This is a genomic window from Flavobacterium sp. MR2016-29 (genome assembly GCF_015350695.1).
Taxonomy (GTDB): Bacteria; Bacteroidota; Bacteroidia; order Flavobacteriales; family Flavobacteriaceae; genus Flavobacterium.
The window spans coordinates 57,672-115,342 of sequence record NZ_JADKPU010000001.1; the positions used below are offsets into that span (position 1 = coordinate 57,672).

The 57,671-nt window shown below is 31.8% G+C and carries 59 protein-coding genes and 1 tRNA gene (2 of these 60 cut by a window edge); 26 read left to right on the top strand and 34 right to left on the bottom strand.

Translation table 11 applies throughout. The features are described from left to right. The 8 genes from arsB to IR010_RS00280 all read right to left on the bottom strand — a co-directional run. Positions 1-425, bottom strand: partial view of an ACR3 family arsenite efflux transporter gene (gene arsB / locus IR010_RS00245; RefSeq protein WP_194600594.1) — the beginning only. Its footprint begins 637 nt before the window's first position; only the first 425 of its 1,062 coding nucleotides appear in the window; its start codon is at positions 423-425; the stop codon falls past the left edge of the window. A 1-nt stretch (position 426) separates the two neighbouring features. Continuing rightward, complete coding sequence (locus tag IR010_RS00250; protein WP_194600597.1) at positions 427-1,053, bottom strand: protein-tyrosine-phosphatase; 627 nt, start codon at positions 1,051-1,053, stop codon at positions 427-429. 11 nt (positions 1,054-1,064) lie between these two features. Next, positions 1,065-1,538: a DUF6428 family protein gene (locus IR010_RS00255; protein ID WP_194600600.1), complete on the bottom strand. Its 474-nt coding sequence runs from the start codon at positions 1,536-1,538 to the stop codon at positions 1,065-1,067. Between the two features lie 18 nt (positions 1,539-1,556). Further along, positions 1,557-1,889, bottom strand: coding sequence for an ArsR/SmtB family transcription factor (locus tag IR010_RS00260; RefSeq protein ID WP_194600603.1), 333 nt, complete (start codon positions 1,887-1,889; stop codon positions 1,557-1,559). 89 nt (positions 1,890-1,978) lie between these two features. Then, complete coding sequence (locus IR010_RS00265) at positions 1,979-2,713, bottom strand: DUF3667 domain-containing protein (RefSeq protein WP_194600606.1); 735 nt, start codon at positions 2,711-2,713, stop codon at positions 1,979-1,981. Positions 2,714-2,731: 18 nt separating this feature from the next. Further along, the gene (locus tag IR010_RS00270) at positions 2,732-3,121 is read right to left on the bottom strand and encodes a DoxX family protein (protein WP_194600610.1); all 390 of its coding nucleotides are present in this window, start codon (positions 3,119-3,121) and stop codon (positions 2,732-2,734) included. Between the two features lie 93 nt (positions 3,122-3,214). Next, complete coding sequence (locus tag IR010_RS00275; RefSeq protein WP_194566007.1) at positions 3,215-4,003, bottom strand: anti-sigma factor domain-containing protein; 789 nt, start codon at positions 4,001-4,003, stop codon at positions 3,215-3,217. Next, entirely contained in the window at positions 4,003-4,533 is a 531-nt protein-coding gene (locus tag IR010_RS00280) for an RNA polymerase sigma factor (RefSeq protein WP_029270423.1), read from the bottom strand. Before IR010_RS00280 ends, IR010_RS00275 begins: the two co-directional genes overlap by 1 nt. A gap of 850 nt (positions 4,534-5,383) precedes the next feature. Between IR010_RS00280 and IR010_RS00285 the strand changes: the two genes are divergently transcribed. Then, complete coding sequence (locus IR010_RS00285) at positions 5,384-5,965, top strand: glutathione peroxidase (protein WP_029270421.1); 582 nt, start codon at positions 5,384-5,386, stop codon at positions 5,963-5,965. A 151-nt stretch (positions 5,966-6,116) separates the two neighbouring features. On the opposite strand, the gene IR010_RS00290 is transcribed toward IR010_RS00285, so the two are convergent. Together IR010_RS00290 and IR010_RS00295 are read right to left on the bottom strand one after the other, a co-directional pair. After that, positions 6,117-6,614, bottom strand: coding sequence for a GNAT family N-acetyltransferase (locus IR010_RS00290; protein WP_194566009.1), 498 nt, complete (start codon positions 6,612-6,614; stop codon positions 6,117-6,119). Between the two features lie 16 nt (positions 6,615-6,630). After that, positions 6,631-7,809, bottom strand: a complete 1,179-nt coding sequence (locus IR010_RS00295) for a thioredoxin family protein (RefSeq protein ID WP_194566011.1) — start codon at positions 7,807-7,809, stop codon at positions 6,631-6,633. Positions 7,810-7,981: 172 nt separating this feature from the next. Between IR010_RS00295 and menD the strand changes: the two genes are divergently transcribed. Together menD and IR010_RS00305 are read left to right on the top strand one after the other, a co-directional pair. Then, positions 7,982-9,643: a 2-succinyl-5-enolpyruvyl-6-hydroxy-3-cyclohexene-1-carboxylic-acid synthase gene (gene menD, locus IR010_RS00300; protein ID WP_194600613.1), complete on the top strand. Its 1,662-nt coding sequence runs from the start codon at positions 7,982-7,984 to the stop codon at positions 9,641-9,643. A gap of 90 nt (positions 9,644-9,733) precedes the next feature. Next, positions 9,734-10,075 (top strand): DUF2853 family protein, encoded by a 342-nt coding sequence (locus IR010_RS00305; RefSeq protein ID WP_194600617.1) that lies wholly within the window; start codon positions 9,734-9,736, stop codon positions 10,073-10,075. 48 nt (positions 10,076-10,123) lie between these two features. Here the strand turns inward: IR010_RS00305 and IR010_RS00310 are convergent, their stop codons facing one another. Beyond that, a complete protein-coding gene (locus IR010_RS00310; protein WP_194600619.1) occupies positions 10,124-11,473 on the bottom strand; it encodes a M28 family metallopeptidase in 1,350 nt (449 codons plus the stop codon). 167 nt (positions 11,474-11,640) lie between these two features. On the opposite strand from IR010_RS00310, the gene IR010_RS00315 reads away from it, so the two are divergent. From IR010_RS00315 to IR010_RS00340, 6 genes are all read left to right on the top strand, one after another. After that, positions 11,641-12,498, top strand: coding sequence for a S1 RNA-binding domain-containing protein (locus IR010_RS00315; RefSeq protein WP_194566019.1), 858 nt, complete (start codon positions 11,641-11,643; stop codon positions 12,496-12,498). A gap of 716 nt (positions 12,499-13,214) precedes the next feature. Then, positions 13,215-14,048 carry a 1,4-dihydroxy-2-naphthoyl-CoA synthase gene (locus tag IR010_RS00320; RefSeq protein WP_194566020.1) on the top strand — a complete coding sequence of 278 codons (834 nt, stop codon included), beginning with the start codon at positions 13,215-13,217 and terminating at the stop codon, positions 14,046-14,048. A 102-nt stretch (positions 14,049-14,150) separates the two neighbouring features. Beyond that, the gene (gene menA / locus IR010_RS00325; RefSeq protein WP_194600623.1) at positions 14,151-15,113 is read left to right on the top strand and encodes a 1,4-dihydroxy-2-naphthoate octaprenyltransferase; all 963 of its coding nucleotides are present in this window, start codon (positions 14,151-14,153) and stop codon (positions 15,111-15,113) included. A gap of 29 nt (positions 15,114-15,142) precedes the next feature. Beyond that, positions 15,143-15,820: a metal-dependent hydrolase gene (locus IR010_RS00330; RefSeq protein WP_194566022.1), complete on the top strand. Its 678-nt coding sequence runs from the start codon at positions 15,143-15,145 to the stop codon at positions 15,818-15,820. A gap of 98 nt (positions 15,821-15,918) precedes the next feature. Beyond that, positions 15,919-17,121 (top strand): tetratricopeptide repeat protein, encoded by a 1,203-nt coding sequence (locus IR010_RS00335; protein WP_194600626.1) that lies wholly within the window; start codon positions 15,919-15,921, stop codon positions 17,119-17,121. A gap of 110 nt (positions 17,122-17,231) precedes the next feature. Further along, positions 17,232-18,269: an o-succinylbenzoate synthase gene (locus IR010_RS00340; protein WP_194600628.1), complete on the top strand. Its 1,038-nt coding sequence runs from the start codon at positions 17,232-17,234 to the stop codon at positions 18,267-18,269. A gap of 78 nt (positions 18,270-18,347) precedes the next feature. On the opposite strand, the gene IR010_RS00345 is transcribed toward IR010_RS00340, so the two are convergent. Together IR010_RS00345 and IR010_RS00350 are read right to left on the bottom strand one after the other, a co-directional pair. After that, the gene (locus IR010_RS00345; protein WP_194600631.1) at positions 18,348-18,896 is read right to left on the bottom strand and encodes a hypothetical protein; all 549 of its coding nucleotides are present in this window, start codon (positions 18,894-18,896) and stop codon (positions 18,348-18,350) included. A gap of 18 nt (positions 18,897-18,914) precedes the next feature. Continuing rightward, the gene (locus tag IR010_RS00350; RefSeq protein WP_194600634.1) at positions 18,915-19,826 is read right to left on the bottom strand and encodes an OmpA family protein; all 912 of its coding nucleotides are present in this window, start codon (positions 19,824-19,826) and stop codon (positions 18,915-18,917) included. A gap of 196 nt (positions 19,827-20,022) precedes the next feature. Between IR010_RS00350 and IR010_RS00355 the strand changes: the two genes are divergently transcribed. Both IR010_RS00355 and IR010_RS00360 read left to right on the top strand, forming a co-directional pair. Continuing rightward, on the top strand, positions 20,023-20,499 hold the full coding sequence (locus IR010_RS00355; protein WP_029270393.1) for a CYTH domain-containing protein: 477 nt from the start codon (positions 20,023-20,025) through the stop codon (positions 20,497-20,499). A 3-nt stretch (positions 20,500-20,502) separates the two neighbouring features. After that, on the top strand, positions 20,503-21,471 hold the full coding sequence (locus IR010_RS00360; RefSeq protein WP_194600637.1) for a YpdA family putative bacillithiol disulfide reductase: 969 nt from the start codon (positions 20,503-20,505) through the stop codon (positions 21,469-21,471). Between the two features lie 71 nt (positions 21,472-21,542). Here the strand turns inward: IR010_RS00360 and IR010_RS00365 are convergent, their stop codons facing one another. After that, on the bottom strand, positions 21,543-23,111 hold the full coding sequence (locus IR010_RS00365) for a protein adenylyltransferase SelO (protein WP_194600640.1): 1,569 nt from the start codon (positions 23,109-23,111) through the stop codon (positions 21,543-21,545). 79 nt (positions 23,112-23,190) lie between these two features. Further along, complete coding sequence (gene msrA, locus IR010_RS00370) at positions 23,191-23,724, bottom strand: peptide-methionine (S)-S-oxide reductase MsrA (RefSeq protein WP_194600642.1); 534 nt, start codon at positions 23,722-23,724, stop codon at positions 23,191-23,193. A 180-nt stretch (positions 23,725-23,904) separates the two neighbouring features. Here msrA and IR010_RS00375 point away from each other — a divergent pair, with 180 nt between their 5' ends. Beyond that, entirely contained in the window at positions 23,905-25,392 is a 1,488-nt protein-coding gene (locus IR010_RS00375; protein ID WP_029270378.1) for an aminotransferase class V-fold PLP-dependent enzyme, read from the top strand. 223 nt (positions 25,393-25,615) lie between these two features. Here the strand turns inward: IR010_RS00375 and IR010_RS00380 are convergent, their stop codons facing one another. The 6 genes from IR010_RS00380 to IR010_RS00405 all read right to left on the bottom strand — a co-directional run bounded on the left by IR010_RS00380 (position 25,616) and on the right by IR010_RS00405 (position 30,390). Next, positions 25,616-27,358 (bottom strand): APC family permease, encoded by a 1,743-nt coding sequence (locus IR010_RS00380; RefSeq protein ID WP_194600645.1) that lies wholly within the window; start codon positions 27,356-27,358, stop codon positions 25,616-25,618. Between the two features lie 139 nt (positions 27,359-27,497). Next, positions 27,498-27,968, bottom strand: coding sequence for a nuclear transport factor 2 family protein (locus IR010_RS00385; RefSeq protein WP_194566037.1), 471 nt, complete (start codon positions 27,966-27,968; stop codon positions 27,498-27,500). Positions 27,969-28,019: 51 nt separating this feature from the next. Then, a complete protein-coding gene (locus IR010_RS00390) occupies positions 28,020-28,544 on the bottom strand; it encodes a hypothetical protein (RefSeq protein ID WP_194566039.1) in 525 nt (174 codons plus the stop codon). A gap of 11 nt (positions 28,545-28,555) precedes the next feature. Beyond that, complete coding sequence (locus IR010_RS00395; protein ID WP_029270361.1) at positions 28,556-29,029, bottom strand: hypothetical protein; 474 nt, start codon at positions 29,027-29,029, stop codon at positions 28,556-28,558. A gap of 6 nt (positions 29,030-29,035) precedes the next feature. Continuing rightward, positions 29,036-29,713: a peptidoglycan DD-metalloendopeptidase family protein gene (locus IR010_RS00400; protein ID WP_194566043.1), complete on the bottom strand. Its 678-nt coding sequence runs from the start codon at positions 29,711-29,713 to the stop codon at positions 29,036-29,038. A gap of 11 nt (positions 29,714-29,724) precedes the next feature. Beyond that, positions 29,725-30,390: a spermidine synthase gene (locus IR010_RS00405; protein ID WP_029270358.1), complete on the bottom strand. Its 666-nt coding sequence runs from the start codon at positions 30,388-30,390 to the stop codon at positions 29,725-29,727. A gap of 65 nt (positions 30,391-30,455) precedes the next feature. Between IR010_RS00405 and IR010_RS00410 the strand changes: the two genes are divergently transcribed. Beyond that, complete coding sequence (locus tag IR010_RS00410; protein WP_194566045.1) at positions 30,456-31,007, top strand: 1-acyl-sn-glycerol-3-phosphate acyltransferase; 552 nt, start codon at positions 30,456-30,458, stop codon at positions 31,005-31,007. An 82-nt stretch (positions 31,008-31,089) separates the two neighbouring features. Here IR010_RS00410 and IR010_RS00415 read toward each other — a convergent pair whose 3' ends face one another. Beyond that, positions 31,090-31,566 (bottom strand): helix-turn-helix transcriptional regulator, encoded by a 477-nt coding sequence (locus IR010_RS00415; protein WP_194566046.1) that lies wholly within the window; start codon positions 31,564-31,566, stop codon positions 31,090-31,092. Between the two features lie 311 nt (positions 31,567-31,877). Here IR010_RS00415 and IR010_RS00420 point away from each other — a divergent pair, with 311 nt between their 5' ends. The 4 genes from IR010_RS00420 (at position 31,878) to IR010_RS00435 (ending at position 36,822) form a co-directional block, all read left to right on the top strand. After that, positions 31,878-33,032 carry a M14 metallopeptidase family protein gene (locus IR010_RS00420; protein ID WP_194566047.1) on the top strand — a complete coding sequence of 385 codons (1,155 nt, stop codon included), beginning with the start codon at positions 31,878-31,880 and terminating at the stop codon, positions 33,030-33,032. Positions 33,033-33,109: 77 nt separating this feature from the next. Continuing rightward, positions 33,110-33,589 (top strand): Lrp/AsnC family transcriptional regulator, encoded by a 480-nt coding sequence (locus IR010_RS00425; protein ID WP_007805990.1) that lies wholly within the window; start codon positions 33,110-33,112, stop codon positions 33,587-33,589. 90 nt (positions 33,590-33,679) lie between these two features. Beyond that, entirely contained in the window at positions 33,680-36,265 is a 2,586-nt protein-coding gene (locus IR010_RS00430; RefSeq protein WP_194600648.1) for a phosphoenolpyruvate carboxylase, read from the top strand. Positions 36,266-36,306: 41 nt separating this feature from the next. Beyond that, positions 36,307-36,822 (top strand): DinB family protein, encoded by a 516-nt coding sequence (locus tag IR010_RS00435; RefSeq protein ID WP_194566049.1) that lies wholly within the window; start codon positions 36,307-36,309, stop codon positions 36,820-36,822. Between the two features lie 85 nt (positions 36,823-36,907). Here IR010_RS00435 and recQ read toward each other — a convergent pair whose 3' ends face one another. From recQ to aroB, 5 genes are all read right to left on the bottom strand, one after another. Next, entirely contained in the window at positions 36,908-39,019 is a 2,112-nt protein-coding gene (gene recQ / locus IR010_RS00440; RefSeq protein WP_194600650.1) for a DNA helicase RecQ, read from the bottom strand. A 156-nt stretch (positions 39,020-39,175) separates the two neighbouring features. Then, the gene (locus tag IR010_RS00445) at positions 39,176-39,586 is read right to left on the bottom strand and encodes a hypothetical protein (protein WP_029270347.1); all 411 of its coding nucleotides are present in this window, start codon (positions 39,584-39,586) and stop codon (positions 39,176-39,178) included. A 9-nt stretch (positions 39,587-39,595) separates the two neighbouring features. Further along, positions 39,596-40,564: a deoxyhypusine synthase family protein gene (locus IR010_RS00450; protein WP_007811609.1), complete on the bottom strand. Its 969-nt coding sequence runs from the start codon at positions 40,562-40,564 to the stop codon at positions 39,596-39,598. Between the two features lie 104 nt (positions 40,565-40,668). Next, complete coding sequence (locus IR010_RS00455) at positions 40,669-42,072, bottom strand: decarboxylase (protein WP_029270343.1); 1,404 nt, start codon at positions 42,070-42,072, stop codon at positions 40,669-40,671. Positions 42,073-42,375: 303 nt separating this feature from the next. Continuing rightward, positions 42,376-43,443: a 3-dehydroquinate synthase gene (gene aroB, locus IR010_RS00460; RefSeq protein WP_194600651.1), complete on the bottom strand. Its 1,068-nt coding sequence runs from the start codon at positions 43,441-43,443 to the stop codon at positions 42,376-42,378. 276 nt (positions 43,444-43,719) lie between these two features. Between aroB and IR010_RS00465 the strand changes: the two genes are divergently transcribed. Continuing rightward, entirely contained in the window at positions 43,720-44,886 is a 1,167-nt protein-coding gene (locus IR010_RS00465) for a proline dehydrogenase family protein (protein WP_194600653.1), read from the top strand. Between the two features lie 70 nt (positions 44,887-44,956). Here the strand turns inward: IR010_RS00465 and IR010_RS00470 are convergent, their stop codons facing one another. Continuing rightward, on the bottom strand, positions 44,957-46,747 hold the full coding sequence (locus IR010_RS00470; RefSeq protein ID WP_029270334.1) for an ABC transporter ATP-binding protein: 1,791 nt from the start codon (positions 46,745-46,747) through the stop codon (positions 44,957-44,959). A gap of 264 nt (positions 46,748-47,011) precedes the next feature. Between IR010_RS00470 and IR010_RS00475 the strand changes: the two genes are divergently transcribed. Next, positions 47,012-47,086, top strand: a tRNA-Val gene (locus IR010_RS00475). A gap of 76 nt (positions 47,087-47,162) precedes the next feature. On the opposite strand, the gene IR010_RS00480 is transcribed toward IR010_RS00475, so the two are convergent. The 3 genes from IR010_RS00480 to IR010_RS00490 form a co-directional block, all read right to left on the bottom strand. Beyond that, complete coding sequence (locus IR010_RS00480; RefSeq protein ID WP_194600655.1) at positions 47,163-47,522, bottom strand: hypothetical protein; 360 nt, start codon at positions 47,520-47,522, stop codon at positions 47,163-47,165. Positions 47,523-47,611: 89 nt separating this feature from the next. Continuing rightward, entirely contained in the window at positions 47,612-48,541 is a 930-nt protein-coding gene (locus IR010_RS00485) for a DUF2268 domain-containing putative Zn-dependent protease (RefSeq protein ID WP_194600658.1), read from the bottom strand. A 46-nt stretch (positions 48,542-48,587) separates the two neighbouring features. After that, the gene (locus IR010_RS00490) at positions 48,588-49,271 is read right to left on the bottom strand and encodes a hypothetical protein (RefSeq protein ID WP_194600660.1); all 684 of its coding nucleotides are present in this window, start codon (positions 49,269-49,271) and stop codon (positions 48,588-48,590) included. A gap of 288 nt (positions 49,272-49,559) precedes the next feature. Between IR010_RS00490 and IR010_RS00495 the strand changes: the two genes are divergently transcribed. The 4 genes from IR010_RS00495 (at position 49,560) to IR010_RS00510 (ending at position 52,549) form a co-directional block, all read left to right on the top strand. Beyond that, a complete protein-coding gene (locus tag IR010_RS00495) occupies positions 49,560-49,919 on the top strand; it encodes a VOC family protein (protein ID WP_194566061.1) in 360 nt (119 codons plus the stop codon). A 104-nt stretch (positions 49,920-50,023) separates the two neighbouring features. Further along, complete coding sequence (locus tag IR010_RS00500; RefSeq protein WP_194566063.1) at positions 50,024-50,485, top strand: MarR family winged helix-turn-helix transcriptional regulator; 462 nt, start codon at positions 50,024-50,026, stop codon at positions 50,483-50,485. Between the two features lie 344 nt (positions 50,486-50,829). Continuing rightward, positions 50,830-52,026 carry a PQQ-binding-like beta-propeller repeat protein gene (locus IR010_RS00505; protein WP_194566066.1) on the top strand — a complete coding sequence of 399 codons (1,197 nt, stop codon included), beginning with the start codon at positions 50,830-50,832 and terminating at the stop codon, positions 52,024-52,026. Between the two features lie 136 nt (positions 52,027-52,162). Continuing rightward, on the top strand, positions 52,163-52,549 hold the full coding sequence (locus IR010_RS00510; RefSeq protein WP_194600662.1) for a VOC family protein: 387 nt from the start codon (positions 52,163-52,165) through the stop codon (positions 52,547-52,549). A 58-nt stretch (positions 52,550-52,607) separates the two neighbouring features. On the opposite strand, the gene IR010_RS00515 is transcribed toward IR010_RS00510, so the two are convergent. The 3 genes from IR010_RS00515 to IR010_RS00525 form a co-directional block, all read right to left on the bottom strand. Then, complete coding sequence (locus IR010_RS00515) at positions 52,608-52,799, bottom strand: hypothetical protein (RefSeq protein WP_029270327.1); 192 nt, start codon at positions 52,797-52,799, stop codon at positions 52,608-52,610. 170 nt (positions 52,800-52,969) lie between these two features. Then, positions 52,970-53,740: an SDR family oxidoreductase gene (locus tag IR010_RS00520; RefSeq protein WP_194566070.1), complete on the bottom strand. Its 771-nt coding sequence runs from the start codon at positions 53,738-53,740 to the stop codon at positions 52,970-52,972. 28 nt (positions 53,741-53,768) lie between these two features. Then, positions 53,769-54,524, bottom strand: coding sequence for an SDR family NAD(P)-dependent oxidoreductase (locus tag IR010_RS00525; protein WP_194566072.1), 756 nt, complete (start codon positions 54,522-54,524; stop codon positions 53,769-53,771). Positions 54,525-54,633: 109 nt separating this feature from the next. Between IR010_RS00525 and IR010_RS00530 the strand changes: the two genes are divergently transcribed. The 3 genes from IR010_RS00530 to IR010_RS00540 all read left to right on the top strand — a co-directional run. Then, a complete protein-coding gene (locus IR010_RS00530; RefSeq protein ID WP_029270321.1) occupies positions 54,634-54,987 on the top strand; it encodes a winged helix-turn-helix transcriptional regulator in 354 nt (117 codons plus the stop codon). A gap of 209 nt (positions 54,988-55,196) precedes the next feature. Continuing rightward, complete coding sequence (locus tag IR010_RS00535) at positions 55,197-55,649, top strand: response regulator (RefSeq protein WP_029270314.1); 453 nt, start codon at positions 55,197-55,199, stop codon at positions 55,647-55,649. Positions 55,650-55,730: 81 nt separating this feature from the next. Beyond that, positions 55,731-57,671: the 5' portion of a CheR family methyltransferase gene (locus tag IR010_RS00540; protein WP_194600679.1), read on the top strand. Its footprint extends 1,425 nt past the window's final position; only the first 1,941 of its 3,366 coding nucleotides appear in the window; it begins with the start codon at positions 55,731-55,733; its stop codon lies beyond the right edge, outside the window.

A 57,671-nucleotide genomic window follows, 5' to 3' on the forward strand; every position in this document is an offset into this window, starting at 1 on the left:
GCAAGATCATTCCATACAACCACCATGGCAATACAACGAGCCAAACCAATTAGAATTAAGCCTGTCATGTATTCTGGATATCCCTTTAAAAATAAAAGAGCCAACAAAAACATTAAAATTGGGCCAATAATCCAATTAAGAAATAATGATGCACTTAATACTTTTGCATCTTTGAAAATATCTTTAACTTTATTATAATTAACTTTAGCCAATGGAGGATACATCATTAATATGAGTCCAATTGCAAGTGGAATACTAGTAGTTCCGCTAGAGAAAGAGTTAATATATTTTCCGCTTGACGGAAAATAATATCCAATAGAAATGCCAATTATCATAGCTAGGAAAATCCAAAACGTTAGAAAACGATCCAGAAATCCTAATTTTTTTCTTTCCGGTGAAGCAGAAATACAATGATCTTTTGCCATATTATTTTTTTATTTGCGAGAAAACATAAAACATTTCAGTCGCAATTTGAAGACTTCTTTCTTTGTATTTCTGAGATTGATGTGGTGTGTTATCAAATGCTTTTGGATCGTCATAAGTTATTGGAATCCGTTTTTCTGCTCCAGCTATAAAAGGACAACCGTTATCGGCCTGAGAACAGGTCATAATAGCGGCAAACTCTTTTTGTGGATTAAAATAATTATCATACGTTTTAGAAAAACCTATAATTGGAGATTCATTTGGAGAAAATTTTATCGCATAAATTGGATTTTTTTTATCAGAAATTTTTTTTATCAGAAACCCAGATGATTCTAATGTTTCGGCAACTTTAGGAAATAACGCAGTTGTTTCAGTTCCTCCAGAATAACAAAAAACACTTTTTATTCCATAATAATGTGCTGCTGTCTGTGCCCAAACTTGCGACAAATGACTTCTTCTAGAATTGTGTGTGCAAATAAAATTTAAGCGAATACTTTGTTGAATATCAGTATTATATTGAATGAAATCAATAAGAGGTTTTAATATTTTTTTTCGATCAAGAGTTATTTCGTCAAAATTAAATGCTAAAACGGTTTCTTGTATTTCCTTAAATAAAATTTCTTTATGCATCTCTTACTTAATTAACAACAACCTCCGCCAGGTGTGCAAGAATTTGAACTTTCTCCATTTAACTGTGTCAGCTTCATTTTTGGTTTTTCTGAAGGGATGCCACAGTGATCCTTTGCTAAGCAAGCAGTTTGTTTATTCAACAGTTCAAAATCTTTTCCATTAAAACCTAAATCATATTTGCCAATGGTAGTATCTTGATATTCAACTTCAATTTCAAAATCTTCGATCCCTAATATCTTTTCCGAAAGTTCAATAATGTGATTTAATTTTTGAGGTTTTAAACGGTGTTCAAAATCGTTTGCATCCCAAAGCTGAAAGTTGACAACAGTTTCATTACGGACAACCCCGCCACAATCAATAAAGTTTTTTGTAATTAAACCTACTTCAGTTACATGAAAATGTTCTGGAACAAAATTTCCGTTTGGTAATTTAAAATTTACCGTTTCGAGAGTAGTTAGTATTTTTTTTATTTCTGAAAGTTTCATAATAATTTGATTTACTGATTAACAACATTCTTTGTTTCTTTTCTCTATATGATTTGCCACTAGGTTGAAAAAACTTTTAATTTTATCAAAGCCAGCTTCATTAATGCAATAGCAAATTGCATTTCCTTCAATGCTTCCTTTTATTAAACCGGCATTTTTAAGTTCTTTTAAATGCTGGGAAATAGTAGGCTGGGAGAGAGGAAGTTCGTTTACAATATCGCCACAAATACAAGTATTTACTTTTAATAAATATTCGATTATAGCAATACGTGCAGGATGCCCCAATGCCTTAGTTAGGTTACCCAGTTCGTTTTGATTATCTGTAAAGTAATCTGATTTTGTAGCCCCCATAGTAATATATTTATATTGCAATATTACGATATAAATAATTATAAAGAAAATATATTCGATTATTTTTCTTCTTTTTATTTATATATGGTCTATTTTGGAAGCTTTCCTATTATTGCAAGCACTATGATGACTATGATAATAAAACAAATTAAAAATATTAGGTGACTTAGTATAGTTAAAAAGAATGCCTTGATTTTTGATATTTTATTAAAAAATTGAATATTCGTCCAAAACGTCAAGAAAATTCCAATTATGTAAGTCATAGTTGAAAACTTCTCAACATGATTTTTACTGCTCAAATATAATAATATAGGAAATGTCAAAATTTGCACAAAAAGTCGCTGTGAGGCTTTAAAAGTATTAAGAACAAAAAATTCAAAAAAATTATAGCCTTGTTTTCTAAATACTATAAAGGTTCCAACTGTATATATGGGTATGGTAGCTATGGTTATCCATGAAAAGTGTGTTGCCATCCATTCATTATAGTCAGTTAAATCAAAATCTGGATTGTCTGAATTTGCGAATAAATTGATCTTATAGTAATGGCATAAAAAACCATAAAAAGCCCCAAGAACAGCAACTAATGACAAAGGTTTGAAATGTTTAATTCTTTTTCCTTCAATAAATTCACGAATAGAGTGGCCGGGTCTGGTAAATAATTGTTTTAAAGAATATGGAATTCCTTGGTCAAAATGAAGCAATCCGTGCTGAATATCGTGCCATAAAAAATGACCGTTTATTTTATGAGTTTCAGCGGGCTGTCCGCAATTGTTACAATAATGTCCGGTATAAGCCTGATGGCAGTTTTTACAGATTATTTCCATAAATTATGTCTTTAAAATTTATAAAACTTTATTTTCTTTTTTGAAACCATCAGGATACATAATTGCCAATAAGACCACTATTAGCAAAAAATTATATTCAACACCATTTCTGCCACCGCCCACTACAAACCAACCTTCTTTAAAATGAACCAAAACAATACCCATCAATAAAACAAAAATGGTTACAAATCCAGCAAGCTTAATGTATTTATTTGAAATTAAAAGTATTGCGGCAGCAACATGCGATAATTTTATTGACCAAGCCAGGAATACTCCAAAAGGAGCAAAGCCAATTTGATTCAGAAATAGATTTCCGAAATCATTAATTCCGTTGTCGAACATTCCAAAAACAGAATGCGTAAGTAATATAATAGCAACAGCAATTCTTAAGAGTAAAGTTCTATTCATGATTGATTTTGGTTTTTGGCTGTGCTAAAAATAATAAAAAAACGCATATTAAAATTAATTAATACGCGTTTAGAATTTATGACAAATTTGCTTTTAAACTTTTCCTAAAGTATATAACTGTGTCATTGTTGGAGTTAAACTTCCGCCGGCAGGTTCCAGTGTAATACCAAAAGCTTCTGCTTCGTTTGTACGGTCTACTGCGAATATTTTTTGAGGATTTCCTTCAAAATCGCTTAATAAACCAATACTTGTTGGCGTAAGTACTGGACTTAATTTTAAAGCCCAAACTTGATAAACCATTCCTTTTGGAGGCTTTGGCAAACCAGCGGCATCTATATAAGTCGTTTTTGTGTCCTTGTTCCAATATACTTTTGCAAAAGAGGTCGGCGAAACAGCTTGACCGCCAAGCGTTACACCAGTGTTTTTAATGTCTCTTACAATAGTTAAACTTTTCTCGATTTCTTTATTTTGCTGTCCTAAGTAGGCATAATCTCTCTCAATTTTAGTTTTCTCATTGCCAACTGTAGCAATAGCCTCCTTTGTTTTTGTCAATTCTAAAGTTTGGTACCCAAATCCTAGAAGCAATAATACAGCAGCAGCCCAACCGACATATTGAGACCAGTTTGATGCTGGTTTCATATCGACTACTTTGCCATGTTTCAGTTCTAGACGGGCTTTTATCTTTTCAAAATTAGCTACCGAGTGGAAAGGAGAGAAGCTTGATGATAAAGCCACAATAGCTTTTTCTATCGCAATTATTTCCTGATCAACTTCGGGATTTTTTTTCGCTAATTCTGCTATTTCTAGATTTTCAGTTTCGGTTAGTAAACCGTAAACATATAGTTCTAGAATTCCTGATTCTATATACTCTTGTGCTTCCATTATATTTTTAAATAATTACGTAAATCGTTAATACAGTTTCTGTTTTGTGTCTTGATAGTTCCCAGTGGCAATGCCAATTCTTCTGAAGCTTCTTGTTGGGTATATCCTTTGAAAAATAATAAATCAATGATCTCAATACATTTTGGTTTTAATTTTTTTACAAATTCTTGTATTCCAATTGTATCAATTCTATTGATGAGTTTATTACTGTCATCTAACAGATTTACGAAATTATCTGAGGAAAGGTTTTTTTGGCTGTTATTAAAATTTTTAGATCTTAACTTATCAATCGACGTATTTCGAGCAATATTAAGGATCCAGGTGTAAAATCGTCCTTTGCTTTCATTATAAGAATCGATATTTTTCCATATTTTGACAAAAACTTCCTGCAAAACATCTTCTGCTTCTTCGCGATTTTTAACTAGTACATTAATTACGGAAAATAGACTTTTCGCATACATATCATACAAATGGGTAAAAGCTCTTTCGTCTTTTTTGTAAATTAAAACTAACAATTCTTCTTGACTCATAGATTTGGATTTTAAAGTTTAAACTAAAATTATTAAACATTATTTTATTACCTGAGATAAAGTTACTTTATTTTTTTGTAAAAATTTATTTTTTTTTAACAACCAAAAACCTAGTAAAATAAGGGATTCAAAAAAAAATCACTTTTTTTTCAATTTTTTAAAACCAAAAGCAATCCAGTTACGTAAATGCTATTATAACATGAAATGAATATCTATTAAAATAGCAGAAAAACTTTAAAGGATATCGAGATGCAGTTATTTAAAGAATTGAAATGATAGAATTCTCTTTAAAATTTAACGTTTTTGAAGAACAGAAATGTAAATATAATCTCAGTAAATAAAATTAGCGTGATGGTCAGTATAAATAAATTAAAAATATTGATTGTTGGTTTGACCAGCATTTTAGCACTAACGAATTTTAACGGAAGCGAGTTGCAAAAAGAAATAATTAAAACAGCTTTTTGCAATAAATTTTAAAAAGAAAATAGTTTAATAGTTGGTGTCCTCGGACTTCCAAACCGAAATTTAATTTAAAAACAGGAATTCCCAGATTAAAAGACAGAGAAAATTTTCCATTATAAACGCCATTGAAATTAAAAAATAGGGAATTACGAATTAGGGTTTTAAAATTAATTTTCACCATAACCGAGAGGCACCAGCTATAAATTTAAAAATATAAAGCGATAATACGCATAAGATTAATTCATGGTTTGATTTGTTTGTATGGGGGGAAGCCTAAGGTCTGATTAACCTTAGGCTTCATTTTTTTTAACGTATGTTTAATGAAAAATAAAACATTCAAAACGTTTTCGTAAAATAGATTTTAACTAATTTTATAAAAAATTAAAAAATGAAAAATATAGTATTCTTAGTTTGCAGTGCATTATTTATGATGGCTTCGCAAGTTCAAGCTCAAAAAACAACAAATAAACCTAAAACAGAAGTCATGGCAAAAGAAACCATTTATCAATTTAAGGTTGAAGATTTATCAGGAAATACTTTTGATTTTGCTTCTTTAAAAGGAAAGAAAATTCTAATTGTAAACACAGCATCAAAATGTGGGTTAACACCACAATACAAAGATCTTGAAGCAGTTTACAAAGAATATAAAGACAAAGGTTTCGTAATTGTAGGGTTTCCTGCTAACAACTTTGCATCTCAAGAACCGGGAACAAACGCGGAAATTCAGACATTTTGTCAACAAAATTATGGGGTAACTTTTCCAATGATGGACAAGATTTCTGTCAAAGGTGATGACATGGCTGATGTTTATAAATTCTTAACTCAAAAATCTAAAAACGGTTTGCAAGATTCTGAAGTAGAGTGGAATTTTCAAAAATACTTAATCAACGAAAAAGGGGAATTGGTTAAAGTTATTAAGCCAAAAACGTTAGTTACAGAACCAGAAGTTATCAACTGGATAAAAAGTTAATTAGATTACTGTCTAAAACAAAAAATCCACAAACTTGAATTAATTTTCAAGTTTGTGGATTTTTTTGTAATTTATTAGTTGCAATACATAGGTCATTTCTCGTACCACGAAATGACAAAATGTAGAGAATGATCATTATCATTACGTGCGGTTAAACCAATATTAACTGCATAAAAACCAAATCAAGCCAATGATCGAATTTATAACCAACTTCTCGAATAGTTCCTGTAACAACAAATCCGTATTTTTCATGAAAAGCAATGCTTCCTGCATTATCAGCATCGATAGCACCAATCATACAATGATAACCTTGTTCTTTTGCTAAGCGAATTAATTCAGTCAATAATTTCGATCCTATTCCTTTTCCTATTACGTGATCGACCACATAAACAGAATGCTCCACAGTATATTGATAACCAATCTTTTCACGAAATTGCCCATAACTTCCAAATCCAACAACTTCGCCATCTAAATCCGCTACCACAATCGGAAGATTTTTAGCTGTTTTATCTTCAAACCATTTTTTTTGCACTTCAAGCGTTTGAATATCATAGTTGTAATTTGCAGTGGTATGCAAAATAGAATAATTTACAATATCAAGAATTTTTTGCAAATCATTTACAGTTGCGGGTCTAAGGTTTAGGTTCATGGTAATTATGTAAGTGTTATTTTGTATTTAATTCGGCCAGTAAAGTATCAACTTCTTTCGAATTCCAATTCATTTCGTTAGAAATAGTTTTAGCGTCTTTTGCATATTGCAAAGCCATTTTTTTATCTTTTATTTTATCGTAAAGTCGTGCGAGGAGCAAGTTTCCATCATAAGAATCATTTAATTCTAACGAATGTTTTACCCAAGAAATCGATTTTTTTAAACTTTCAGTATCTTTAATATGTTTTAAATACGTTTGACCTATATCTTTCAGGAAACTGGCGTCATTCCAAACTAGCTTTTGAGCGTTTTCTAGGGTTACTTTCTTATAAAACTGCCATTTTTCAGTTCTTTCTGCTAAAGTCAAATCAAACTTAAAAACTAGGGAATCTGTCTTTTGCAATCGAATCGATTTTGCAACTTCTCTTTGTTTATAATAGTTTACAGTATCTAAATTATCGACATACGGGCGAAGCAATTCGTTTACAATACTTTCTATTTTGCGGTCTACACGATTTTGAGAAGCTACAGCAGCAAACTCGTTTTGATGTTTTAAAACATATTGAAACTCCCTCGAATTTATATCCGTTACTCCATTTGCAATAATTCTCCAATTGGTTTCGCTTACTAATTGAACATCAGACTGTGTATTCAGGTAAATGTGAGTTGGCGGTGATAAATCGGTTCTGTCTTTTCCTTTTTTTAAAGTATTCAAATAAGAAAAGAATTTACTCGAATTGCTCGGATCTGCAAGAAACTCTTTTTCTAAATAGGGCAATTGCATTTTCAGATTTAAGGCATTATTGGCTTCAGTCATAAATTCAGGCGTTTTCATTTCGCCTTTTAAGCCATACAAAAGCGTTTCATTATTCGGATCAATAAATAAAAACGTAGGCAATGATTTAGTATTAAATTTATTCTTAAGCGCAATTCCTTCTTCTTTTTCAATGTTTTTCCAAGCGCAAATAAAGTTTTTTTTCAAAAAGGACATGACATTCGGATCGCTAAAAACCTCTTTTTTCATTTGGTTGCAGTGCGGACACCAATCAGCGTAAAGCATTACAAAAAGCGGTTTTCCTTGTAATTTAGCCGTTTCTAAAGCAGTTTTGTAGGGAGTGTCTTCTGGAACAAACTGATTTTGAGATTTTACGGTTTGGAATGAAATGAAAAGAAAGAATATATATAAGAAACGCATATTGAGTTTTTTTATCAAAATTTCGCTTATACAAATATATTCCCTTTTTCTAAAACCACTCTTAATATCTTCCTAATATATAAGTAAAATCAAGTGCGAAGTTTGTAACTTTGTAGTAACAAAAGAAATCTTTAATCTTAGATTTTCTTTCCAAAAGAAATACGCCATACGAATGATTTACCCCAAAATACCGCTTGCACAAAGCATTATCGAAATTTGTTCAGCAAAAGGAATCACCAATATTATAATCTCTCCAGGTTCAAGAAACGCACCTTTAACTATAGGATTTGCCCAAAATTCAAACTTTAAATGTTACAGTATTGCAGATGAGCGATGTGCTGCATTTTTTGCTTTGGGAATCGCGCAGCAAACTAAAAAACCAACGGCAATTGTTTGTACTTCAGGATCTGCGTTGTTGAATTATTATCCGGCTGTTGCCGAAGCTTTTTACAGTCAGATTCCGTTAATCGTGATTTCTGCAGATCGTCCTCAAAGCAAAATTGACATTGGTGACGGACAAACGATTCGTCAGGAAAATGTTTTTCAGAATCATGCTGTTTTCAACGCAAATTTAACGGAAGAGGCTTCTGCTGAAAATGATTTAAAAATCAATAAAGCCATAGAAACTGCGATTCTTTTAAAAGGTCCAGTTCATATAAATGCACCTTTTGAAGAGCCATTGTACGAAACAGTTGAAGCGCTTTCAGTAGAACCAAAGATTACACATTCTGACGAAATTCTCGGAACAAAAATTATTGAAAACGAAGAAGATTTTGTTGCAATCTGGAATGCAGCAAAGCGAAAACTGATTTTAGTTGGTGTGAACGAAGCAAATTCTATCGATGAAAAAACAGTAGAAAATTTTGCTTCTGATCCTTCAGTAGTAGTACTGACCGAAACAACTTCTAATTTGCATCATCCAAGCTTTATTAATAGCATCGATACTTTAATTACACCTTTTGGAGATGCTGATTTTAAAGATTTTCAGCCCGAAATATTAGTTACTTTTGGTGGAATGATTGTATCAAAAAGAATCAAAGCTTTTTTAAGAAAATACAAACCAAAACACCATTGGCATATTGATACTTTGCGTGCTTACGATACGTTTAGCGCATTGACACAACATTTTGTAATGCAGCCAAATGATTTCTTCAATTCTCTATTAAATAAAACTTCTTTTACACAAAGTGATTATTTTTCGAAAATCAATTCTATTTATGAACTTCGAAAAATAAAAAGAAAGGAATATTTAGAAAAAACTGCATTTTCTGACTTTAAAGTTTTTGAGAAAGTTATAGAATCTTTGCCTAAAAATAGTCAGCTGCAAATCAGCAACAGTTCGGCTATTCGATACGCACAGTTAATACATATAGATCCTTCAATCGAAGTATTCTGCAATAGAGGAACGAGTGGAATTGATGGAAGTACGTCAACAGCTATTGGTGCTGCTGTCGGAAGTCAAAAACCAAACGTTTTTATTACGGGCGATGTTAGTTTTTTATACGATAGCAATGCTCTCTGGAATTCATACATTCCAAAAAATTTCAAAATTATTTTGATTAATAATGGAGGAGGAGGAATTTTTAGAATTTTGCCTGGTCATGAAGAAAAACCTGTTTTTAATACTTATTTCGAAACGTCGCATAAGCTGACTGCGGAGCATTTGGCTAAAATGTACAAGATGAATTATTTAACAGCAACTGATGTAAATTCATTAGGAGAAAATATAACCACATTGTTTACTCACAATGATGCTCCAACTATTCTAGAGATTTTTACTCCTACTTCTGAAAACGATGTTATTTTGAAACAATACTTTAAAGAATTGGTTTAATTTGTAAGTTAAAGTTTGTTAAAATAAATTAAAAAGCAAAATTAAAATTTACTTTTGACTGCATAATTATGTAATCAATTTAAATTTATTATGAGCGCAAGAGAAGAATTAATTAAAAAGTATGCCGAGGATTTAAAAGAAAAATGTGGAGTAACTCCAAACATGGATTTGTTGACTAAAGTTACCATAGGTTGCGGGCCATCAATCTATAATGGAGATTCGTCTACAGTTGCGGGATCCCAGCAATCGGAGTTAGATACTGTAAAAAAGAATTTCTTAATTAAGAAATTAGGATTGAAGGATAGTCCTGATTTAGATACTGCAATTACTGCAGTTTTAGATAAATACGGCAAATCTAACAAGCATAAATACAGAGCAGTAGTTTATTATTTATTGACTTTGCACTTTAAGAAAGAAAGTGTTTACAAATAGAGTTCAAAAATAAAAGCGCCAATTAGGCGCTTTTTCTTTGATATTTAATTATTTAATTGGAACTGGAAAAATTGGTAAACTTGCGTGGCCTAAAGCATCTACAGTCTGCACAGCAAAAAAGTAATTGTCTTTAGAATAAGGGATTTCAGCCTTAGTATCTTTTATAAAAAATGTCTTTTCCCAATGTGATGAAGAAGTTTCTCGCATCAAAATTTGATAACCATATTGTGCTTTTCCGTCTGGAGCACTCCATACTAAGGTCGAGGAATTAGATAGGTTTTTAACTTCGATGCCAACATTTGCAGGTGATTTTGGTGACCAGGCCAAGTTGGCCAGTGTAGCCAAATTAGAGCAAGCATTTTTTCTTAAATATTCAAAATCCATAAATTCAGGAAGATCACCATATTTAATATTATTTTCAGTTCTTAAGTCTTGATGCTGGTGATCAAAATTTTCATTCATCTCACAAAAACGAACTGCTGCAAATCCATTTTGACTAAATGGAGTATGATCTCCCCCACGTAAAAAACGATCATTTCTATAAACCAATTTTACTTTTAACTGATCCACATATTGTTCTGTAACTGTTTTTATATAGCGAGCCAGCAATCTTGACGGACTATCATTATCACGACTTATTGCCTTGCGCATTTTAGCTTCTTCTTCAGTTTCTAAATAGGGAGTAGTTTCACTAAAAACACGAATTTGAGTATTGTCTCTTAGGTTTGTACCGCTTGATAAACTATTACCAATCATATCGTTGTTCAACATGGCAATAATATTCCAGTTTGATGATTTTGCCAATTCAGCTAAATGACGAGCGCCAATAAGTCCTTGTTCTTCACCAACTACTGCTACAAAAATAATAGTGGCAGGAAAAGACCTTTTACTCATGACTTTCGCTAATTCTATCACTGCTGCAACGCCAGATCCGTCGTCATTAGCGCCTGGTGCATCAGATTTTACGTTCATAACGTCAGTAACTCTTGAGTCAAGATGTCCGCTTATGATAAGAACACGGTTGTCCGTTGGGTCAGTTCCTTTTAGAGTAGCCATTACATTTCCGAGCTGACTGTCAACAGCAACTCTCTTTCCATCTGCTTTGACAGTAAAGTAATCAATTGTAGACGTTAATCTGCCTCCAGATTCTAAAGCAGCTTTATCAAATTCAGATTTTACCCATTGTTGTGCTGCACCAACACCTTTTGTTTTGCTTTTAGTATCACTTAACGTATGTCTTGTTCCAAAAGAAACTAGTTTAAGGATTGTAGCTTCAAGATTTTCTGTCTTTATTTCGCTTATCATTTTTTTTATCTCTGGATCTTCAGCTACTTGAGAAATTGAAGCTTGAGTAAAAAACAAAAAGGCGAAAACAGAATAAAAAATGGTTTTTTTCATTGATTTGGTATTAATTATAGGTTCTCAAATTTAATTAAAAAAAGCGTAAATCATAAAAAGATATTTTTCATCTTTTTATCTAACATATTTTTCGCCGTACCATTTTCAAACTTCGTACATTTGCGACTAAGAAACTTAGTTGCTTTTCAGCTTCGAAACTCAAGAATATGATTGAAATAGGAAAATACAATACACTTACCATACTACGTGATACTAAAGTTGGTTTATTTTTAGGAAATCCTGAAAAAGATCCGGAAGGAATTCACGACATTTTATTACCCAATAAATACGTTCCAAATGAATTTGAAATAGGCGAAGAATTAATCGTTTTTGTTTATTTGGATCACGAACAGCGCCCCGTTGCTACTACGCTAGAACCTTATATTTTATTGAATGAGTTTTCGCTTTTACGAGTAAATTATATTAATCAGGTTGGTGCTTTTATGGATTGGGGAATGGAAAAAGATATTCTGGTTCCGTTTAAAGAGCAGGCACGCCCGATGGAAAAAGGAAAGCGTTACTTAGTTTACCTTTATATGGATGAAAAAACCAATCGTTTGGTAGCTTCAAGTAAATTGAACCAATTTTTAAGCAATGAAAATCTGACGGTTGAAAAGGGAGAAGAAGTTGATTTGATAGTTTCACATATTACCGAATTAGGAATAAATGTTATTATCAATGAACAACACAAAGGATTATTGTACAAGGACGAAGTTTATGATGATGCCATTAGAACTGGCGATAGAATGCGCGGTTATATTAAAAATATTCGTCCTGATAATAAAATAGATGTAGCATTGCAAGTTCAAGGCTATCAAAGTATTGAGCCAAATGCAGAGAAAATTTTAGATGAATTAAGAGCCAATCGCGGTTTCTTGCGTTTAAATGATAACTCGCATCCAGAAGATATTAAAACAGTTTTAAAAATGAGTAAAAAGACTTTTAAAAAGGCCATTGGAGCCTTGTATAAAGATAAACTTATTGAAATTAAAGAAGATGGGATTTATTTGATAAAGGAAGAGTAAATTCTTTAAAAGATGAATTAATATAACAAGAAAGGCTGCTCATTACAAGCAGCCTTTCTCTTTTTATTCAGTTTTAAAAAAAATTGTAATTAAAAAAAAACAGAAATAAAATAATTCGAATCCATTAAAAAAATAATAGCTTTAATAATTTTAGAAATTACTTTTTTATATGGGTATGTCTTTAAACAATCAATTCATTTATCTTGATATCAAAAAATCGAGTTCACGGCTAATCCATTTGGTTTAATAAAATAACTTTTAGAAAGTTTTGGTTAGTATTTCCTCTTTTCGTAATCAATTTTATACTAATTACATAACAATTCTAGCGTTTAACCTTAGGTGTTACAGTCTCCTCTTTGAAGTTTTAACAAACGAATAAATCATTTGCTCATTATTTATAGGCTTACTAATTAAAACCGTAAAAAAATGAGCGACAAATTTTTTAAATTTTCTCAAAAAAATCATTTTTTAGGTTAATAAATCAGTGAAAGAAAATCAATCTTAAGTCAATGAAATAAAATGTATCTCATTGATTTCTAGAGTGTAAAATTACTCATTATTTTTTAAAACGAATGTTAAAAAATGTTATTTTTTGTAGGGAAATACTAATTGTTAACATTCGAAGATATTTTAGCACATACTTAAAGTAAATTGAGTAGGTAAAAATGTAAAAATGGTTTATTTTTACACTATAATTTTTAATAAAACAAATAGAAATGGATTGGATCACTGCCAGAGAATTTGAAGATATAACCTATAAAAAATGTAACGGAGTTGCTAGAATCGCTTTTAACAGACCAAATGTTAGAAATGCTTTTCGTCCTAAAACAACTTCAGAATTATACCAAGCTTTTTACGATGCTCAAGAAGATACTTCAATTGGAGTAGTTTTGCTTTCTGCAGAAGGTCCATCAACTAAAGATGGTATCTATTCTTTTTGCAGCGGCGGCGATCAAAATGCTCGCGGACATCAAGGTTATGTTGGAGAAGACGGACAGCACCGCTTAAATATTCTTGAAGTACAGCGATTAATTCGTTTTATGCCAAAAGTTGTTATTGCCGTTGTTCCAGGGTGGGCAGTTGGCGGTGGGCACAGTTTGCACGTAGTTTGCGATATGACTTTAGCCAGTAAAGAACACGCTATTTTTAAACAGACAGATGCAGATGTAACAAGTTTTGACGGTGGTTATGGATCTGCGTATTTAGCTAAAATGGTTGGGCAGAAAAAAGCACGTGAAATTTTCTTTTTAGGAAGAAACTATTCTGCTCAAGAAGCCATGGATATGGGAATGGTAAATGCTGTAATTCCGCATGATGAGCTGGAAAATACTGCTTACGAATGGGCACAGGAAATTCTGCAAAAATCCCCAACTTCTATTAAAATGCTGAAATTTGCCATGAATTTAACAGATGACGGAATGGTTGGACAGCAAGTTTTTGCCGGAGAAGCCACTCGTTTAGCTTACATGACAGAAGAAGCAAAAGAAGGAAGAAATGCATTTTTAGAAAAAAGAAAACCAAATTTCGGAGAAAATAAATGGTTGCCATAAAAGTTAAAAATTGTTTCAAGTTTCAGGTTTCAAGTTGCTAAACCCAGAACTTGAAACCTGAAACCTTAAGATAAAAAAACAATACAAAACAAAATAGAAAGAATGAAACATTGGATTGAAGCCGCAAGATTGCGCACATTGCCTTTATCAGTTTCTGGAATTATAGTAGGAAGCATTTACGCTTTATCGAACCCAACAGAAACTATCAATACGCCAACAGAAGTTTTTAGCTGGAAAATTTTTGGTTTTGCACTTTTAACAACGCTTGGCTTACAGGTTTTATCCAATTTTGCAAATGATTATGGAGATGGCGTAAAAGGTACAGATAATGCCGATAGAGTAGGACCGCAACGCTCTATTCAGAGTGGAGCCATTACCCCTCAGGCTATGAAAAAAGCAATAATAATTACCGCTGCATTGACTCTTTTATCAGCAATTACATTAATTTATTTTGCTTTTGGCGAGACTAATTTTGTTTATTCTATCTTTTTTCTGTTACTGGGAATCGCGGCAATTGCTTCTGCAATTCGCTATACAGTGGGCAATTCCGCTTACGGCTATAAAGGCTTGGGAGATGTTTTTGTTTTCATTTTCTTTGGGTTGGTAAGTACTTTAGGTGTTAACTTTTTATACTCAAAAGAAGTTGATCCGCTTTTAATTTTGCCGGCAATTTCAATTGGTTTGTTAAGCGTTGGAGTTTTGAATCTGAACAATATGCGCGATGAAGAATCAGATAGAAAATCGGGAAAAAATACAATCGTAGTTCAAATGGGCGGAGCAAAAGCTAAGATTTATCATTTTTCATTGATTCTTACAGCAATGATTATGGTAGTTGTTTTTGCTATTCTAAGCGATTATCGTTTCGATCAATATTTATTTTTATTAGCTTATATACCTTTAACGAAACATTTAATTACAGTTTATAAAAACCAAAATCCTAAGCTTTTAGATCCAGAATTAAAAAAACTGGCATTGAGCACATTTTTGCTTTCAGTACTATTAACTGTTTGCATGATTTCTTTGATTTCAGACATATTTGTTAATCTATTTTTAGGCGGCAGATAAAACAAAAGTTCAATTTTAAATTTTACAAAATGAAAATTACATTTTACGGGCACGCCTCTTTAGGCATCGAAGTTGGAGGAAAACATATTATTGTTGATCCATTTATTACAGGAAATCCTCAAGCAGCTGGAATCGATATAAATACACTAAAAGCTGATTATATTTTATTGACGCATGCGCACGGCGATCACGTTTTAGATGTTGAAGCTATTGCAAACAGAACGAATGCTGTTATTGTTTCGAATGCAGAAATTACAAGTTATTACGCCAAATTAGGATTGAATGCACACCCGATGAATCACGGAGGAAGCTGGAAATTCGATTTTGGAAAAGTAAAATATGTAAACGCTATTCACTCAAGTTCTTTTCCTGACGGAAGTTATGGCGGAAATCCTGGGGGTTTTGTGATCGAAGGCGAGCATAAAAATATTTACATTGCCGGAGATACAGCACTTACTTATGACATGAAATTAATTCCGCTAAGAACAAAACTTGATTTGGCTATTCTTCCAATTGGAAATAATTTTACAATGGATGTTGAAGACGCTATTATTGCTTCTGATTTTGTTGAATGTGATAAAATATTAGGCTACCATTTTGATACTTTCGGTTATATCGAAATTAATCATGAAGATGCTATTCGTAAATTTTTTGATAAAGGAAAAGATTTAATGCTTTTAGGAATTGGGGAATCGATTGAATTGTAAGGAGTTAATTCTTAAAGTTTAAAAGAATAATTTTTTGGCATAATATATGTCATTTCTCTTATATAGAAATGACAATTTACAATAAACCATCAATTTATATGAATTTAAAAAGATTAGCCTTACTTTTTTTAATTACGATTTCATACAGCTCTTTTGCACAAAAAGATGGCTATTGGGATAAAGAGCGCGCTACTACAAAAGAAATAATAGTTTCAGCACGTGACCGAATTGTTTTGAAAACAGAAGATTTGCCTGTTGGAACTACTGAAATTGTGTACAGAATTACACTTTTAGACGAAAATCAGCAGATGGCAAATAGTTTGGTTTCGGTTTTGAAAGCAATTCCAGATCCAACTGGAATCAGCCAAGGTTCAGCGGGAGCGGTATTTTTGATGTCGAAAATCTCGGGTGACGATACTTGTACTTATGCACTTTTTACTTCTGATGAAAATTCTAAAAAATATATTGAAGACGGAAAAACGGATAAAGCCTGTTATGCTCAAGTAGATGCCGTAAGCAAAGATGCAAAAAGGCTTTCACTTGATAAATCATCTTGTTTAGGACAAAATGTGACTACTCTTTTCTTTGGCTTTCACAGTAAAAATTGGGTTTTAAATCAAAAAATAGTTTTAGAAGTTGTGCCGTGGGTCGATACAAAATTAAATAGAGGCTGGAACCAAGACAACAAAAACGAAATTATCAGTCTTTGTAAAACATCGACAATGGCACAAAAAATGGCCAATTCAGATGATTTTTGTGTTTGTATTTTGGAAAAAATAATGAAACAATATCGTTATACTGAGTTTCAAAAATTACTGCCAATTGAAAAGAACAAAGTGTACAAAGACTTTGGAAATACCTGTTATAAAGATGCTGACATTTCTAAAAATGTTTTTGATGACTTACGAACTCAAGCTTCGGCATTAATAAAACTGCAAAAATACAATGAAGCAATTCCTAAATTGAATACCATAATTAATGAAGGAAAAGCAACAGCACTAGATTACAGCTCAATTGGTTATTGCTATATTTTAACGAAACAATATGCAAAAGCTATAAAGTTTTTAAAAGAAGGCGAAAAACTAGATGATACGGAATTAATGGTAAAGTTAAACTTGGCACACGTTTACTTGGTAAGTGATGATTACAGCGAAGCAAAAGCAATCTATAAAAAATATCAAACTCAAAATGTAACCGACAGTTTAAGCTGGAAAGAAAAAACTAAACTGGATTTTACTAATTTCCAAAAAGCAGGTTTACCGTCAAAAGACTTCGAAAAAGTTCTTAAGCTTTATAATTAAAGAGATTTCTTCACCATATAAGTGATATAAGTTCATTTAAAATTTAATGTTTCTACAGTAAAAACTTAAATTAGCTTATATCACTTATATGTTTTAAAATAATTTGCATATTGAAAGCTACTTATCATAAATACATGCTCGAGTTTAAACGCCCTTCTGGTACGTCTAGAGGCGTTATGACAGAAAAAGAAACTTGGTTTATCGTTCTCGAAGAAAACGGTAAAAAGGGAATAGGAGAGTGCGGTATCCTGCGTGGCTTAAGCGCAGACGACCGAAGTGATTATGAAGAAAAACTGAATTGGGCCTGTCAAAATATTCAGCTTGGAGAAAAAGAGCTTTGGGAAGCTTTAATAGAATTTCCTTCTATACAATTCGGAATCGAAATGGCTTTTTTATCCTTAAAAAGCGAAAATCCTTATTTGTTATTTCCGTCTGATTTCACGAATAGTTCAAAATCAATCGACATAAATGGTTTGGTTTGGATGGGAGAAGCTTCTTTTATGAAAGAACAAATTGAGGAAAAGCTGGCAACTGGATTTAATTGCATTAAACTTAAAATTGGTGCAATTGACTTTCAAAAAGAATTAGAATTACTAGCATTTATCAGAAGTCATTTTTCGGCAAAACAAATCGAAATAAGAGTGGATGCAAATGGGGCTTTTAGTTTAAATGAAGCTTTAGATAAATTAACTCAATTATATAAATTTCAGCTTCATAGTATCGAACAGCCTATCAAAAAAGGCAATATTCAAGAAATGGCAGATTTATGTGAGACAACTCCTTTTCCTATTGCTTTAGACGAAGAATTAATTGGTGTTTTTTCATTTGAAGAAAAAAAAGAATTACTACAGAAAATAAAACCCCAATATATCATTTTGAAGCCAAGTTTTATAGGCGGTTTTAGAGGAACCAAAGAATGGATAACTTTAGCAGAACAATATAATATTGGCTGGTGGATTACATCGGCATTAGAAAGTAATATTGGATTGAATGCTATTGCACAATGGACATTTCTTCAAAACTCTAAAATGCCACAAGGTTTGGGAACCGGCGCTTTATATACCAATAATTTTGATTGTCCTCTAGAAGTTTCGCAAGGGCAATTATGGTATAATACATCAAAAAAATGGGATTCAAGTTTTTTATAAGGTTCAAAGGTTCAGAGTAGCAAAGGTACAGAGTAAAAACCTAAGAGCCTTTGCTACTCTGAACTTTTGAACCCATTATTACTCTTTTCCTCCAAGCAGTCCTTCCTGCATGTCTTTCAATTCCTGCCACTTTCCCTGATAAGCTAAAAATGCCTGTTTTGCCCAAGTGCTAGGATTATGAATAGCATAATTTTCTCCGCCGGCATCTAAAATAGATTGTAATTTTTCTGTAGAAGTGTCTGATAATTGATGCCAGGTTATTATTCCGGCTTCGTTAAATAAAGCTTCAATTTTTGGACCGATTCCTTCGACGATTTTTAAATCATTTTCTTTTATTTTTTTTCCAAAAACAGTTGCAGCCAACTCACTGTCAAATAGTATTGTAGGTGTAACAGCCGCATATGATTGTGGTGAAGGTGTAATTATAGCTTTAGCAGCTAATTCAGTTTCTAAAGCAGCAATTTTTGCTGTTAGATTTTTAGTATTGGCTTTGCATGCATCAAGATCTTCCTGTAAGGATGTCGCAAGCGAATCCTCTTTTTTTGAATTCATTTTTCCTAGCAAGTAACCTAAAATTGCACAGATTAATCCCACTAGCACTGGTATTAAGATACAAGGTATATTCATAATAGTATATTTTGATTATTATTTAATTGTAATAACGGTTCTTCTGTTGTTTGCTTTGCCTTCAGCAGTTGTGTTATCTCCAATTGGTTCATCTGGTCCTTTAGATTCTGTTGTGATCCGTGAGGCGTTAATTCCGTTTTCAGACAAATATTTTTTAGAAAATTCGGCTCGTTTTTGTCCAAGAATAATATTAGCATCACGATTTCCAATATTGTCTGAATGCCCTACAATTAAAACATTTGCTTCTTTTGCATGATCTAAATATTTGACAATAGCTGCGACCTTTTGTTTTTCAACATTGCTCAATTTATCACTCGATTTATTAGTACTAAAATGAAGAATCAATGGATCTTTATTTATTTTTTCTTTAAGAATACTCCATTCGTCAGTAGCGACAGCAGTTGTAGCTGCGTTTTCAAATTTGTATTCAGTTGGTCCCAAAATGGTATCTAGATTGGTTTTCCAAGTATCAATAATTTCTCCTTTGATATCAAACTGAGATGAAGACAAACCTTTAGAAACGAAATAATTTTTCACATCATTAGCTCTTGCTAAACCAAGATTTTCAAATTTAGATGTATTAATTTCATCAGATGTCGCGTAGCCTGTAATAGTCAATTTTTGTTTAGGGTTTGCAGTTAAGAAGCTTTTCAGGTTTTCAATTCCAATTGTTACTGAATCAGCAACTGGCATAATTAAAGTAGAACTGTTTTTCAAGAACTTGAGATTATCATTTGTGTGATATTCAATTCCGGAGCCATTAAGAACAAAAGGAACAAAATTGGTGTCCTTAGATGTAACTGCTGGTATTTTTTGTATACCAACTGTTTGTGTTTCTATACTGCAATTGCAACAAAATTTGACATACAAAAAAGTACCCAAAATGATTGTGATAGCAATGCCTAAGAGATAAAGTGCTTTTTTAGACATAAATATGAAGTTTAGATACTATCAAATTTAACAAAAAAATAAATACATAACGTGTTAATAATCAGTTATTTTGTAGTTATGTATCTAGCTTTCAAAACATTACAAAATTGTCTTAAATCGCTCAAGATTGGATATTCTCAATTTAAGACTCAATTAAAATGAGTAACTTGCATTAAAAATTAATTTATAAATCAAGATGATTGAAATTGAAAGAAAGTTTCTTGTAAAATCAAGTGATTTTAAAGAGCAGGCTTTTACTCAAAATAAAATTGCCCAGGGATATTTAAGTTCATTGCCTGAAAGAACCGTTCGCGTTAGAATTAAAGGCGAAAGAGGCTTTTTGACCATTAAAGGAATTGGCCATCATGGCGGTATGTCACGTTTTGAATGGGAAAATGAGATTCCACTAGACGAAGCACAAGAACTGCTTAAATTGTGTGAAAAAGGAAAAATTGAAAAGACTCGTTTCGAAATAAAATGTGGGAATCATGTTTTTGAAGTAGATGAATTTTATGGAGAAAATGAAGGTCTAGTAATGGCAGAAATTGAATTGAAGTCAGAAACAGATACTTTTGAAAAACCAAGTTGGCTAGGAGAAGAAGTAACAAATGATGAAAGATATTACAATGCTTATTTGAGTAAAAATCCTTTTAAAGACTGGGGAAAAGAATAAATTATGACAGAACAATATGATTTGATTATTGTCGGAGGCGGACCAATTGGATTAGCCTGCGCAATAGAAGCTCAAAAGAAAGACCTACGTTATTTAATTATAGAAAAAGGTGCGATTGTAAATAGTATTTTCAATTATCCGTTGTATATGACCTTTTTTTCAACTGCTGAAAGATTAGAAATTGGAGATATCCCGTTTAATTGTCTAGCTCCAAAACCAGGTCGTCAGGAAGCTCTGGAATATTACAGAAACATTCACCGTTATTTTAATTTTAAGATTCATTTGTTTGAAAAAGTGACTCAGATTCACAAATTAAAAAATAAATCATTTAATGTAACCACAGATAAAACTTCTTATCAAGCTAAATATGTAATCGTTGCAACCGGATTTTATGATATTCCGATTGAAATGAACGTAAAAGGCGAGGAGCTGCCTAAAGTTCGTCATTATTATAAAGAAGCTCATGAATATGCTTTTAGAAATATTTTAGTAGTTGGTGCTAATAATTCATCTGTCGATGCCGCTTTAGAATGCTGGAGAAAAGGAGCAAATGTTACGATGGTTATTCGTAAAAACGAAATCAATAACAGAGTGAAATATTGGGTAAAACCCGATATTGAAAACCGAATTGCAGAAGGGAGCATCAAAGCTTATTTTGAATCAAATATTACTGAAATACGAGCAAACGAAGTAGAAATTGAAACTCCAGAAGGAAAAGTAACAATTGAAAATGATTTTGTTTTGGCCTTAACGGGTTACAAACCTGATTTGACTTTTCTAGAAAAAATGGGAATTCAATTGTCTGATGACGAATTGAAAACACCAACATATAATGCAGAAACAATGGAAACCAATGTTGAAGGATTATTTTTGGCCGGCGTAGTTTGCGGTGGCATGCAGACGCACAAATGGTTTATTGAAAACTCTAGAATTCACGCCAATATGATTGTAGATTATATTATATCCAAATAAAATATTTTCCCCACAGATTAGAATTAAATGGATTAACATTAAAATCTTCTAATCTGTTGGGAAAATAAAAATTAAGAACTGCAAGAAAGCATTGAACATCCGACTTTTGATCGTGCCCAATCTGGTCGTTTAGCAAACCATTTTTCTGATTCTATTTGTTCGTCATATGGTTTTTGCAAAAGAAGATATAATTCATTTATTAAAGAATAATCACCTTGATCTGCAGCATCAATAGCTAGTTGTGACATGTAATTTCGCAATACATATTTAGGATTAATAAGATTCATTTTTTCAACGCGATTTTCATCTGAAACTTCCTCAGAATTTAATTTTTGGATATAAGCAGAAAACCATTTTTTCCAAGAATCTAAAACAGCTCCTGAAATTTCTTTTGGAAAATAAAAAGCCTCTTGCATTTTTTCAATTGCATTTTCAGCAGAATCTGTTTTCTGAATTCTGTTTAAATTTCTAAAAAAGATGGTCATGTCGGTTTCAGATAATTGTAAAATAGTTTCTAAACCTTCAATTAATTTATCATCAGTTTCAGTTGAAGTAAATATTCCTAATTTACTTAAAAACATGGTTTTATAGTCTGAATCAAAATCAATTATAAACGATTCTAAAATTTTCTCTAAAGGTTCGGCTTCATTAATTAAAGGATAAAGCGCATTAGCCAATTGATATAAATTCCACTGTGCAATTTGAGGCTGATTTCCAAAACGATATCTTCTATTCTGACTGTCAGTTGTATTTGGCGTCCAATTTGGATCGTAATTTTCCAGCCATCCATAAGGTCCGTAATCTATAGTAATTCCGTGAATCGACATATTATCCGTATTCATTACGCCGTGTACAAAACCAACTCGCTGCCAATGCAAAATCATTTCACGTGTCTTTTCAGCAACAGTTTTAAAAAATTGCAAATATTGTTCTTTTGGTTCTCCTTCTATTTCAGGAAAATAATGTTTGATATTATATTCGACAAATTCTTTTAAATTTTTAAGTTCGTTTCTGGCTGTAAGCATTTCAAAACTTCCAAAACGAATGAAAGAAGGAGCGACACGACAAACAACTGCACCTTTTTCGTAAGCCGGATTTCCATTGTACAAAATGTCGCGTAAAACCTCGTCGCCAGAAAGCATTAGAGAAAGCGATCGGGTAGTAGGAACTCCTAAATAGTGCATTGCTTCAGCACATAAATATTCCCTAACAGAGGATCGCAAAACGGCTAAGCCATCAGCAGTTCTCGAATATGGTGTTTTTCCAGCACCTTTTAATTGAAGTGTAAAAAACTGATTATCATTCTCAACCTCCGTTAAATTGATCGCGCGTCCGTCTCCTAATTGTCCAGCCCAATTCCCAAATTGATGCCCTGCATACGGCATTGCATAGGGGCGAGTATCTGCCAGAATTTCTTTTCCTGAGAAAACATTTAAAAATGATTCAGATTGAATTTCATTTTTGCTGATTCCCACTAATTCGGCTACTTCTTCAGAAGCATGAATTAGCTTTGGATTAGAGGGTTTGGTTGGATTTACATACGAAAAGAGCGTATTTCTTACCTGACGAATTTCATTTGTTTCATCTGGATCTGCTGGTAATTCAGCTGTAAATCGATTATTTATTTTTAAGTTTTTCATTGTTGTATTTTTTATTTTTTGCCCAATTATTAAGATTATTTCTTTGAAAAGGAAATATTAATCTGAGCTCTAAAATTACTTATTCAACTAGTTTTTCTGCGTACATTTTTTTTAATTTTTGCACTTTTGGATCAATTACAATTTGACAGTAACGGGTATCTTGATTGTTATTATAATAATTTTGATGATCTTGTTCAGCTTCATAAAATACTTCAAAAGCAGCTAATTCAGTTACAATTTTGTCATCATAAAAAGGTTGTGCTTCTTCTAAAACTTTTTCTGCAATTTTTTTTTGTTCCTCATTATGATACAAAATTATAGAACGATACTGTGTACCTACATCTGCTCCCTGTCGATTAAGTGTTGTTGGATCGTGACTTGTCATAAATATAAATATCAAGTCATGATATGAAATTATGTCAGGATTAAAAATAACCTGTATGACTTCGGCATGACCAGTTCTGCCAGTACGTACTTCACGATAAGGCGGATTTTTAATAAAGCCACCTGAAAAACCTGATTTTAAAGATTCTGTACCTTTTAACCGTTGTATCACAGCCTCAATACACCAAAAACACCCACCACCAAAAGTAGCCGTTGCTAAATTTTCCATATATAAATATTATTCAAGTTTTAATGCCTATTAATCCTATAGAATATTATGATAAATTGTCAAAAAAAGGACTATTTAGTTAAATAAACTAATCGGTCTTCTAATATTTAAAGTTTATAATTGATAAATTCGCAATTTTATAAAAAAGCATTTATATTTGCATCAAACTTAGGCACACTAATGAATAGCAAAAATAGTACCATCACTTTAGAAACGTATTTTCAGGATTTCCGAAAAAATATTGTGGGAATAAATCAAGAATTTACTTCGCCTTACGGTAAAAAAAAGATCATTTACACTGATTGGACAGCCAGCGGCCGTTTATACCGACCAATTGAAGAGAAACTTCTGAATGAATTCGGACCTTTCGTTGCTAATACACATACAGAAACTACTGTGTCAGGTACTGCCATGACAAAAGCCTATCATCATGCCAGAAACATAATAAAACGTCATACTAATGCTAATACTGATGATGTTTTGATTACAGATGGAACCGGAATGACAGGTGTTGTTAATAAATTTCAGCGTATTTTAGGTTTGAAGATTCCAGAAAACCTGAAAGACTGCACAATAGTTCCAGCTGAAAAAAAACCTGTTGTTTTTATTTCGCATATGGAACATCATTCTAATCAAACCTCTTGGTTAGAAACGATCGCAGATGTTGAAATTATTCCATCATGCGAAAAAGGACTTTTTAGTCTGGAAAATTTAGAAGAACTGCTAGAAAAATATACCGATAGAACGATTAAAATTGCTTCAATTACTTCATGTTCTAATGTTACGGGTTTAAAAACACCTTTTCATGAAGCTGCGAAATTGATGCATAAGCATAACGGAGTTTGTTTTGTAGATTTCGCCTGTTCTGGACCTTATGTAGAAATTGATATGCATCCTGCAGATCCAGAATCTTATCTTGATGCTATTTTCTTTTCTCCACATAAATTTTTAGGAGGACCTGGAACGTCTGGTGTGTTAATTTTCAATAAAAAATTATACAATAATATGATTCCTGATTGTCCCGGCGGCGGAACTGTAAGCTGGACAAATCCTTGGGGAGAACACAAATATATTGACAATATTGAGGATCGTGAAGATGGCGGAACTCCTGGTTTTCTTCAGGTTATAAAAACAGCTTTGGCAATTGAGCTTAAGGAAGAAATGGGAATTGAAAACATTCTGCAGCGTGAGCACGAAATTGTTGATTTTGTTTTTAATGAATTGGATGAAATTTCAAATATTAAAATTTTAGCGGGACAGCATAAAAATCGTTTGGGTGTAGTTTCATTTTTTATTGAAAATCTTCATTTTAATTTAGGAGTAAAATTATTGAATGATAAATTCGGAATTCAGACTAGAGGAGGATGCAGCTGTGCTGGAACTTACGGGCATTTTTTATTGCATGTAGATCAAGAAACTTCGAATCAATTGGTTAATGAAATTACGATTGGTGATTTGATCAAAAAACCAGGATGGATCAGAATGTCAATTCATCCAACTACAACCGACGAAGAAATTGCTTTTGTTTGTGAAAGTATCAAAGATTTGGCTAAAAATCATGAAACTTGGGCTTTAGATTATTCTTATAATAAAAACACAAATGAGTTTGTTCACAAAAATGCGACTTCATTTGAAGATGAGTTGGTTGAAAGCTGGTTTAAATCGTAATTAACCAAACAAAGAAAAAGATTATTTAAAACTTAAATATTAAATAAACCCGACGGAATTTAAAAATCTGTCGGGTTTGTTGTTTGTTAAAAATCGCTATACGTTCTTGTCTAGCCCCGATAGTACTGAAAAACCTTTTGTGCCGGTGTTCGGCGCAAAAGTTTGAAAGGGATAGCGGGACTGATCGTCTTAAAAAATGAAACCACCGGCTCCTGAAAAAAAGCTACATAATTAAACGTACGCCTCCTAAATCTGAAACTCTATAAGAGAATTTGTTTCCTGGAGAAGCTATAAACATAAAGTTTTTAGGAATTTTCCATTTTTTGGATAAATCGTCTATAATTTCTGGCCCGAAAACACCTTCGATCTCAAGATATTCGATATCCAGACTATCGTAAGCGCGATCTAAAACTTCTAAGTCTTTTTTAAGTTCTTCGTTGTTTGTAATGCCGTTTTTGATGTGAACAATTTTAAGTTTTTTGGTCGTTTCATTACCTTCGACATATTGTAAAACTTTATTCAAAATAGCAATATCATCACCTTTGGTAAAAAAGACAAATTCCTGCGAATTAATTTGTAAACTTAAATTCTGCAAATAGCGATTGCTTACAATTACAAATCTTCTCAACGGCTGATAGAAATATTCTAAGGCTTCTATTAACAATTTGATAAGTAAGACACGGTTAAGCATAACTCCGATAAAAATTAAGGAAGGAATCATGTATTTTAGAAATGTATAAAATGAATTAATATTCAATTTCATATTTCCTATAAATGCTGCAATAATAAACGAAACGGCTATTACAACTGCTATACCTCGTGCACGTTCAGGTCTAGGAAGTTTTCTTCGTTTGAATTTCAATAATAAATTTCCAATTCCGAAAAGCGCCATAACAGCCAGAAAAGAAAAAGTATAAACTCCAGCCAAGGATTCTAAATGGCCTTTTGTAGCAAAAAGAACTGATATACAGAGAACTAAAAAACTGATTACGATTCGGTAATGCGAGCCTCTTTTATTTTGTTTTAGGAAATAGTTTGGCAAAATTCGATCTAATGTCATTCGGTTTAATAAACCAGAAACACCTACAAATGAAGTAAGTACAGCACCACATAAAACTAAAACAGCATCAATAGAAATTAGCCATGCCAGCCATGATCCTCCAGTAGTTTGACCTAAATGTGCCAAAAGTGATTCTTTGTTTTCTCCAACTTCGGTTAACGGAATTACACTTATTAATAATATGGCGATTACGGGATTAAAAAAGCTTACAATTGCCCACATGTTTCGAAGTGTTTTAGGGAAGATGCCATGTTCTTGTTCTTCGACAAAATTTGCTGAGCTTTCAAAACCTGAAATTCCGAGCATTGCGGCAGAAAATCCTAGGAAAAGTGCTGTTTTTATATTTCCAGTTGCAATGGGTGTTTGCCAATTGATATGAAAAATATTTAAACCGTGATTTAAGATAAAATACAAAGAGGCTAAAACCAATAAGCTAAGTGTCGCAATATGAGTTAGAAAGATAAAGACGGCAACAAATGCAGATTCTCCAATTCCTAAAATGGCAAGGCCAGTAAAAAGTACAAGAACGACAACGGTTGCAATTGTAACATTCAAGCCATCGAAAATTCCGTGCAAATAATGCATTCCTTCTGAGGCTGAAATTACGGCCGTCGCCATATAAGATAAAACTGTTAAAGTAGCGGCTAATGAGGCTAACCGTTTTGTAGAAGTATTTAGTAAAACATTGTAAGCGCCACCGTTTAAAGGAATTGCGCCAACAACTTCACCATAAATTTTTCTGAATAAGTATAGAACAACTGCAACGATCAATAACGAAATCCATGCATATTGGCCAGCATACAAAATGGTAAGTGCCGAAACATACAAACAGGAAGAACTAATATCGTTTCCGCAAATTGCTGTTGCTTGTAACTGATTTAATTTTTTGTGTACAATGTCTTTCATAGTTATTCAAGATTACAACACGATTAACTCAATAAGCAGTAACAAAATAATTAGAATCTTTGCAACAAGGAGATAAATAAAATTAAAAATTAAATTTTATTTTTAATCAATGTGAATTTTAAACTTGAATTTACGAATCTTATCTGGATTCTTGAAACTTTTTAAGAGATAATAAAGCCTGCTCCTGAATTTTTTTATGAAAAAATCCTGTCCATCCTAACAAATACCCTGTCAAGCCAAAAGCTTGTTTCGACCATTTCCAAACGTCAAAATTATCTGTATGCTTGATAATCAATCCGTCTTGAAATACAAACTCAGCCGAAATTCTATTGATAACATTTCGATTAGTTTTAGTAAATATATAAGTCGCAACCCATTTTGCAGAACCAGTAAATTCATCTGCTTTTATATCTGAAAATTCTAGCTTAAGATTGCCTTTGCTTCTCAAAATCAACATTTCCCACATTTTAGAAACCTGATCTTCTTTTAATAATCCAAAAGCGGGATCAATAAAATGAATTTTCGGATGGTAACATTCGCTCATTGTTTTGGCATCACCATTTGCAAAAGCAGTGTAGAATTTTGCAATTAAATTTTCGTTTGCGTTCATTAAAATAAAATTAAGCTATAAATATAAGATTTATTATACTAAATCATTTCTTTATAAAAGACTTATTTCTTTTGCAGTATCAAAAGTTTTTTTGGATTTATCAAACGCTGTCGAAAAGTATGACATTCTATTAATTGCAGTAAAATAACCAGTTTGATTGCCGAAAGTTTTTGAATTTCCAGTTATAATAAACCTAATGGCTTGTATGTCTGTTTTTTTTAACTTAATCATTTCAGCCGGAGTAAAATAGTAATATGATGTTGTTTTGCCATCAGCAGTTTCATTGGTGTTTTTATCTACACAGGCAATAACATCACCGTTTACCAAATCGACATAAACACCGCCAGAAATTCGAGCTAGATCATTTGCTGTTGCAATAGTTAGTTTTAAAACACCTCCTTTATCTGTTTTTGCAATCTGAACATTTGTCTCGCCAGTATAAGCATATTTTTCACAAATAAACGTGTAACTCTGCGTTGCCGGAAAAGGTTTAGAGCCCTTTATACTTATGGTTTCCTGAGCGTTTGAAAGATTGGAAATTAACAATAATAAAAGCAGGGGCAATTTTAAACTCATATATTTTTAGTTTATTCAGTTATTTTAGAATCGAATTTTTCATCCCAATCCATTGATTTTATGGCAGAAACAAGATTATTTTCGTCTACAAAAACACGCAGTTCTTTATTGGCTACTTTTTTTGAATACAAAGCGTGATAACGGTAAATAACTTCTTGTTTGGTTTTGTAAACACCGTCTAATTTCAAATCAATAAAACTTCCATAATATTGTCTAAATCGTTGACAGGTTTTTGTCAAACGCTCCTCAGTTGTATTTTCCATTACCGACTTGGTAACTTCAGTTTCGTTAAAGGGTTTAAATTTAGAAGTATTGCACGTTTCTAAAACTCTTTTTCCTAATTCATAAGCTTTACTTTGCTGATTTGAATTTATTTCAGCACTCGCAACTTTTTTAATTTTTAAATCTTCAGTGTCTCTGCTTACTGTTTTTGATTTACATCCAATTAACAACAGCAAACATATAATCAATCCTGCTTTCTTCATAACTATTTATGTTATTTTTAATAATAAGTTAGGGTCGGGGCAATTTTCGATATAAAAATTAAGGTCGTTTGTATTGCAGACTCCTGGATAATCTCCCCAATAATCTTCAATATTTTGTATAATCTGAAAATGTACATGAGGTGCATAATCACCGTTAACGGCAGCATTTCCTATAGTTGCAATTTGTTCTCCTTTTTTATAAAATTTCCCGACGGTTAAATCTTTTATACTTTCTAACGATAAATGACCGTATAAAGTATAAAATATTTCATTTTCAACTTCGTGTTCTAAAATAATGGTCGGCCCATAATCGCCCAGACCAAGATTATTTTTAAAACTATGTATTTTTCCATCCAGTGGTGCTAGAACGGAAGTTTCAACTTTTGTCCATAAATCAAGACCAATATGAATGTTGCGTTCTGGAATCGAATCATTTTTAAAAATGGTACTTCTTTTATATAAAGTACGTCCTTCAATATAACCGCCAAATGCAACTTCGGCATTGTTCTTTTTTAAATAATCTGATATAAAAATTTCAAATTCTGTCGCGTTTTCTGGTTTTCTTTTGACCAATTCTTGATTAGTAATTGATAAGTCTAACGGAACATATTTAGAAAAATCAATACTCGAATCGATAACCTTAGTAGGTGGTAAGGTGTTTAAAATAGAGGCAAGGGTTTTCATAAAACTTAAATTTAGGCTACTTTTTCAATAATTATTAATTCATTATGAACTTCAATGCGGGGCAGCATTTTAGTCGTAAACAATTTAGGGTTTATTTCTGAAATATACTTTCTGTTTCTAATATTATGTGCTTCATCTAAAATCATGGTGTTAAAAAGCACAAAACCCTGATTTTTTAAAAGTGAACAAATTCGTTCGCTAAAAAAGCTTTCGAATAAGAAGTTGGGCATTTTGATATCTTCAAAAATATCAATAATAATTAAATCATATTTATGTTTGGTTTTCAATACAAATTCGAAAGCGTCATCAATAATAACTTCAAGCTGTTTGATTTGGTTGAGATTAAAATATTCATTTGCTATTTGTATCATTTCAGCATCAATTTCGACTCCGGTAATTTTGCCTTTGTATTCAATTTCGTCGACTAATGTTTTTATAACACTTCCGCCAGCAACTCCTAATAATAAAATATGATCCATTCTTAAAATATTCTCATAGCCAATATTTCGAAGTCCGTACCTTAATATACGCTGCAGGCTACCATAAGAGTAATTTGTGTTTTCAGAATCTAATACCAACTCACCATTCGCCCAAGTTACCTCAATCATTTTGCTCCTTGCTGATTTTTTCTTGAATATTTTAATTGGAATAAGATAACTGAATAATTTTTGAATCATTTTATAATGCTTTTACTCAAAATTACCATTTTAAATCTTTTATTTTGCAGAAATAATAAACTTTAATGAAGAAACAATTGTACAAATTCATCTTTTTTAAGCTAATGGGCTGGAAAATAGTAGGAATTGAAAATGCAGAAGTAAAAAAATGTGTTATGATGGTAATGCCTCATACAAGTAATCATGATTTTTATTTGGGAATTTTTACCAGAGGAATCTCCGGACTGCAAATGAATTGGGTTGGAAAAAAGGAATTGTTCAAATTTCCTTTCGGATATTATTTTAGAAGCGCAGGAGGAGAACCCTTAGATCGCTCGGGAGGATTAAATAAAGTCGACTCGATAGCGGCTATTTTTGATCGTAAAGAAGTTTTTCGTTTGGCTGTTGCTCCAGAAGGAACACGTAAAAATGTAAAAGAAATAAAGAGCGGATTTTATTATATCGCACTTAAAGCAAATGTGCCAATTGTTCCAGTAGCTTTTGATTGGGGCAAAAAAGAAGTTAATTTAGGCAAGCCATTTTTCCCGACTGGAAATTATGAAGCGGATTTACAAGTTTTGAAAAAACATTATGAAGGAGTTTTAGGTAAAATTCCACAAGACGGATTTCAATTGTAAATTTTCGATATTTTTTCGATTGCGTGAGAATCGCTTAAATAAAAAATATTTTTAAAAATTTTCAAATACACGAAAAATTAAATTACGGGACATACACCTTAAATGTTCCGTTTTTATAAAAAAAGACAATTTTCTCAATTTCCCTTTCACCAGAATCTAAATTGGAATTTTTATTTTCTGAAAAATTTTTACTTTCTGTTTTTTCTTCTTCTTGATAATTGATTTCAGAAAATAAATCTGTCGAACCAAAATTTTCATTTAATGAAATAGGAGAGGTTGATTTTGTGATTTCTGAAGCTGAATCTGTTTTTGAATTTAAACTTTCATCATTACTTTTTGGGAAAGTTCCTTTTCCGTTTAATATCCAATACAAATCTACATCCGGAAAAACGTCTAAGATTTTCATCACAAAATCTAAGCTTGGTTTATTTCTGCCTGACAATAGGTGAGACATGCTAGAACGCTGCACGCCAATTTTATCAGCAAATGAAGAAGCATTTAAAGCGTAATAATCGAGTATAATTTCAAGCCTTTTTACAAAATCATCTATGTTTACCATTGTAATTGTTTTAATTAAAAACACTGTTTACAAATGTAACTAAAAGAATCCAATAAATCAATATTACAGTTGTAAATTATCATTTTAATCTAATAATGAGATAATAATAACTTTAAATAGCAGTACTTAAATCATTGAAATTAAATCATTTAATAAATAGCGCTTAAAGTAATAACAATTGTTAACTCGCATTGATTCTATTAACTATAATTAATTTATAAATCTGTTTACAATTCTAAATTTTAGACTTTTTTGATTGTTTACAATTGTAAAAATAAAGATGTTTACTTTTGTAAACTAATCAAAAGACAATGAATTTAGAAGAATTATTTGAGCAATACAAAGAACAATCTATAAGAGGCCGTTACTTAACTTTAAACCATATTCAGCCTTTATTAGATAAATTAAATACTGATAATCAAGTAGCAATTATTGGAAAGTCAGTTTTAGACCAACCTATATATAGTTATCAAATTGGTAACGGAGAAACTAGAATTTATCTTTGGTCGCAAATGCACGGAAACGAAAGCACAACAACAAAAGCATTGTTTGACTTTATTAATGTATTAAACAGTGGATCTGAGTTTGCATCTAAAATGCTTAAAACATTTACTTTCTACTGCATTCCGATATTAAATCCTGACGGAGCAAAGCTTTATACACGTGAAAATGCCAATAAGATAGACCTGAACCGTGACTCGCAAAACCTGACACAGCCAGAAAGCAATGTGCTTAGAGCTGCATTCGAAAGCTTTAAACCCCATTATTGCTTTAATCTTCACGATCAGCGTACTATTTTTGGTGCTGGAGATACAGGAAAACCTGCAACTGTTTCATTTTTAGCTCCTTCTTACAATGAAGAGAGAGAAGTTAATGATAATAGATTAAAAGCTATTAATTTGATTGCCGGAATTAATGATGAGTTGCAAAAATACATTCCCGGCCAGGTGGGGCGTTTTGATGATTCGTTTAATATCAACTGTATAGGAGATACATTTCAATTTTTAGGGGTGCCGACAATTTTATTTGAAGCAGGGCACTACAACGGCGATTATGATAGAGAAATCACGAGAAAGTTCATATTTTTCTCACTAATTTCAAGCTTTAAACTTATATCCGAAAACGATTTAGTTGATAACAGAATTTCTGATTATTTGAATATTTCACAAAATAAAGTGGTTTTTTATGATTTTATGTATAAAAATATCAAAATAAATTATGATGGTATCGAAATTATTACGAATTTTGTCGCACAATACAAAGAGGAATTGATTGAAAATACAATTCATTTTAACGCTTACATTGTTGAAGTAGGCGAATTGGAAAATTATTTTGGACATTACGAATATGATGCTAAAGGAGCTTTTTATTCTGATGATTACAGTAATTTTCCGAAAACGAATCAAAAAGCAGATTTTTATTTAAATAAAAATGTTAAATTTGTTAACGGATTGATAAAAAGTTAAATTTTTTGTGAATTTGTTGTTTTTTATATATATTTTTATACTTTGTAATAGCAATTAGTAATATTAATTAAAGAATTATGAGTAAATTTCGTTTAGATGAAGTAGATCACCAGATTTTAGATATGTTAATAGACAATACGAGAGTTCCGTTTACTGACATTGCAAAAAAACTATTGATATCTGCTGGAACAGTACATGTTAGAGTAAAAAAAATGGAAGACGCAGGTATAATAATGGGATCTTCATTAGCCTTAGATTACGATAAATTAGGGTATTCATTTATTGCTTATGTAGGTGTATTCCTTAATAATACATCTCAAACTAAATTTGTATTAGAGCGAATCAATCAAATTCCATTCGTAACGGTAGCTTCTGTAACGACAGGAAAATTCAATATCTTTTGCAAAATTAGAGCGAAAGATACTAAGCATGCGAAAGAAGTTATCTTCATGATTGATGATATCGAAGGCGTTTACAGAACAGAAACAATGATTTCACTAGAAGAAAGTATAAACGATAAGAAGCGTTTGATGCATACTATTTTTAAAAATATGTAATATTTTCTTGAATGCTATATTAAAATATAACCTCAAGTTTATTCTTGGGGTTTTTTTATGACCTATTAACCAACCAACTATAACACGATTATGTACACGTTACCAAAAATTGAGCGTTTTAATAAAGACGTTCTCTCTAAATACCACATTTATAATAGTGTTTTTATAACATTGCCATTTGATTCTATAGATAATACAGGGGTTTTACTGCCTTTATTTACAGAAACTTGCGAAACGGGATTTAAAAAACAAGAAACTCCAAAAGAAATTTTTGATTTCTTTTCTCAAAAATACTTAAACAACGCATCAGAGACTGAAAAAATCGACTTAATGTTTCGATTTATCCAGTATATAGAACGTCAGATTGTATTGTTTGATGCTATTGAAGATGCAGCTTTTCCTGAAGTAAATAACATGGAAGGGCGTGGCTCTTTGCGTGATATTAAAGAAAAATCAGATGCGAAAGAGAAAGACGACGAATTGATAGAATTTCTTGAAAACTTTAACGTCAGAACTGTTTTAACAGCGCACCCTACCCAATTTTATCCTGGGCCTGTTTTAGGAATTATAAATGATTTAACTGAAGCAATTCGTTTGAATGATTTGTTACAGATTAAGCAGTTATTGGCGCAGCTGGGTAAAACTCCTTTTATTCAAAACGAAAAACCAAATCCTTATGATGAAGCGGTTTCATTAATATGGTATTTAGAAAATGTATTTTATGCAACTTCTGGTGAAATTGTTCACTATTTGCAGAAAAATATTCTTCAAGGAAATGCTATTCAAAATCAATTGATCAAGCTTGGATTTTGGCCAGGAGGAGACCGTGATGGAAATCCTTTTGTTACAACAGAAATTACTTTAAAAGTTGCAGATCGTTTGCGTACTTCAATTTTGAAGTGTTATTATGTTGAAATGAGAAATTTAAAACGAAAGTTAACATTCTCAGGTGTAGACACTTTGGTGTCTGAACTTGAACATAAACTTTACCGTTCTGTATTTTATTCAAAAGGTGAAATTTATATTACTTTAGAGGAAATGCTTTCGCAATTAAATAAAATTAGAACCATTATTATAGAAAAACACCAATCACTTTATCTAGATGAATTAGAAGCGTTTTTGGTTAAAATTAATTTATTTGGATTTCATTTTGCGACTTTAGATATTCGTCAAAACAGCAAAATTCACGATTTAGTATTTAAAGATGTCGTAAATCATTATTTAAATTCAGGTTCTGCAATTTTCCCTGCAAATTATTTCGAATTATCTGAAGCAGATAAATTAGTAGTTTTATCAAAAGTAAAGGGCGATTTAAATCCAAATGATTTTGATGATGAAATAACTAAATCTACTTTAGAGTCGGTTCAGGCTATTAAAACTATTCAAAAAGCCAATGGCGAATTTGGAGCTAACCGTTACATTATCAGTAATAATGAAAGTGCATTAAACGTAATGGAGACATTCGCAATGATTCGTTTGAATAATTGGGAAAATCCAACAGTTGATATTATTCCGCTTTTTGAATCTGTTGACGATTTGCAAAATGCACATCAAATTATGGAGCAGTTATATACGAATCCGGAGTATGCTAAGCATTTAAAGGAACGTGGCAACAAACAAACGATCATGTTAGGTTTCTCTGACGGAACAAAAGACGGAGGTTACTTGATGGCCAACTGGAGTATTTATCAAGCAAAAATTTCTTTAACTGAAATTTCTAGAAAATATGGTATAAAAGCTATTTTCTTTGATGGTCGAGGTGGGCCTCCAGCACGTGGTGGTGGAAAAACACATAAATTCTATGCTTCTCTAGGTCCAAAAATTGAAAATAACGAAATTCAAATAACGGTTCAAGGACAAACTATCAGTTCTAATTTTGGAACTTTAGATTCATGCCGTTATAATATTGAAAACTTATTGAGTGCCGGAGTGACTAATCAGGTTTTCAGCAAAGGTAAAAATGAGCTGACTGCTGAAGAAACTCAGATTTTGACACAATTGGCTGGTTTAGGATATGAAAAATATTTAAGCTTTAAAAATCATCCAAAGTTCATTCCGTATCTAGAGAAGATGAGTACCCTGAAATATTACTCTAAAACAAATATTGGAAGCCGTCCTTCAAAAAGAAGCAAATCAGAATCGTTGGATTTCGCTGATTTAAGAGCAATTCCTTTTGTTGGTTCTTGGAGTCAATTAAAACAAAATGTACCTGGATTCTTTGGAGTAGGAACAGCTTTAAAATACTTCGAAGAAAGCGGTCAATGGGATAAAGTTCAAGATTTATATCACAACTCTTTGTTCTTTAAAACGCTTTTAGAAAACAGTATGATGTCATTGGCAAAATCATTTTTACCCCTAACAGCTTACATGAGAAAAGATCCTGAATTTGGTGAATTTTGGCAGATCATTTACGACGAGTTTTCTGAAACGAAACGTCTTTTGTTGAAAATTGCAGGTCATAAAACCTTGATGGAAAATTATCCTGATGGTATAGCATCAATTCAAGTAAGAGAACGTATTGTATTGCCATTGTTGACAATACAACAATATGCATTATTGAAAATTAACGAATTGAATAAAGAAAATAACGTTAATGAGGAATTGATTAAAGTATACGAAAAAATCGTTACCAGATCACTTTTTGGAAATACCAATGCTAGTAGAAATTCAGCTTAAAAAGTTAATTTATTTATATAACAAATTAAAAATTGTCTAAAATGAATTCAGACCAATTATCAGAAAATGAATATTCAGGCGGATTTACAACTTATATCCAAGAAGCTGGAGATGTAAATTTAATTGAAGAGTTAGAGATTTCTTTACATGGTTTTATTCGATTTGTTCAAGATATTCCAATGGACAAATTTGATTATCGTTATGCAGAAGGAAAGTGGACAATCAAAGATATTATTCAACATCTTATAGATTCTGAACGTATTTTTTCTTACCGCGCTTTACGATTTTCAAGAAATGATAAAACACCTTTGGCTAGTTTTGAAGAAGATGATTATGCAAATAATACAAATTCAAATAACAGAAGTATTCAAGATTTGCTTACGGAACTGTCGGCCTTAAGACATTCTACTTTATTGTTTTATAAAAGTTTATCTGAAGAACAGCTTAAACGAATTGGAACAGCTTCAAACAATCCAATTTCTGTAAGAGCTTTAGGTTTTGTTATTATTGGTCACCAAAAACATCATCAAAAAGTTTTCAAGGAAAGGTATTTATAAGAAGTCTTAAAAATAAAAAAATAAAAAATCCTGTGAAGTTTATTCACAGGATTTTTTGTTTTTTGTAATGTATAGAATGAGATAATTACTTATTTCTTTCAACAATAGCAAGACCAAACCTAATTTTATCGTAAGATAGTTTTTCTTCAAAATGATCATAATATGGCTTTAAAGCTGTCGGATATTCAAGTTCAACTTGCGCTTTATGCAGCATTAATACTTCTTCATCAGAAATAAATTGACTTAAGTCAAAATCATGTCCGTCAACATATAATTTTGCCAAGTGAGAAACTATGGTAGTCTGCCCTAGATTTCTTTTTTCTGCAATTTCTGCAATTGTATTACCGTTTTCAAAAAGCTCTAAGGTTGTTTTATATGTGTTGCCTTCTTTTTTAGTCTTCGCCTTTGCTTTCTTTTTTGCATTTTCAAAGTAAACAATTGCATCTATGAATTCCTGACCATATTTTTCTAATTTTGCTTTACCAACACCATCTATTGCAAGAAATTCTTCATCGCTCATTGGGCGTGTATTTTCCATTTGCCTTAAAGCAGCATCGCTAAAAATTACATAGGCAGGAACTTCTTCATCTTTAGAAATTTCATAACGTAATTTTCTAAGTATCTCAAAAAGAGTAATTTTAGTTGTTTTTGCTTTTGCTTCCTTAATTTCGTTTTTATCAATTGCTTTTTTAACAACAGTTGTTAATTTTACTTTCTCTCCTTCAAATAAAACTTTTCTGGCAAAGGGCGTTAGAAGAATTTTATTATGCTGATGAAAAGCAATTTCGCAATAACCTAGATTTATAAGCTGAATTAGATATTGATTCCAGTCGTACCAAGAAATATCAGCGCCTATTCCGTACGTTTTTAAGCTTTGATAATTTTTTTCGTAGATATACGCGTTTCTCGAGCCTCTCAAAAAATCTACAATTACCGCCAAAGGTTCAGATTCTTGCAGACGGCTAATCGCTGAGAGTGCTTTCTGTGCTAAAATTGTTCCATCAAAAAAAACTGGAGGATTTTTACAGATGTCGCAATTACCGCAATTCTCAGTTACTAATTCTCCAAAATACGAAAGAAGAATTTTTCGTCTGCAGCTTAATGCATCTGCGTATTGCTTCATTCTGTCTAATTTGGCAAGCTGCACGTCAGAATTTAATCCGTCCGAAGCAAATTTCTGAAGCTGAATAACATCCGCATAACTTTCAAATAGAACTGTTTCTGCTGGCAATCCATCGCGGCCAGCACGACCAATTTCCTGATAATAACCTTCAATATTTTTAGGCAAATTATAATGTATCACCCAGCGCACATTTGATTTATCAATTCCCATCCCAAAGGCAATTGTAGCACAAACTACCTGACAATCGTCATTAATAAATTCATCTTGCGTTTTAGCACGAAGACTATTTTCTAAACCGGCATGATAAGCTTTGGCAGAAATTCCATTTTTCTTTAATTTATCAGCTAATTCTTCAGTCGTTTTTCTGCTGAGGCAATAAATAATTCCAGATTCATTCGGTTTATTTTCTACAAACTCTATGATTTGCTTTACCCTGTCTAAAGCTGGACGAACTTCCAAACTCAAGTTTTTTCTATCAAAGGAAGCAATAAAAATTTTTGGATTTTTTAATTTTAATTGTTTCGTAATATCTGTACGAGTTGCTTTATCGGCAGTTGCAGTCAATGCTAAAACTGGAGTAGAAGGGAAGCGGCTTTTTAAATAACCCAAATTAGTATAAGCTGGCCTAAAATCATGCCCCCAAGATGAAATACAATGCGCTTCATCAATTGCAATTAAGCTGATTGTCAATTCATTAAAAACAGCATCTAAATATGATAAACTTTCTGGTGCAATATAAACAAGCTTAAAAGTATTCGATTTTAAATTATCAATATAATATTGCTGTTCTTCACTAGATTGGCTGCTGTTTATGTAACAAGCTGTAATTCCGTTAGTTTTCAAGCTATCGACCTGATCTTTCATTAAAGCTATTAAAGGCGAAATAACAATTGTAATACCTGGCAGTACTAAAGCTGGTAATTGAAAACAAATCGATTTACCTCCGCCCGTTGGCATAATTGCAAGAGTATCTTGTCCGGAAAGAATGGTGTTTATAATAGTTTCCTGATTTGGTCTAAACTTTTCAAAACCAAAATTTTCTTTTAATTTGGCGTGTAATAATTCTGTATTCATTTGGGCAGTTATATTTTAAATATTAAATTTAAAGAAATTTCTTATAAATTATAAAAATACTTAATTTATTATTTAAAGAAGTGCAAATTTGTATTAGTGTTCAATAAAAAAAGGAACCCGAATTGAGTTCCTTTAAATTATTTTGAAAGAGATAAATTAATCTTCATCGTCTTCATCATCATCTTCGTCAGCAATATCATCTGGATCTTTGTCGTCATCGTCATCATCATCTCCACCATCAGTATCCGGTTTATCTATTGCATCATCGTCATCGTCGTCGTCAATATCATCATCAAGATCAAGACCTTTTACTGGTTCGATTGTATCAACATCAACATCGATATCATCGTCTTCGTCGTAATTTTCGATTCTGTCAGCAAGTTTAGTACTAATTTTTACTAAATAAATAGTGTCTTCAGTACGAACTTCAACAGCTTCGATCAATTCGTTTTTAGCATTTCTAAAACGGATAACATCCGAATCATCATAACCATCAGGAAATTTTTCTACCAATAGGTTCAAAATTTCGTTGGTAAGTTTAGCGTAGTCTACTATAACTCTTTTCATAAAATTATCCTATAAATCTAATAAATATGCAAAAATTAACGGTGCAACAATCGTAGCATCCGATTCAATAATAAATTTAGGGGTTTTGATATCTAATTTACCCCAAGTGATTTTCTCGTTTGGCACAGCTCCAGAATATGAACCGTAACTTGTTGTTGAATCTGAAATTTGGCAGAAATAACTCCAAAACGGAATATCGTGCATTTCCATATCTTGATACAGCATTGGCACCACACAGATTGGAAAATCTCCAGCAATACCACCACCAATTTGGAAAAATCCAATACCGTTTGTGCTGTTTTTTGGATACCAATCAGCAAGGAATGTCATGTATTCAATTCCTGATTTCATGGTAGAAGCTTTCAAATCTCCTTTTATTACGTATGAAGCAAAGATATTTCCCATTGTACTGTCTTCCCAACCTGGAACAATAATAGGCAAGTTTTTCTCAGCAGCTGCATACATCCAGCTATCTTTTAAGTCTATTTCGTAATACTCTTCTAAAACGCCAGATAATAACATTTTGTACATGAATTCATGTGGAAAATAACGTTCTCCTTTATCATCTGCATCTTTCCAGATCTTATAAATGTGTTTTTGTAAACGACGAAATGCTTCATGTTCCGGAATACAAGTATCTGTAACACGGTTTAATCCTCTTTCAAGCAAGGCCCATTCATCCTCTGGGGTTAAATCACGGTAGTTTGGCACTCTTTCGTAATGAGAGTGTGCCACTAAGTTCATGATATCTTCTTCTAGATTGGCTCCAGTACAAGAAATAATCTGTACTTTATCTTGTCTAATTATTTCGGCAAAAATTTTACCAATTTCTGCTGTACTCATAGCGCCAGCCATACTTACCATCATTTTAGCACCGTTCGCTAATTGCTGTTCATACGCTTTTGCAGCATCAACTAAAGAAGCAGAATTAAAGTGTAAATAATGTTTTTCAATAAACTGACTGATTGGTCCTTTCATTTTGTTTTGTTTTTTGTTTTTTTTTGAATTAAAGTTTAACCTTTTAGATGATACTGCAAATTAATAATTTTATAGATATTAACATTTAATTTGCAAGTTTTTTTTTATACTTTTTTTGTGTAACCTAAAATTTTCAATACATCATCAGAAGTTTGCTGTTCTGAGAAAACCTCAGTAGCTAAAATCCCGTTTTCATCGCGATCTATTAAAATATGTTTAGGCTGTGGAATTAAACAGTGGTGCAAACCGCCGTAACCTCCAATAGTTTCTTGATACGCACCAGTATTAAAGAAACCAATATACAATGGCTTTTCTTTGTTGTATTTAGGCAGATAAATCGCGTTCATATTTTGTTCTGAGTTGTAATAATCGTCACTATCACAAGTCAAACCTCCTAATAAAACCCGCTCGTAAGTATCATTCCAGCGATTTACAGCCAGCATAATAAAACGTTTATTTATCGCCCAAGTATCAGGCAAAGTGGTAATGAATGACGAATCAATCATGTTCCATTTTTCTCTATCATTTTGTTGCTTTTGATACAAAATCTGATAGATAGCGCCACCGCTTTCGCCTACAGTAAATGATCCAAATTCTGTAAAAATATTAGGGACATCAACTTCGGCTTCATCGCATGCAATTTTAATCTGATTGATAATTTCATCAATCATATATTGATAGTCATATTCGAAAGCAAGAGAGTTTTTAATCGGGAAACCGCCACCTATGTTCAAGCCATCAAGAGTAGGGCATTCCTTTTTAAGCGCAATATATACTTTTATACATTTTACTAACTCATTCCAATAATATGCTGTATCATTTATTCCAGTATTAATGAAAAAGTGAAGCATTTTCAGCTCTAATTTATCATTTTCCTGAATTTGTTTTTTATAAAAAGAAACGATGTTTTTATATCCAATTCCTAATCTTGAAGTATAAAACTCAAATTTAGGTTCCTCTTCAGCTGCAATCCGAATTCCGATTTTGAATTTTCCTTTAATCTCAGCCTGAAGAAGATCTAATTCTTCATAATTATCAATAATCGGAATCGTATTTTTATGTCCGTTATTGATTAATCTACCAATATTACTGATGTATTCATCTCTTTTAAAACCATTACAAATTACATACGTACTTTTATTGATCTTACCATTTTCTAACAAATTTTCAACAATGTTAACATCAAATGCTGATGATGTTTCAATATGAATGTTATTTTTAAAAGCTTCATTCATAATGTATTCAAAATGAGAGCTTTTTGTACAATAACAATAATAATATTTTGCTTCGTATTTGTTTTTTTCCATAGATTTTCTGAACCAAGCTTTTGCCTTGTTGATATTTTCAGAAATCTGCGGTAAGTAGGTAAATTTTAGTGGGGTACCATATTGTTCAACCAATTTCATCAAATCGATGTTGTGAAACTGAAGGTTGTCTTTGTTTAGTTTAAATTCCTCCTGAGGAAAGTAATATGTTTGATTAATTAGATCAGAATATTTTGTATTCATTTATTTGTCAATATTTTAAAGTTGCAGTTTATTAAATTTAGTGATTTTTTAGGCTAAATCTAAAATTCAAACTCTAATATTGGCAAATACAATTTCCAGTTTTTCGTGTTCTGCTTTCGAATAAAGAAAAACTTCAAAACAAAACGGACTTTTACTATTATAAAAACGGTTCAACATTCTTAGTAAAGAACTATTGAGACGGTTTCTATAAGAACTAAAGTGTCTTTGTTTTTTGTTTGTTTTCATTGTGGCAAATGTAAAAAATAATATATACCTAAAGCAATGCTTTTGATTAAAAAAAGTTTAAGATTTATAATCTTGAAACGCAGCTAGAATCAATTTATTTTCAACGGATTGATTAATTTTTATTTTTCCGATGCCTTCAATTAATGCAAATTGAATTAATCCGTATTCATTTTTTTTGTCGTGAATAAGCAATTCTAAAATAGGTTCAATATCATTTTCTTCTACAATTACATCTTCATAGATACTTTTAATGGCCGTTTTTATTTCATCATATTCAGCTGGAGTAATTAAATTCTTATGCAATGAAATATAACTTTCTAAAATCATCCCAATCGCAATTGCTTCACCGTGTAATAATGTTTTTTTTGATTCGCTTTCTAAAAAGTAACTTTCTATCGCGTGGCCTAAAGTATGTCCAAAATTCAGCGCCTTGCGAATGTTTTTCTCTGTTGGATCCTGAATGACAATATCGTTTTTAATTTCAACAGAACGATAAATTAATTGGTCGAGTGAATCATAATCAATTGCTTTTAGGTCTAAAAACTGTTTCCAATATACGGCATCATATATAAGACCATGTTTTAGCATTTCTGCCAAACCAGAGCGCATTTCACTTTGTGACAAAGTTTCAAGGTAATTTGTGTCTATTAAAACCATCTGAGGAACGTTTATAACACCGATCTGGTTTTTAAGGTTTCCTAAATCAACGCCTGTTTTTCCTCCAACAGAAGCATCGACCATAGATAATAGAGTAGTAGGGATATTGATAAAATCAACGCCACGTTTGAAAGTTGATGCTACGAAACCGCCTAAATCTGTTACTACGCCGCCGCCAAGATTGATTACAAGCGATTTTCTGTCGGCTCCAAGTTCCGTAAGTACATTCCAAATTTGAATACAGGTTTCTATATTTTTATTGGCCTCTCCAGCTTCAAATTCGATTATTTCGATGTTTAAATCCGTTTCTAGTAAAGGCAAAAACTTTGGCAAGCAATACTCATTTGTCTCATTATCAACTATAATAAACAAATTAGAATATTTGTTTTCTTTTAAATGTTTATTTAAAGCTTCGTAGGCATCCTGGTTAAAATGTACTAGATAATTATTGGCTTGAATAGATTGCATAATTCGTCGGTTATTTAAAACCACAAAATAAGGCATTTTTAGCTAAATAATATTCAAACTTTTACTCTAATTTGTTTTAAAACGAATGATTCTAATTAAGGATTTGAATCAAAATAGTTAAAATTTAATTTTTTAAGTCGTACTGTAATAAAGCAGTAAAATTTTACTTCATAATATAATATTAAAAGCAATCATATTAACGATATTAAAAAATATGATGGTATTTAGTAAATAATATTCAAAACACTCTATATCTTTGCACAAAAACTAAACTTAATGGAAAAAATATTCGATAACACTCAAGTAGCATTTTCACTTAAAAGTGATACCGAACTTGACAGGGCTTATTTTCTTTTTAAAATGATTGACAGCGAACCTTTAGTACGAATTGGAACTGCTGTAACTAATTTTGCTATTAAAGCACATCTTCCGGTTGAAGGATTAATTCGTGCGACTGTTTTTGATCATTTTTGTGGAGGAGTAAACGAAGATGACTGTATAAATGTGGTTGATAAAATGTTTACTAAAGGCGTTTCATCTGTCTTAGATTATTCAGTTGAAGGAAAAGAAGAGGAAGAGCAGTTTGATGCGGCGTTAGAAATGACCTTAAAAACTATTGAATTTGCTAAAGAGCGTTTGGCGATTCCATTTGCGGTTTTTAAGCCAACAGGCTTAGGTCGCTTTGAACTATATGAGAAATTAGGAGAAAAACAGACGTTGACTCCGGCAGAACAGGCAGAATGGGATAGAGTAGTAGCCCGGTTTGATAAGGTGTGCAGTGAAGCACACAGAAAAGATGTGGCACTATTAATTGATGGTGAAGAAAGCTGGATGCAGGATGCCGCAGATGATTTGGTAACCGATATGATGCGCAAATACAATAAAGAAAAAGCTATTGTGTTTAATACGCTGCAAATGTACCGTTGGGATCGTTTGGATTATTTGAAAAAATTACATGAAATCGCTAAAAAAGAAGGCTTTTTTATTGGAATGAAATTAGTTCGCGGTGCTTACATGGAAAAAGAAAATAAGAGAGCAGAAGAGAAAAACTATGTTTCGCCAATTTGTGTTTCTAAAGAAGCGACAGATGTTAATTACGACGCTGCCGTACATTATATGTTAGATCATTTAGAAACAATGTCAATTTTCGCAGGAACTCATAACGAATTGAGTTCATATAAGTTGATGGAAATGATGGAGCAAAAAGGAATTGCCAAAAATGATAACAGAATCTGGTTTGGACAATTATACGGAATGAGCGACAATATTAGCTACAACTTAGCTGAAAATGGTTATAACGTTGCTAAATATTTGCCATTTGGACCTGTAAAAGATGTTATGCCGTACTTGATTCGCCGTGCTGAAGAAAATACTTCTGTAGCCGGACAAACAAGCCGTGAATTATCTATGATAAAAGCAGAACGTAAACGTAGGAAAGGGTAAATAGGTTTCAGTCTCAGTTATATAAAAAAAGCTCCAATTAATTGGAGCTTTTTTTATTGGAATTTCGTTTTTAAGAATTACTAAACTGAAGATTGCTCAAGTTTTTGTAAATACCATTTTCAAGATTTATTAATTCCTGATGTGTTCCTTCTTCAGTTATTTTTCCGTTATCTAGCACTAGAATTTTATCAGCATTTCTAATAGTTGAAAGACGATGTGCAATAATAATGCTTGTTCTTCCTTCCATTAAAACTTCTAAAGCTTCTTGAACTAGTTTCTCACTTTCACTATCTAAAGATGATGTTGCTTCATCTAAAATTAAAATACTTGGATTTTTAAGCAAAGCTCTTGCTATAGCAATACGCTGACGCTGTCCGCCAGATAGTTTTACACCACGTTCACCAACAAGAGTTTCGAATTTTTCTGGAAAACCTTCTACAAAATTCAAGGCGTTTGCTTGTTTTGCTGCTAACATAATCTCTTCGTCAGTTGCATCTGGTTTTCCATATGCTATATTTTCTTTTATTGTTCCTCCAAATAAAATTACATCCTGGGGTACAATACTCATGTTTCCACGAAGATTTTCTAAATCGTAATCGTAAATGTTTTTTCCGTCAACCAGAATTTCTCCTGAAGTGATATCATAAAAACGCAATAATAAAGAAGAAATAGTAGATTTTCCGGCTCCGCTTGGGCCTACGATTGCTATTTTTTGACCAAAATCGGCTTTAAAATTTACATCTTTTAAAACCTGAACTTCCTTACGAGAAGGATAACTGAAGGCTACATTATTAAAAGAAACGATTCCTTTGATTTTTTCTACTGCAGAAGTTTTTTGGTTTGCTTTAATATCCTCCGGAGTTTCTTCTAGCAATTCAAAAACACGTTCTGTAGCTCCAACTGCCTTTTGAATTTGGGCATACATTTCTGCAATACCTCCAAACGAAGCTCCAATAAAAGTAGTATAAAGCACGAAAGAAATTAAATCTCCAACGCCTTCAACTTCTCCTTTTATAGTAAGTGTAATACCGTACCAAACTACAGCAACAACACATCCGAAAAGACACAGAATAATAAAAGACGCAAAATAACCTCTGTATTGACCGCCTTTAATCGCAATTTTTACTATTTCTTTAATTTTATTCTTATAACGCTGAATTTCGTACCATTCATTAGCAAAAGCTTTTACATTGCTTATTCCTTGCAGTGTCTCTTCAACAATTACTTGGCTTTCTGCAACTTTATCTTGTGTTTTTTTACCGTATTTACGAATAAATCTTCCAAAAATCACTGCAGCAACGGCTACTATCGGAACAATCGCTAACATCATCAGTGTTAATTTTGGACTGATATTTCCTAAAATCACAAATCCTCCTATTATCAAAATAAACTGACGTAAAAACTCAGCAATTGTTGTGGTAAAAGTATCTTGCAGCTGCGAAATATCAGCACTGATTCTACTATTCAACTCACCAACACGTTTTTGAGAATAAAAGGACATTGGAAGTTTTACCAGATTTTCATACAACGCAAAACGAATGTTTGATAATGAGTTTTCAGTAAAATTTACAAAAAGCGAAATTCTGAAAAAAGAAAAAACGGCCTGTAATGTCAATATTCCCAAAAGAGCAAGAGCTATTTCATTTGCTCTGCTAAGATCTTTATTGGTTACACAATCTACCAGCATTCCCATTAACTTAGGAAAGGCGAGGGCAGTAGCGCTTGTTAGCAATAAAAAGAGTAAGCCCAGAAAAAACTTCCATTTATGATTTTTTCCATATTTAAAAATTCTGAGTGCTTTTTGAAGTGAGTTAGAGTCTAATTTAGCTTTAGGTAAATCGTTTTCTTGATATCTAGCCATTTGAGTATACAATTAAGGTATGCAAATGTATGATTATAGCGAATGAATACAAAAGAATATTATCAATTACGCTTTCAGATTTTGATTTTTAACTTAAAATTAGAAAATACCAACTTTTATTTATTTTTTAAAAAGCTGAAAAATAGATTAGTAAATAAAAACAGTAAAAAATAATTCAATTTATTTCAAAAAACACTTGCAAATACAAATTCTAGCTGTATATTTGCACTCGCAATCAGATAATGATAGCAACCTATTAAAATAGGGCGATTAGCTCAGCTGGTTCAGAGCACCTCGTTTACACCGAGGGGGTCGGGGGTTCGAACCCCTCATCGCCCACAAAAAAAACTCCTTAAGAAATTAAGGAGTTTTTTTGTTTTGTATCTATCTATTCGATAATCTCATATTAACTTATTCATTCCTTTTTCCACAATAAAAATTCTTCATTATATGTGCACGACATTGAAGAAATAAAATTATCGAAATTGAAATTTTCATATTTTGATATGATGTCATAAACCGCTTCAAATCCTTTAGCACCATGTGGAATTAAGCATCCTGAATTTTCGCCAAGCAATGCTAACCAAACATCCGGTAAAAAAGGCCCATCCTCTGTATTTATTAATTTTATTTCTTTAATATCATTCCATAAAATTTCTTCGGTTTTTCGCTCCGTATGTTCAACTCTAATAAACTCTTTAGTAATTGTCACTAAAAAATTATCTTCAGGATTTTTCGGTTTTGATTTTCCAAATATTTTTTGAAGTATTCCCATTTTTAAAGATTAGTTTTAATTATATTGATCCCATATCACGTATAACTCATTTACAAGATTTCATAAAGATCGTCTATAGCTGAGTTTCGTTATTTAAAAAATTCATCAAAACTTTCTTTTTTTGATTTTTGATACTTTTCAATATATACATCTAAAAAGCCACTTTGTTTTAAAAACTGCATCGGGTCCTTTATATTTAATATTTCTTCAATTGCTTTTTGTTTGTCTTTTTGTTTATTGAAATAAGATTCTGTTATTTTATATCCTATCCAATATCCCAAATCATTTGGTCTGTCATCTTTTTTAGATGTTCCGTATAGCCAATCCTGATAATCCGCATTTTTTAATCTCGAAACAAATTCCTGACATAATTTATCTTGGTTTTGTTCTCCATATTTATATTCAAACTTGTTTATTAATTCTCCAGAAATAAGCTCACCAATAAAGTCTGCGCCGCCTTCAAGCAAACACCATTTCAAAAGCATATCTTTTCCTGTTATTTTTTGCTGATAGTGAATAAGTTCGTGCGCTATTAAACCTGAAACGCCATCCAAATTTTTAAGCATTTCTGTCCCTATAATAATTCCATCAGGAGAAGAAGTTCCACCTGAATTAAACCTTCCATAAACAAAATAAATTGGAGGAAATTTGGCATTTGGATACCAATATTTTAGAGAACTATAAATAGCCCGTACTCTCTTTTCCTTGGAAGAAATATCATCTAAAACATTCCTTGAAAGTTCATAATCTGCTTTTCTTTTCTTTACAACAGCAAAAAGTGAGTCTGCATTTATTATTCTGTTTTCAGTAAATCCTTTAACACCTAGAGAACCTTTTTGCATGTAGTCAATAAATGTGTTTTGTTTTGATTTCTCCATCTTGTCAAATGCTTCCCAAAAATTTTTTGAATCTTTTGTCTCAAATACTGCATCTAAAGGATTGTCTGAGAAATTACTTTGCCCAAAAAGAAAATTAGAAAAAATAATTAAAAGTGTTGTGAAAATAAGGTTTAACTTCATATCTGAATTTTAAAACATTTTTTTAATAGAGTTTGGTGGCTTATGTTTATTTATGTAACGTTAAATTTTTTAAATTAATACTTCCGCAATGAATTTCCTTATCCCTAATTTTATAAAAAAGATTTTGCCCTTTTAGGCTGAGTTCTGTTCGCAAAATGCCATATTGTGTTCCTCCAGTCAAGCGGAGTACTACGACATAAAAACCGCTGGATTCTTTTGGCTTAATAATTCTTTTCAACGAAGGTGATTTGTGAATATTATTGTCTAAAAATGATTCTAAATTGGTTAAGCCATAATTAAATAAAGGTGCTTTTTCAATTGTCATCGTGTCTGACGGAATCAATGTTTTATAATATTTACCTGGCAAAGCTGGAATCTCATAAGAATCTATGGGAAAGTCAATCTTTAATTCAAGAGAATTATCTGTTTCATTGGTTATTCGAGTCCAAAATACAGCATAAACATATTGCACTCTATTTGGATCTGTATATTTGTTTCCACCTTTTGGAAAGCTATTTTGTATTATAAGGCTTGCACCGTTAGAATCTATATACTTATATTTAGTGTAAATATCCTTATCGTTATGATTAGTCAATCGTTTTTTGCTTTGGATATTTTTTACAGAATATAAAGTTTCTTTATCGACAGTATTTGGTATTGCGTTATTATCTTGCTTACAGGATAAAAGCCAAGTTGCTATCAAAATCAATATTAAAATATTTTTTTTCATTTTTTTAGCTTACACACAACAGGGTTGTTCTTGTATAAATGACATTAATACAAGTTTTTTAGTCGGTTTTAAGTTATCAGATGACTTTTTATAAGCGAATATAAGAAATATTTATACTACAGTTTATTAGCATCTTCTGATAGATAGAAATGATTTTTCATCATTCTCTTAAACAGATTTTTGACTAGTACAATTCATAATTTAAAATTTAAAAAGAAATCTTTAAAATATTTTGTGTATTGTTGTCATGTATATTATATTTGCGACAACAATTTAATTTTATTAAAAATGAGAGAATTAACCTTTGCATCGTTACAAGTAAAAAATTTAGAAGCATCAAAAGACTTCTATGAAAAAAAAATAGGATTTGAGATTGGTAATACCAATCCGCAAGCTTGTATTTTTAAATACAATGAAGGGCAGGCAAGTTTTGCTATTCGTACACCTCTTGAACCAATTGAAGATAAAGAATTAGGAATTGGTGTTGCTCTTTGGTTTGCAGTTAACGAAAATGTAGACGAATTAAAAGAGAAATTTATAGCGAATGGATTAACCACAGTGGGACCAATTATAGAAACACCTTTTGGAAGAGCATTTCACGTAAAAGACCTTGACGGTTATAAACTTACTTTTTTGGAGACAAAATAAAAGTAAACTATTACTTTTGAAACCAGTTTTTTCGTAATTTAAGCCTAACATCTTTGAATAAACGAGATTTTGATTTAATATTGACAAAATGTTTCAATATCATTATGACTAAAGAAATTAATTTTCATTTTAAAAGTCCAAAAGATAGTCCAGGCTATTTGCTTGGCCAACTGACAATGCTATGGCAGCGTAAACTTAAAAAAGTTTTAGATCCATTAGATTTAACACAGACGCAATTTGTATTGCTTGCAGCGTTGGGCTGGCTTTCAAAAAAAAGCAATTCTGTAACACAGGTTGACATTGCGAATCAAAGTAATGCTGATAGAATGATGGTTTCAAAAGTATTGCGAACGTTGGAAGAAAAAGGTTTTGTAACACGTCAAGAGCACGAAACCGACACAAGAGCAAAAACGATTCGACTAACAACTGTTGGAGAAAACGTTTTGCAAAAAGCAATCGTTGAAGTAGAAAATGCTGATCTTGATTTCTTCGCTGCATTAGACGAAAATCTTTCTTCATTCAATTCTAATATGGTAAAACTTATTGATGAAAATAAAAATGAATAAATATTGCTTCTAAAATACACTCATTAATATTTATTTTTTGTTTTGAAAAATTTATAAAAATAGGTGAGACTATTGAATACCATAAATACAATAAAGATACTTCTTAAGAAATTAAGGGGTTTTTTTATGGATTTTGTTTCAGAATCGGATAATTGGGAATAGAATCATTTTTCAAATCTTTTCTTTACTTTATTCCCTATTTTAAAACTCAAATCTGTCATTTAACACGTTATAACTTCTAAATCGCTATAATATTTTTTAACTATATTTGACATAGATATTGTTTTTTCGGCAACTATAGTATTGAAAAAGAAAATCAAATTATCAACCCCCAAATTTTAAAAATGAAAAAAATAATAATTACTCTTTTATTTGTATTTACTGTTATAAATATGTTTGGGCAAGCGCCTGCCGCTTCAAAACCAAGCAAAGCTAATTCTAATAATAAAGCTTTGCCACCTACTGAAATGGTCTCTAATAAAGTCATAAATCCGCTTAAAAAAGCACCATTAGACGAAGCATCAATCCTGATATATGATTATGACGGTTCTCTGTTTTCATTTGATTTAGAATCCGAACAAATTGGCTGGACTGTAAAAGCTTCGGACGCCTATACTGAAATGTGTGCAAATGCAATAACGCTAAAAGATGGTGTAGTATACGTACCGTTTATTAATGGTGAAATTTTCGCAGTAGATAACCAGACTGGTGATATTTTTTGGAAAGCAAGGTTAGGTAATATTACTGATCAAATTGTGCTAAAAGATCAAATTCCAGTCATAAATGGCGGAAAGTTGTATATAACTTCTCAAAATGGCAATATTTACGCACTTGATACAAAAGACGGCAGTTTAATATGGAACTACAAGTTAGATTCGTCAAATAATGATATTCCGGTTCTCGTTTTTGACAACAAGGTTTATACTCAAAGCGGGTCTAATTTCTATTGTTTTGAAGCAAATACGGGAGAACTTATTTATCATAAAGACTTTGAAGAATCGTTGCATGGAAAACCTGTTACAGACGGCGAAAATGTATTTATAGCAAATGAAAAAAATGTGATTTTTGCCTTAAGTCCTAATAAACCAGATATTTTATGGCAATTTAAATTAGATGAAAATCAGAGTAATGTCAAAGAACGTATACTTTGCAAAGACAAAAAAATATATTTTGCAGCACAAGGACCAGAAGTCTCTTCTATTTACGGTCTGGATTCGAAAACAGGAACACAGATTTGGAAAACTGATTTTAAGGGAGATAATGTAGAATACATCCTTGAGGAAAGTGATAATATTTGGGGATACACTCATAAGGCAAAACTTTTTCAATTAGACATAACCAATGGTGAAATAGCTTCTGAAGTAAAATTAACAACCAAACCTATTTCAAATCTTGAATTTGCTGATGATGATTCTTTATTTTATTATTCTGATGCTGCCTTAATTCAATTTGAATTTAAAACAAAAGACGAAAACGAAGTTTATCTTCGAACCTCTATTAAAGACAATGTTTACAGTGCATACATAAAAAAAATTCGATAACAAAAAAGCAAGCTGTCTCAATACTGAGATGGCTTTTTTTAATATTTCATTTTTGAATAATGTGGTATGTGAATATTAATTAACGCTTTTATCAAAAAAAATATAAACTGATAGAATTAATCTAAAATCAACGTTTATGAATGATATTAAAACAACTATAAAGCCTTTTTTGACAGTACAGGATGGCATAAAAGCAATAGAATTTTATAAATCAGCCTTTGGAGCCATAGAGACAAAAAGGTTTGAATTAGAAAATCAAAAAATATTTTCAGTTATTGAGATTGAGAGTGCCGTATTTTATTTGAGTGATGAAGAACGTTGCAATGGAAATTTGAAACCTGATATAAAATCAAATAGCCCGATAAGAATCATTTTGGAAACTAAAAATGCAGACGAGATATTTGAAAAAGCACTAAAATTTGGTGCAAAAGAAATTTGCCCCATCAAAACCGAAGAGGATTGGAGAATTGGTAAATTAAAAGATCCGTTTGGACACGTTTGGGAAATTGGTTATATCTTATAAGGTGGAGTTCTCTTCGTTTTGGCAAATCTTATTTTCTAAAAAAAATACGGGACCCTTTTTATTTTTCAGAGCGATTTCTGTAGTTTCTAACTAGAACGAAAACGGAGATTAAAAAAGCAATTATGTAAACAATAGCTAAACCTGTTTTCTCAAATTTTAAATTTTTAAAATCGAATTGCTTGAACAATGTTACGCCCAAAATAATTGCTACAATCCAAAAAGTAAACGATAGTAATTTTTTATTTTCCATAATTTTTCAATTTTAATAAGTCGATTTCCTTTTCATGAAACGAATATAAGAAATATTCTAACTAAAATTTAACGAGTGATTAAATGTTGAAATTGAGAGAATTAAAGATAAAACCTCCAAAATCAATGACTTTGAAGGTTTTTAAATTAATTTTTTTATGTCTTATAAAATTATTTCATTAGGCTAATATTAGTTAAACCCCCATCAGAAAGTATTTCTGTACCCACTATAAAAGCTGAATCATCTGATGCTAAAAATACGGCAGCTTTTCCAATATCAGACGGAAGTCCTTGTCTGCCAACAGGAGTAATATCGATCCAAAGTTGTTTTACCTGCTCTAATTGTTCTTCGGGCACTAATTTTCCGAAAACAGGCGTATCGATTGAGCCAGGCGATAGCGCATTAACCCTTATGTTTCTTGACAATAAATCTAATGATAAACCTTTTGCCAATGATATAATAGCTGCTTTTGCAGCAGCATAAATTGCCATTCCCGGCGCTGCACGATGCGCCGCACTAGATCCAATTAATATAATCGAAGCGCCATCATTTAGATACGGAAGTGATTTTTGTACCGTGAAATAAGCACTTTTCAGGTTTAAATCCATATAACTATCATAGCTTTCTTCTGTAGTATCATTTATGCTTCCCATTGGAACACCGTCTACAACACCTCCTGCATTTACGACCAAGGCATCAATTTTTCCAAATTTTTCAAATGTTTTCTTGAAGATATTTTCTAAATCACTTCCATTGGTGACATCACCTGAAACAGCTATAAAATCTGTCCCCAACGCTTCAATAGCAGTGTTTAATGTTGTTTTATTTCTTCCTGCAACTGTTCCGACAGCGCCTTCATTTCTAAATGCTTCTGCAATACCAAAACCGATACCGCTATTGCCTCCTGTAACTACAGTTACCTTATTTTTTAATTTGCTCATTTTGTTGTTTTTAAATAATTGTATAAAATTATAGACCGAATATTCCGCCTGATACTGAAATTTTCTCTCCCGTAATCCATGCAGCATCGTCAGAAGCAAGAAATACGGCTACTTTTGCAATATCTTCCGGCTGGCCTGTACGTCCAAGAGGGGTAGTCGCAACAAATTTTGCTTCATTGTCGCTGCCAATAAAACCTGCTGAACGAGAACCTTCTGTCTCTACAATTCCTGGGAGAATAGAATTAATTCGGATATTTCTTCCGCTGAATTCCTTAGATAAAGAAATTGTTATCGCATCTAAAGCGGCTTTAGTTGCTGAGTATACTGATCCTGTTGGAAGGGGCGTATTACTTGCTCCCGAGCTTATATTGATAATATTACCGCCTTTTTCGCCAAACAACTTTAAAGACTGTTGAATAGCAAGTAATGAACCCAAAACATTAATATTGAATTGTTCATGAAAAGAAACTGCTGAAAATTCTTCGATTGGTGCATATTGATAAACTCCGGCATTGTTTACCAAAATATCTAATGCGCCAAAAGTATTTTTCGTTTCTTCAAATAATCTGATTACATCTGATTCTTTCGAAACATTGCCTTGCACAGAAATTGCTGTTCCGCCATTATCTATAATCTGTTTTACTACCTTTTCAGCATCTTCTTTGCTTGATGCATAATTCACAACTACTTTTGCACCTTCTGCGGCAAAATATTTAGCAATAGAAGCACCAATTCCTTTTGATGCCCCTGTAACTACTGCTACTTTGTTTTTTAATTTGTTCATTTTTATATTTTTTAGAATATCTTAATGATGCAAATTTAAAACAGATTAATTTATTTTAGTAACTTTGTAACTAAAAGTAACAGTAACCTCGAAGTAACAAAGTAACATCATGGAATGTAAACCGATTGAAAAAGAACTACATAAAAAAGAGATGATGGCAGTCCAAGATTCAATGGACGTGTTGAGCGGCAAATGGAAAATAGCGATTATTTCATCTATCTGTTATTACAACAAAAGAAGATTTTCAGATATTCTAAATGATGTAGTGGGTATTTCAAACAAAATGCTGAGCAAAGAATTGAAAGAACTGGAAATAAACAAACTTATTAAAAGATCTGTTTTGGAGACGCAGCCCATAACTGTTGAATATACTTTGACAGATCACGGAAAAACACTGCAAACTATAATTAACAATCTAACAGATTGGGGAATAGAACACAGGAAAAAAATTATTGAAAAATAGTTTCTTAAAAATAACAATACAAGCCTTCAAAGTCATTTGATATTGGAGGCTTGTATTGTTATAGGTCAATAATCAGTTGCAAATCAGTTAATTTATAACTTCTTGTTTCGATATAAAATAATTATATCAAAAAAATCTTATGGAAATTATTTTATTTATCTATAGCCATTTATTAAAGCGTACATTTGAAGTGAAATGATAAATAACTAATGGATAACAAAGAGAATATAAGGATCTTACTTACTGATGATGATGCTGATGACAGAGAATTTTTTGCTGATGCAATTGCCGATATTCATCTTAATTTTCCGGTTGAATTTTGTAAAAATGGTTTAGAACTCGTAAACCGTCTTTATGATAAAAATCTTGGTATCCCAGATATCATATTTTTAGATCTCAATATGCCAATAATGTCTGGTATTGAGAGCTTAAAACAAATTCGTGATGATTCTAAATTTAAGAATATTCCCATAATTGCGATTTATTCGACATCGGCAACAGAAGATGGGATTAGAGATACTTTTGGATTGGGTGCCAACGCGTATATAGTAAAACCAACTGATTTTAATGATTTGAAAAAATTACTTAAAAAAGTTATCGAAATGGATTGGAAAGAAAAACTAAAAAAATTAGAATACGAATCTTTTATCATTACAATATAGATTTTAAGAATTTTACTACATTACATACTTAGCATCGATTTACATTCCTAATACTTGTCTAAGAAATTAATAATTGAAATCATGCAAGATCAAAAAAACAGTTTACCAAAGGCGACACGCCAAGATTTTCCCATTGTTGGCATTGGTGCTTCTGCGGGTGGGCTAGAGGCTTTTAGTCAGTTTATTGATGCTATTCCTGCTAACTCAGAAATGGCTTTTGTTGTTGTACAGCATTTGCATCCGCTGCATGACAGCATTCTTACAAAGCTTCTTTCGAGAGTTGCAAAAATTCCGATTAATGAAATTACAGATGACATTCATTTAGCTCCAAATAACATTTACGTTATTCCGGAAAATAAAATGCTTACCTCTTTTGACGGAGTCTTAAAATTAAGTCCACGTGAAAAAGAAACAAAAAATCAAGCTATAGACATCTTTTTTTCTTCATTGGCAGAAGTACATCTCGATTTAGCATATGGTATATTGCTTTCAGGAAATGGTTCTGACGGAACTATTGGCTTAAAAGCGATTAAAAACCACGGAGGCGTTACTTTTGCTCAGGATTCTGATGCGGCTTATAATGAAATGCCGCAAAATGCCATAAATGCAGGAGTTGTTGATTATGTAATGCCACCAAGAAAAATGGCAGAAAAAATAATGAGTATTTCACAATCAAAAGAAAGTCTTATCAAAGAAACTGATCCAAATGATGAGGCAGTATTTGAGGAGATTATTAAAATTTTGCGTCATAACAGCGGAGTGGATTTCACTTATTACAAACAAACTACCATACGCCGCCGTATTGCCAGAAGAATGGCTTTAAACAAAATCATAAATCTTAAAGAATATCTTAAATTTTTGCAAGGAGATAAATCAGCATCAGAGGATTTATTTAATGATATGCTTATACCGGTCACTGAATTTTTTAGGGATACTAAAATTTTTCAGATATTAAAAGAAAAAGTTTTCCCAATATTAACAGACAGAGTAACAGAAGGAAATACTATACGAATCTGGATAGCAGGATGTTCTACCGGCGAAGAAGCGTATTCACTGGCCATTGCTCTTCATGAATTTTTAGGAGTGAATCTGCAAGGAAAGGAAATTCAGATTTTTGCTTCGGATATTTCAGAAGTGACAATTAAAAAAGCTAGAATTGGATTTTACAGGAAATCTCAAATGCGCAATGTTTCTGAAAATATTCTATCAAAATATTTTACAGCAAATACAAATGGTTACACTATAAAACGACAAATTAGAGATTTGTGTGTTTTTGCAGTTCATAATTTTTTAAACGATCCTCCTTTTGCAAAAATGGATTTAATTACCTGTAGAAATGTATTTATATATATGGATTCGTTTTTGCAGAAAAAGTCGTTGTCAACATTTCATTATGCTTTAAAAGAAAATGGCTTTTTACTTTTAGGAAAATCAGAAACTGCAGTTCCGGCAGCTGAACTTTTTCAGTCGTTTGACAAAGCGGGTAAAATTTATATCCGCAAACAGGTTTCAGGAAGATTTGTGCATTCGGGTTTAGGAGTGAACGAGCGATTAAAAAGCTTTAAATCAGATGTCAAAAGAAAAGAGATTATCAAAGAGGATTTTAGAAAAAGTGCTGAATTAACGCTGCTCGCCAATTATACTCCTGCAAGCGTAATTGTAAATGAGCAAATGGATATTGTTCATATTAACGGAAGTATCGCAGACTTTATTGAGCTTTCGACAGGTAAACCTACCTTTAATCTGGTCAAAATGGCTCGAGAAGGTCTTGCTTTTGAGCTTCGTAATGCGTGGCATAAAGTCAAAGAAACGGGTTTGCTGATTAAAAAAGATGGCATACAAATTACAAATAAAGGAATTATAAGTGAAATTACTATCGAAATACAGCCATTAAAGGATACTGTAGAGCCCTATTTTCTAATATTATTTTATAAAAGTCTTATTACTAATCAAGATCCTGCTATAAGCAAATCAGGTAGTGAGCAAATACTTGAAAATGCAAATCTCCTAAAGATTGCAAAA

Coding starts and splice junctions, on each gene's coding strand:
- IR010_RS00495 (WP_194566061.1), top strand. CDS start 49,560: ATGAGAGAATTAACCTTTGCATCGTTACAAGTAAAAAATTTAGAAGCA.
- IR010_RS00435 (WP_194566049.1), top strand. CDS start 36,307: ATGAATTCAGACCAATTATCAGAAAATGAATATTCAGGCGGATTTACA.
- IR010_RS00535 (WP_029270314.1), top strand. CDS start 55,197: ATGGATAACAAAGAGAATATAAGGATCTTACTTACTGATGATGATGCT.
- IR010_RS00470 (WP_029270334.1), bottom strand. CDS start 46,747: ATGGCTAGATATCAAGAAAACGATTTACCTAAAGCTAAATTAGACTCT.
- IR010_RS00265 (WP_194600606.1), bottom strand. CDS start 2,713: ATGGAAATAATCTGTAAAAACTGCCATCAGGCTTATACCGGACATTAT.
- IR010_RS00390 (WP_194566039.1), bottom strand. CDS start 28,544: ATGAGTTTAAAATTGCCCCTGCTTTTATTATTGTTAATTTCCAATCTT.
- IR010_RS00290 (WP_194566009.1), bottom strand. CDS start 6,614: ATGAACCTAAACCTTAGACCCGCAACTGTAAATGATTTGCAAAAAATT.
- IR010_RS00380 (WP_194600645.1), bottom strand. CDS start 27,358: ATGAAAGACATTGTACACAAAAAATTAAATCAGTTACAAGCAACAGCA.
- IR010_RS00335 (WP_194600626.1), top strand. CDS start 15,919: ATGAATTTAAAAAGATTAGCCTTACTTTTTTTAATTACGATTTCATAC.
- IR010_RS00385 (WP_194566037.1), bottom strand. CDS start 27,968: ATGAACGCAAACGAAAATTTAATTGCAAAATTCTACACTGCTTTTGCA.
- IR010_RS00250 (WP_194600597.1), bottom strand. CDS start 1,053: ATGCATAAAGAAATTTTATTTAAGGAAATACAAGAAACCGTTTTAGCA.
- IR010_RS00275 (WP_194566007.1), bottom strand. CDS start 4,003: ATGGAAGCACAAGAGTATATAGAATCAGGAATTCTAGAACTATATGTT.
- IR010_RS00430 (WP_194600648.1), top strand. CDS start 33,680: ATGTACACGTTACCAAAAATTGAGCGTTTTAATAAAGACGTTCTCTCT.
- IR010_RS00350 (WP_194600634.1), bottom strand. CDS start 19,826: ATGTCTAAAAAAGCACTTTATCTCTTAGGCATTGCTATCACAATCATT.
- IR010_RS00280 (WP_029270423.1), bottom strand. CDS start 4,533: ATGAGTCAAGAAGAATTGTTAGTTTTAATTTACAAAAAAGACGAAAGA.
- IR010_RS00410 (WP_194566045.1), top strand. CDS start 30,456: ATGAAGAAACAATTGTACAAATTCATCTTTTTTAAGCTAATGGGCTGG.
- IR010_RS00480 (WP_194600655.1), bottom strand. CDS start 47,522: ATGGGAATACTTCAAAAAATATTTGGAAAATCAAAACCGAAAAATCCT.
- IR010_RS00305 (WP_194600617.1), top strand. CDS start 9,734: ATGAGCGCAAGAGAAGAATTAATTAAAAAGTATGCCGAGGATTTAAAA.
- IR010_RS00500 (WP_194566063.1), top strand. CDS start 50,024: ATGACTAAAGAAATTAATTTTCATTTTAAAAGTCCAAAAGATAGTCCA.
- IR010_RS00490 (WP_194600660.1), bottom strand. CDS start 49,271: ATGAAAAAAAATATTTTAATATTGATTTTGATAGCAACTTGGCTTTTA.
- IR010_RS00360 (WP_194600637.1), top strand. CDS start 20,503: ATGACAGAACAATATGATTTGATTATTGTCGGAGGCGGACCAATTGGA.
- IR010_RS00415 (WP_194566046.1), bottom strand. CDS start 31,566: ATGGTAAACATAGATGATTTTGTAAAAAGGCTTGAAATTATACTCGAT.
- IR010_RS00355 (WP_029270393.1), top strand. CDS start 20,023: ATGATTGAAATTGAAAGAAAGTTTCTTGTAAAATCAAGTGATTTTAAA.
- IR010_RS00400 (WP_194566043.1), bottom strand. CDS start 29,713: ATGAAAACCCTTGCCTCTATTTTAAACACCTTACCACCTACTAAGGTT.
- IR010_RS00405 (WP_029270358.1), bottom strand. CDS start 30,390: ATGATTCAAAAATTATTCAGTTATCTTATTCCAATTAAAATATTCAAG.
- aroB (WP_194600651.1), bottom strand. CDS start 43,443: ATGCAATCTATTCAAGCCAATAATTATCTAGTACATTTTAACCAGGAT.
- IR010_RS00255 (WP_194600600.1), bottom strand. CDS start 1,538: ATGAAACTTTCAGAAATAAAAAAAATACTAACTACTCTCGAAACGGTA.
- IR010_RS00320 (WP_194566020.1), top strand. CDS start 13,215: ATGGATTGGATCACTGCCAGAGAATTTGAAGATATAACCTATAAAAAA.
- IR010_RS00515 (WP_029270327.1), bottom strand. CDS start 52,799: ATGGAAAATAAAAAATTACTATCGTTTACTTTTTGGATTGTAGCAATT.
- IR010_RS00365 (WP_194600640.1), bottom strand. CDS start 23,111: ATGAAAAACTTAAAAATAAATAATCGATTTACAGCTGAATTACCAGCA.
- IR010_RS00345 (WP_194600631.1), bottom strand. CDS start 18,896: ATGAATATACCTTGTATCTTAATACCAGTGCTAGTGGGATTAATCTGT.
- menD (WP_194600613.1), top strand. CDS start 7,982: ATGATTTACCCCAAAATACCGCTTGCACAAAGCATTATCGAAATTTGT.
- IR010_RS00260 (WP_194600603.1), bottom strand. CDS start 1,889: ATGGGGGCTACAAAATCAGATTACTTTACAGATAATCAAAACGAACTG.
- IR010_RS00425 (WP_007805990.1), top strand. CDS start 33,110: ATGAGTAAATTTCGTTTAGATGAAGTAGATCACCAGATTTTAGATATG.
- menA (WP_194600623.1), top strand. CDS start 14,151: ATGAAACATTGGATTGAAGCCGCAAGATTGCGCACATTGCCTTTATCA.
- msrA (WP_194600642.1), bottom strand. CDS start 23,724: ATGGAAAATTTAGCAACGGCTACTTTTGGTGGTGGGTGTTTTTGGTGT.
- IR010_RS00465 (WP_194600653.1), top strand. CDS start 43,720: ATGGAAAAAATATTCGATAACACTCAAGTAGCATTTTCACTTAAAAGT.
- IR010_RS00420 (WP_194566047.1), top strand. CDS start 31,878: ATGAATTTAGAAGAATTATTTGAGCAATACAAAGAACAATCTATAAGA.
- IR010_RS00285 (WP_029270421.1), top strand. CDS start 5,384: ATGAAAAATATAGTATTCTTAGTTTGCAGTGCATTATTTATGATGGCT.
- IR010_RS00310 (WP_194600619.1), bottom strand. CDS start 11,473: ATGAAAAAAACCATTTTTTATTCTGTTTTCGCCTTTTTGTTTTTTACT.
- IR010_RS00505 (WP_194566066.1), top strand. CDS start 50,830: ATGAAAAAAATAATAATTACTCTTTTATTTGTATTTACTGTTATAAAT.
- IR010_RS00485 (WP_194600658.1), bottom strand. CDS start 48,541: ATGAAGTTAAACCTTATTTTCACAACACTTTTAATTATTTTTTCTAAT.
- IR010_RS00445 (WP_029270347.1), bottom strand. CDS start 39,586: ATGAAAAGAGTTATAGTAGACTACGCTAAACTTACCAACGAAATTTTG.
- IR010_RS00330 (WP_194566022.1), top strand. CDS start 15,143: ATGAAAATTACATTTTACGGGCACGCCTCTTTAGGCATCGAAGTTGGA.
- IR010_RS00520 (WP_194566070.1), bottom strand. CDS start 53,740: ATGAGCAAATTAAAAAATAAGGTAACTGTAGTTACAGGAGGCAATAGC.
- IR010_RS00315 (WP_194566019.1), top strand. CDS start 11,641: ATGATTGAAATAGGAAAATACAATACACTTACCATACTACGTGATACT.
- IR010_RS00525 (WP_194566072.1), bottom strand. CDS start 54,524: ATGAACAAATTAAAAAACAAAGTAGCAGTAGTTACAGGGGCATCAAAA.
- IR010_RS00510 (WP_194600662.1), top strand. CDS start 52,163: ATGAATGATATTAAAACAACTATAAAGCCTTTTTTGACAGTACAGGAT.
- IR010_RS00270 (WP_194600610.1), bottom strand. CDS start 3,121: ATGAATAGAACTTTACTCTTAAGAATTGCTGTTGCTATTATATTACTT.
- IR010_RS00450 (WP_007811609.1), bottom strand. CDS start 40,564: ATGAAAGGACCAATCAGTCAGTTTATTGAAAAACATTATTTACACTTT.
- IR010_RS00530 (WP_029270321.1), top strand. CDS start 54,634: ATGGAATGTAAACCGATTGAAAAAGAACTACATAAAAAAGAGATGATG.
- IR010_RS00375 (WP_029270378.1), top strand. CDS start 23,905: ATGAATAGCAAAAATAGTACCATCACTTTAGAAACGTATTTTCAGGAT.
- IR010_RS00395 (WP_029270361.1), bottom strand. CDS start 29,029: ATGAAGAAAGCAGGATTGATTATATGTTTGCTGTTGTTAATTGGATGT.
- IR010_RS00295 (WP_194566011.1), bottom strand. CDS start 7,809: ATGCGTTTCTTATATATATTCTTTCTTTTCATTTCATTCCAAACCGTA.
- IR010_RS00455 (WP_029270343.1), bottom strand. CDS start 42,072: ATGAATACAAAATATTCTGATCTAATTAATCAAACATATTACTTTCCT.
- recQ (WP_194600650.1), bottom strand. CDS start 39,019: ATGAATACAGAATTATTACACGCCAAATTAAAAGAAAATTTTGGTTTT.